Genomic DNA, 49,142 nt, shown 5'->3' with positions numbered 1-49,142 from the left:
GGGAGCTTATCGGCATCCCCCACGTTGAATAACGGAATGGCCCTGTGAGGGTAAACCCGCGGCGGAGTTTCCCCGAGACAACTGATGACATCATTCCGTCTCCTTCGGGAGAAAAAAGGGACAAAGACACACACGCGAAAAACGTCGAAGGGAATGCCTCCGAACGGTCGTGTTCGTGATGATGGTGGAAGATCCGACAACTGGAAAATGAAACAGATGGATATATCACCTCTCCGCAGGTATTTCCCATGAAGAACCGAGGGCGATTCAGGCGATAATTCTCGAAATTAGGCGGGCGTCAGAGAGGTTAGAGCCGAACACGAATTTAGGGTGGTAAATTCGGGTCGCCTTCAGGATGATCATACTCTTGTACAGGCGACTGTGAGTCGCTGTCAAGAAGATTCACGTCCATTTTCATCTGTGTTCATCGCGAAGAACCATCCATCCTGATATGACAAGCATCCCAAACACATCTCCACGACAAGTTGTCCGTCTGCATCGGGTTGGATTTGGATTGGCGAATCGGAAAAAAGGAGGCGCTTGATTCCGCAAAACGACTGTCTGTCGATCAAGTGCTTTGAACGCGAAGTCGGTGGACACGCCAAATCAGCAAGACAAAACGAAAACACCCCGATGTCCCGTTGCGGGAATCGGGGTGTCCGGGATGACGACAGGTCGTGGTTTAGAAGTTGCCAAGCACTTGGCCGTCGTCGCGGACAGCCAGCTGGCCCAAAGTGGTTAGCGAGATGGTTTGCCGCAAGAATTTGACCGAGCCATCTCCCATCAGGGCGTTCACGCCGCCGGTATGGGCCGAGATCAGCGGGCTGTTGCAACCGTGGTCGCTCCCGACGCCCGTGCCGGATGCGTTGTTGGTCCAACCCGTGTTTTGGTTGATCGAGTAGCGAATCGTCGTCAGGTTGAATGTCCGGTTGTCACCGCCGTTGTTGTAATTGGGCGGGGTGGCCGGTCCCGCCGTTCCCGTGCCCATAGTCCAGCCGTAGTTCCCCCCGGACCGGAATGTGGACTGGTTCACGTTGCTTGTGTCTTTCATATAGTTGGCTGATTCACTCACGGCGATTGTGTTCGACAGGCCATCGCTGATGGCGGCAAAGGTCAGGGTGCCGTTGGGGATCAATACACCGCTGCCGCTACAGATGCCCGCGTTGCCGGAACTGTTGCGGGAATCGACCACGCCGGTGGCGATGCCATTGACCGCGCCGGAAATCCCCACATAACTCGACATCATCGGAGTGTTGCCACCAACGGAATAAGCTTGGTCCGGGTTGGAGGGACACGTCCAAGCCGGGAATGACTTTTGAGTAACCAAGACTTTGTTGGTCGCGTTCGTGAAACCGGAACTGCCGGCGAACGACCATTGGGAATAGAGGGCGGTCTGTTCCATGTTGGGGAGAATGAACACCATCCACGAACTGCCCCAACCGCCGCCGCTGCCGTAGGGGGCCACGTCAGAGGCCACGCCGGGGGGCAACATGTTGTTGGTGTCGTGGTAGTTGTGCAGTGCCAGGCCGATTTGCTTGATGTTGTTGGAACACTTCATGCGGTTCGCAGCCTCGCGAATCTTCTGCACGGCTGGCAGAAGAAGTCCGATGAGGATGGCGATGATGGCGATCACCACCAACAGTTCGATGAGCGTAAACCCGCGACGAAATTTCCCCGAGGCACCTAATGACATCATTTCTCCAAATGAGAGAGAGAACCAAAAAAGAGAAACACACGCAAAAACGTTGGAGGGAAATTCCTCCAAACGATTAAGGTCAAACGATACTTGTGAGAACCGGTTCCCAATGGGCAACGAAAAAATAACCAGTTCAAGGCCGGGCTGATGCTCCAACTGCATTTTGAAAGGGAATTCAGATTGTTCAATCGTTCATGAGAGCGGGACGATCATTTATGTTTGGCATGGAAGACCAGATGTCATTTGGGGATTCCAATTCGGGGCTGAACCATCGATCATCCGTTGTACGTTTCCAAAATGATGGTTGTCAAGCAAATCCAATCAAACACTCATGCTATGTTCATTTTAGGATTAAGGTTTGGCAAGCTGATTGCCAGACCTCCAACGGTAACGGCATACTTTCACATATCAGACGAACCAAAGCCCGATTTGTTCCAACTTCAATTTTCCGTCGTTACATTTTGTCGCCACATTTTGTGGGGTGAGCAACAGTTTTGACGAGTGGCTTTGAAGAACGACATGCCCGACTCGGCCCAAAAGAACGGCATGATTTAGCGGAGTTTGGTTGAAGACATCGACGCGCCACTCGCGACGACGAACATGCCGTTCTTTTGGGGCGGGTTCAAGTGTTTTCCGGCTTTTGTCAAAATCACCTGGAAGTGACTTCAAATTTGAAGTCATTCGCCCCTCCGGAGGCCACCTCGGCGGTCAGCGTGCTTTTGTAACCATAACGATCTGGCAGGTAGTTGACTTTGGATGGCTTCTTTTCGGGATCGGTCGAAAGCGGGGGGCCATCCTTGTAAGCGCGGATTTCGACATGGTTGTTGCCAACATAGGCATTCCCGGAAAATGCCCCGTCTTTGACTGTCAATATGACGGGCGCCTCACCGGTCAGCCCGAATGACATCTCGCCTTCAGGCAATGGTTTCCCGTCCAAGGTTACTGTTCCCTTCACGGGCACGGAAGCTGCTTTTTTCTTTCCCGTGTCTCCACACCCGGTTGTCCAAAAGATTGCGATCATCAAGCTCATCAACCAAGCGCATCGAGCCATCGAACATCATCCTTCGTTTCTAAAGACAACAAGAACAAGAAGAGCCTCCCGAAATCTTCGGGAGGCTGTTTCAAAAGACAATCAGCACTGAATCAGAAGTTTGAAACCACCTGACCATCGGAACCGCCAGCCAGCCACTGGAGGATTTGCAGGGTGGTCGTGGACTTGATGAACTTCACCGAACCATCCCCCATGGCGGCGTTCACCCCGCCGGTGTGGTTGGCCGACAACGGAATGTTGTTGCCGGTGTTATCACAAGTGCCATTGCTGCAATTATTGCTCATGCCATTTTGTTTGACCATGTATCTGACGGTGGTGCAATTGAAAGTTCGATCCCCGTAGGCCGCGCCGACCGAGGCATTGCCGGCCCCCATCGTCCAGCCGTGCGGGCCTTGACTGGTGATCGCCGTATAACCGCCAGTGATCGGGGCATTGTTGGCATCCCGCAAATGGTCGCTTTGTTCGCCAATCATCATGGTGTTGCTTGATCCATCGGAAATACTGGCGAATGTTTGCGTGCTGTTCGGGAACAAGAATCCCGTTCCGCTGTTGGGGCCGTATCCATTGCCGGCGTTGACACCCGAGTCAATCGTCGAACCGGAAATCCCGGTATACGACGTCATCATTTCGATCGCCCCATTATTGTTCGATGAGGCATAGAACGCCGGGATGACTGACGAAGGGCATCTGTAGGGTTTGATCGTCGTGTTGTGAACCAACGGCGTGGTGGTTGATGTGTTGTTCGCGTTTGTGTACCCGCTGCTGCTGGTGTGCTGCCATTTGTTCCAAATGTTGTCCTGCTCAATGTAAGGCAGAATGTACACTTTCCATGAGGAACCCCATGCGGAGCCGTCAGTGTCGGAGACAGAGCAGCCTTTGGGGAACTTCCCGTTCGCATCATGGTAGCCATGCATGGCCAGTGCGATTTGTTTGAGGTTGTTGGAGCAACTCATGCGGTTGGCGGCCTCGCGGATCTTTTGCACCGCCGGGAGCAACAACCCGATCAGAATGGCGATGATCGCGATCACCACCAGCAGTTCGATCAGAGTAAACCCGCGGCGGAGTTTCCCCGAGACATCGAAAGAGATCATTCCGTCTCCAATTGGAAGAAAAAGCGAAGAAAAACACACAAAGTTAACGTCGGAGGAGGGTTCCACCGAGCGATTGTGTCAGCATGAATGGCGGAATTTCCGGCCCAGAAAACATAATCCGGCGGTGATTCCCGCCAAATCAAAAGAACAAAAATAATGAACTTGAGCGATTTGTTTTGTTGTCAATCAACCCGGACAATTTCACTGCCCACGAATCAAACCCCAAACCAAGGAGAGGGGTTCGGAATTTCAACAACAATACCAGTCTTCTACTTCACCAAAGAAGTGGTTGTCAAGAAGATTCGACAAGTTTCTTATCGTGAGTTCATGGTTTCTTGTCAGCCGTTGCGATGCTGTTTTTGTCATGGGTGAATCTCTCGCCATTCGGTTTTCTTGAGATGACGAAACTGCCGCTGTTCTGTTTCAAGAGTGTCTTCGGCCCGTTACAATCGACCTTTCAAGGAACCTTTTCGAGGATGCGATGAGCCAGCCGACGGGCGTGATTTGGGATGTCGATGGCACACTGGTGGACACGGCCGCCCTGCATTTGGATGCGTGGGTTCGGACAAGCCGTGAGATGGGCCGGGAGTTTTCCCAAGCCGATTTTGTCGCCACGTTTGGTCGCCGAAATCCGGAGATCATCGAGTATCTGTTCCAACGCTCCTTTAGCTTGATCGAGATTCAGGAGATAGGCGAACGAAAAGAAGGATATTATCGGGCGGAGGCCATCCAAAAGGGAATCGACTTGCTGCCGGGCGTGCGGAAGATGTTGGAGGATCTTCATGCGAGAAATGTGCCGCAGGCGATTGGTTCCAGCGCTCCTCGCGAGAACTTGGAAATGATTTTGCGGGTCACGCAGAGCGGGATGTTCTTTCGCGGGGTCGTCGGAATGGAGGACACCCAACGCGGCAAGCCGGACCCCGAAGTCTTTCTGACGGCGGCGAAGACGCTGGGACTTCCCTCCGAACGATGTGTGGTTTTCGAGGATGCGGTGGCGGGAGTTCAGGCGGCCAAGGCCGGTGGGATGAAGTGTGTCGGCGTGACCTTCGTCGGCCATCACCCGGCCGAACGATTGCTGGCGGCCGGGGCCGACCGGGTGATTCGTTCGTTTGACGAAATCACGGTGGATGAGGTGTTACGACTGATCGATGGTTGATTCGGCCATTCTGGGGCCACAGGCCGGACATCAAACACGGATTCGGGCAATCTGTCTTGTGTCTTTGTCCGTGCACCATCCGTGGCTAAAAATGCCTTGGCTTATTTCTTCTTCATGGTGAAAAACAGCACCTTGGAGTCCTTCTCGCTTTCGAGTTTGGCCGGGCGTTTTTCGCCGGGGAATGAGTAGGCCAGTTTCAGTTCGTCTTTCGTCAGTTCGATGATTCCCTCGGCCTTGAACCCCTTCGCATCTCCCTCAAGTCCTTCCATGTCGATGTTGATCGGGGTTTTGGCGGCGTCCAGTTTGTACGTCATTACGTGGGTCTTGTCGGGGCTTTTGATCGTGATTTTGTCGGCCGTGATGATCACGTCGCCTTCCAACGCTTTGGATTCCACCGTTGTGCCGTACTTCATGCCGGACACGATGGTCCATGTGCCCGTGATCGCCTTCGGGTCGAATTTCGCCTTCTCTTTTTCCTCGGCCATCGTTGCCGTGGTGATCGCCAGAGCCAGCATTGGAGCAATGAATCGGAACATCGTCGCACTCCCTGAGAAATGAGTGTCCAAGAACTACCTGTTCAAATGAACACTTTGAAGAATAAGGGAGGGGGGCGAAATCGACAAGCAAATGAGCGAAAATCCCCGCCGACTTCCGGGGTTCAATAATCTCCCAGAACCTCGCCGCCAGCCCGAGTGCCCAGGGCTTCCCATGTCTTCGGGTTGAGCGTTTGCCGAAGGAATCTTACAGAGCCATCCCCGTACAGGAACATCACGCCGCTCGGATGACGGCTGCTGGTGTCCTCGACGTGATCAAGCGGGTTGTTCGGCACGCGAGCGTCGGCGGCATAGCCGGTGTTCGTGAGGATCAGCGTCGGCGGTCCTTCGTTGTCGTAACCCGTAGCCACCGGAGGGTTAACGCATCCGGTGACCGCTCCGACCCAGGTGGTCATCGGCGAGCGGGTGCTTTGTCGTTCCCCGGCGAAAATCGTGTTGCTGGACCCGTCCAGAATGTCGGCAATCCGCACCTGACTGTTTCGGTAAAGCACCCCGTTGCCCGTGTCCGGTTTTCCGGTCACTTCTTCCGTCCCGCCGACGCCCACATAGTTCCCGTAGGCCACCGTGCAAAGGGCCGCTCCGGAGGCATCGACAATCGTGAATGTGTCTCCCCCCTTCGGCTGGTCGGAGGGGCATCGAAAGACCGACAGCGGTTTGACGCGGGCCGTCGCATTCGAGGGGTCACGGATATCCAGGCTCAGGTTGATCTGGCGGTACAGATTGTCCTGTTCCAGGTAAGGCAGCAACAACGCTCCCCATCCCCAGCCGGGGCCGGTTCCCTCGGCGTTGAGGCTCGGGGCTCCCGAGACAAACCCCGCCGGGAACCGATCAAGAGTGGCGTGATGGTTTTGGAAAGCCAGCCCGATTTGTTTGAGGTTATTGGAACACCGCATGCGATTGGCGGCCTCGCGGATCTTCTGAACGGCGGGCAGGAGTAGCCCAATGAGAATGGCGATGATCGCGATCACCACCAAGAGTTCAATCAGCGTAAAGGCGCGTCGATGGAAGATCATGTTATAAGAACCAATTTATCGTGTTACATGGTTATACGAAATATTAATAAAATGGTTCGGCGCATCGGCAAGAAAGTCGGGGGTTTCCGAAACTTCTCTGTGACAGGAGAGTTGTGGAATTGGGATGAACATATGCGTTGGTGCGAAACACGCTTTTTAGACCACGGGAATGAATTATTGCCTGAGCATAATTGCGCCTTGGATCGAATCTGTTTTCCGCTGAATTCGCATTTGCGAAACGGCCGAATCGGTTATTTTGACGGTAGGTGAAATTGAGAGTCTGCTTTGAAGCCCCGGCCGCATACCCCCTAAATGTTTGACATGCGGCCGGGTTCGACAAGGCGATTCACACCTGCTAACAACCCCCCTAAAGGTTGGATCCCGCCAATGAACCGTTTGTCTGTTGGAAAGGCGCGCACTTTGCGCAGCCTTTGTATTGCTGCCGTTCTGATCGCGTTCGGAGCAGCCGAATCGTATTCCCAAGCCCCTCCTGGTGGTGGCAAAAGCAAGGGAAGCGGCAACAAAGCTCCGGTGGTCACCAGTCTCTTCGCCTACCAGATCACCGGGAATCGTTTCCGCGTCACCGGGACGGTTAGTGACGAAACGCCGACGACTTGCACAGTGGCCATCACCGGCGCCGGCACGATCAACTTGGGCTGCGATTCCTCCGGTAATTTCAGCGGCATTGTTAATGTGCCTTCCATCGGCACGCTGACGGCCACGCCGAACGACGGCCTGCTCACCGGATCATCGGTCTCCCAAACCCTTCAGAACGCCCCCCCAACGCTCTCGAACTTCGTCGCGGTGCCTGGTGACGGCAACACTTGGGTTTTCAGTGGAACCGTGGCCGACGAAGCCACCGAAGGACTGAGCGTTACGCTGAGCGGACTTCCCTCGGGCTACAGCGGCAGTGCCACTCTTGACGCGACCGGGTCGTTTTCCATCACCGTCACCCTTCCGGCGGGCAGTTCCGGCGAAGTGACCGGCAGCCTGACCGATTGGTATGGCTCCACGGTGACGGCCGTCACCTATTTCGGTTCGTGATGATTTTTCGGTTTGTGACAAATACCCTCCGGGCGATTCCCGCCCAAAACGTCTTCGGCCGGAAGCCGTAAGCTAACCAAGCAAGCGGCCCGGCGGAGACAAATGCGGACGTGGCGAATACCCCATCCCCATCGACGGATCAACTGACTCCCGACCGTTCGGCCCCCTGGCTTGAACCTCGCGGACTCTACGTTCATGTGCCATTCTGTGCCCATCATTGTGGTTACTGCGATTTCGCGGTGACCGTGGGCCAGGATCATCTCATCGAGACTTATCTCGAAGCCCTCGCCTTGGAGATTGATCGAACCGAGGTCACCACCCCGGTTGACACCATCTTCATTGGCGGCGGAACTCCGACGTTGCTTTCACCGGATCAACTTGGCCGACTGGCCGGGATGATCCGGCGCCATTTTCCAACGCGGCCCAATCTGGAATTCAGCATCGAATCCACGCCGGAAAGCATCACGGCGGACAAAGTGGCGGTACTGGCCGACCACGGGTTGAACCGTTTCAGCCTCGGCGTGCAATCCTTCCAAGGTCATACCCTGCGGGTTCTGGAGCGTCAGCATTCCGGGGATCAGGTGACCCCGGCCGTTGAGATCATTCGCCGCCGGGTGCCCAATTTCTCGATGGACTTTATCTTTGGCGCCCCCGGCCAGACGATCACCGACTGGGAACACGACCTGAAAAGAGCCATCGCCCTCGGTTCATCGCATATTTCCACCTATGGGCTGACCTACGAAAAGGGGACGCCCCTTTGGAAACAACGGGAATCCGGCGACGTGATCGCCCTCGGCGAGACGGACGAACTGGCCCTTTACACGATGTCTCATGAGTTGCTTGGCTCGGCCGGGTTTGAACATTACGAGATTTCAAACTTTGCCAAACCCGACCATCGCTGTCAGCACAACGAAAAATACTGGGCGAACGAGGCTTATCACGGTGTTGGTGTCGGGGCCGTTCGGTATGTCGGCGGGCGCCGGGAGCACAACAAGCGAAACACGAAGGATTACATCCGCGTCGTGTTTTCCGGGGAATCGCCAACATTTCAGCAGGAAGAATTGTCTCCATTCGAGCGGGCGCGGGAAACGCTGGCCGTGCAATTGCGGCGATCCGACGGTGTTTCTCGTCAGGCCTTTTTGCATCAGACTGGCCATTCTTTGAAATCGATTGTCCAGCATCGCCTGGCCCCGATGATCGAAGCCGGGCTGGTGACGGATGAGAATGAATGTGTCTCGCTGACGTTTGCCGGGAAGTGTGTCGCGGATGGGTTGGTGTCGAAAGTGGTGTGGGGCTGAGTATTCATTTGTTAGTTTGAGTCTTGCAAAGCAGTGATCGCAAGCCATTTCTCACGCCTAAATCTCAACCAGTATCCCCTATCCTCTTATGGGAATGCTTTCGCCGGAAGATCACGACCGTTTGCTGGCCTATCTGGACAATCAATTGTCCGTCGGGGAAGCCGCCGCGCTCGAAGGGCGGCTGAAGACCGAACCGACGCTCGCCGAAGGTTTGATCCGGCTTTCCCGCGACGAGACGGTGATGGCCGAGTGGGCGGCCACCAGTCAGCCGACTTCCGATGTGTTTCCCGCCCCCGATCCAATCGCTGTTCCGGTTCGCCGCCCGTGGTCGCGGATTTTGGCTGGCACGGCGGCGGCATTCGTTGTCGCCTTCGGGCTTTGGGCGTTCTTCAATCGAACAGACAATCTTTTTGTTGAACACTCGGACGGGTATGCCCAGCTTCAGGAAGTGGAGGGGGAGGCCTTCCTCGTTTCTGAATCCGGCGAAACCACGCCGTTAATGGCCGGCCAACAACTCAAACCGGGACAACAACTTCGCACTAGTGAAGGAGGAAGCGCCGTTGTTTTGCTTCCCTTCATCGGGCGGATCGAACTGGGGGCGGACACCACCGTGCGAATCCTTCCCCGCGAGGCCGAGGCGCGGGTGCATGTGGAAAAAGGCATCATCCATGCGGACTCCACCAATCCGGCGGCTCCCTCTCCGATGTCTTTTACCACGCCTCATGCCTTGATCCGGGCGAGCGGTTCTGCCGTCATCACTTCTGGTATGGGCAATACCTCGACCGTGGAAATGGACACCGGTTCCGCAAAAGTCACCAGCAAGGGCGACGGCAAAACAGTGAGTGTGGAGGCGGGCAAAATCGCCGTCGCCAAACCCAAGGGACAAAAACCGCAAAACGTCAAGAACGTCCCGCCCCGGATCGCCACCCCAAGAGAAACGTGGGACTATCCGGCCGGTCCCACCCTCGCCGGGGCGTTGTTGCCGGGCGGGAAGGTGTTTACCCTCACCACTTGGGATGCCCGGTTGGTTTTCCGGGACACCGTCACCGGGCGGGAAATGGCTGATCTGGCCGTCGGCAAGGTGAATCCGCACGCCCTGAGTTTCTCGGCCGATGGCTCCCTGTTGGCGACGGGATCAAACGACAAAACGCCGAAAATCCGTGACCCGCAAACCGGGAAGGAAATTCTGGCTCTCAAGAAGCAGAAGCCGGAGATATTGGCGGTCGCCGCCTCACCCGATGGCAAGGTCGTGGCCACCGGCGGCGGGATGGTACAGGGGAGTGCCGAACTGAAGATTTGGGAAGCGAAGACCGGCCTCGAACTGGCGACGCTTCGTGGACACACAGGAAATATCGAGGATTTGAAGTTTTCCCCGGATGGCCGTTGGCTGGCGAGCGCCAGCCGGGACGGCGGGGCGAGATTGTGGAACACCGCCTCCTGGCAGACCACCGGGGACGTGACCTCCCACCCGCAGGGGGCGCTGTGCGTGGCCTTCACCCCGGATTCCAAAACGCTGATCACCGGCGGCCGCGATGGCTTTGTCCGGATTTGGGACATCGAGAAGCAGGAACTGAAGGGGGAACTCGATCCGCCCCCGCAAGAAATCGCCTCCCTCGCGGTCAGCAGTGACGGCCGATTTTTGGCGGCCGGAGTCGGCGGGACCATCTGGATTTGGAATCTGGCCACCCGTCAGCCGCTGCAAACTCTTGCCGGACACAGGAATAAGGTGACCTCGGTGACGTTTTCCGCAGACGGCAAATCGCTATACTCCACGGGATGGGACCGGACGGTGAAGATTTGGGAGGTTGCCGGTTTGTGATTTATCGGGGGATGTTCCATTTTTGGGCGAACGTCCCATGCCTCTCACCCGTCTAATGATAAACCAGATCCCGATTCCCCAAGATTCCACAAAAATCACAGAGTCCCCCGTTGACTTAACAGGGGAAGCAGGGTACGGATTATTGGATGAATGTCCATGCGGACGCATCGGCAGATCACGGAAGATCCGTGGGGCCGATATTATCTTTCCCGTTTGACGAAGGAGACAAGGCATCCCACCGTTTGACCGCAACGCTCCCCGCCCCGCCGGCGGCGACCGCAATTCCCCTCGAATCAACGAACAAATCCGGCTCAGTCCCATCCGTCTGATCGGAGCCGATGGCGAGCAGCACGGCATCGTGCCGACCGCCCAAGCGATGGACATGGCTCGCGAACTGGGTTTCGATCTCGTCGAAGTCTCGGCCAGCGAACGGCCACCTGTCTGCAAGATCATGGATTATGGCAAGTTCCGCTACGAACAATCGCGGAAGACCAGCAAGGCCAAATCCCATCAGCAGAAACTCAAAGAAATCCGCGTCCGCCCGAAGACCGGCGAACACGACATCGACACGAAGGTGAACCAAGCCCGGAAGTTCCTTGAGCATCACGACAAAGTGCTGGTCAACGTCCTGTTCCGCGGTCGGGAAATGCAGCACATTGAGGAAGGTCGCCGGATCATCCTGATCATTCTCGAAAAGCTGGCCGACGTCTCGAAGATTGAAAAGCCCGCCTCAATGGAAGGCAAGCGGATGACCGCCTTGCTCGCCCCCAAGAGCGGCAAGTAACCGGCTCCCAAGCCCCCGAACTATTCCGAACCCCGGCCCGATTGGCCGGGGTTCGTTTCGTTTTCAGAACCCGTTTTAAATGAATTTCTCAAGAATCCTTTAGAGGATTTTCATTTTTGTTTGCCTTTGGGTGATGTCACGGCCAATAAATAAGCTTGCGATATCTTAATAAACGAGCCCGATTGGCTGCCCATATTCCGAAGAAGTTGTCGGCTTTCGCTCGGCTCCTGCGCACGCTGGGGCCAGTTTGCCTGTTGCGCTACAAATGGCGGCAATGGCAAATGCGAAGCCGCCGACCAGATCAACTCCTTTCCCTGCGAATTCCCGGCACACCATATCCGCTGTGGTTTCGTCCGCAAACCAGTGACATTGACGTGTTCCACCAAACCTTTGTCCGACGGCAGTATGATGCCTTGAGCGGTTCATCCGATGTTCGTCTGGTGATTGATGGCGGGGCCAACGCCGGGTATGCCGCCGTTTGGTTTCTGATTCGGTTTCCCGGTGCTTGCGTGGTGGCCGTCGAACCGGACCCGGCCAACGCGGACTTGCTGGAACGAAACCTGAAACCATACGGCAACCGGGCCAAAGTCGTTCGGTCGGCCCTCTGGTCCCACCCGGCCGGAATGGTGCTGCGATCTGCCGGCGACGGCCGGGCGTGGGCGTGGCAGGTTCGGGAGCCTGCCTTGTGGGAAACGGCCGATGTGACGGCCACGGATATCGGCTCCCTTTTGGCCGAATCGGGCGAACCGCGAATCTCCATCCTCAAGTTGCGTGTTGAAGGAGCCGAGAAGGCGATTTTCGCCGACGGCGATTCGGAATGGCTCGCTTGCACGGATAACATCGCCATTGAATTGCACGACGAAGAATGCCGTGAGGCGTTCCTCAATGCGATTGAAGATCATCCCTTTCACATCTCGGAAGTCGGCGATCTGACCATCGCTCGTCACGCGGGCTGATCCATTCTTCCCAAGCTTGGGTCTGGGAGCACGGTCGCGGATTGGTACGATCACCTTACACGGCCCCGCGAGCATACACTCTCCCATGATGAACCAATTAATGGAATCACCCGGCCGAAAGTTCCGTCTGGCCGTGGAGCAGGAGAAGCCCCTTCAAGTGGTAGGGGCGATCACCGCGTTTACCGCCCGGATGGCCGAGGCGACCGGCTTCAAGGCTCTTTACCTTTCGGGTGGCGGAGTCGCCGCCAATTCGCTGGGGCTTCCCGATCTCGGCATCAGCACGATGGAAGATGTCCTCACGGATGCCCGGCGCATCACCGATGCGACGAGCCTCCCATTGCTCGTGGATATCGACACCGGCTGGGGCGGGGCGTTCAACATTGCCCGCACCATTCGCTCGATGATCAAAGCCGGTGTGGCGGCCGTTCACATGGAAGACCAAGTGGGGACGAAACGCTGCGGGCACCGGCCCGGCAAGGAAGTTGTTCTCCCCGAGGAGATGGTTGACCGGGTGAAGGCGGCCGTCGATGCCCGCACCGATGCGAATTTCGTCATCATGGCCAGAACGGATGCCCTTGCCAGCGAGGGAACGGATTCGGCGATTGACCGGAGCCGGGCCTATGTGGCCGCCGGGGCTGATATGATCTTTGCCGAGGCGGTTCCCGATCTCGCCACCTATGCGAAGTTCAAGGCCGCCGTCGGGGTTCCGATTCTGGCCAACATCACCGAGTTTGGCCAGACCCCGTTGTACACGAAGGAAGAACTGGCCTCGGCGGGCGTGGACATCATCCTCTATTGCTGCTCGGCTTATCGGGCGATGAACGCCGCCGCCCTGCGGGTTTACGAAGCCATCCGCGCGGATGGAACGCAAAAGAATGTCGTCCCGACGATGCAGACGCGGGCCGATTTGTACAAGTTTCTCGGCTATCACGAATACGAACAAAAGCTGGATGAGTTGTTCGCCAAAACCAAAAAGTCTTGAGGGATCAACCATGAGTGAACCACAACCCGCGCCGACCCCCACGGCGTTCAAGCCCAAGAAATCCGTTGCCCTTTCCGGCACTGTGGCCGGGAACACCGCCCTTTGCACCGTCGGCCGCACCGGCAACGATCTGCATTATCGTGGCTACGACATCCTTGATGTGGCCACCACTTGCGAGTTCGAGGAAATCGCTCACCTGCTCGTTCACGGGAAACTGCCCACCGTGTCCGAGTTGTGCGCCTACAAGACAAAGTTGAAGAGGCTGCGCGGCCTCCCCGCGACCGTGCAAACGGCGTTGGAGCAACTGCCGCCATCCGCGCATCCGATGGATGTGATGCGAACCGGTGTTTCCGTGTTGGGCTGTGTGGCGCCGGAGAAAGACGATCATGCCCCCGCCGGGGCGCGCGACATCGCGGATCGTCTGATGGCCTCGTTGGGTTCCATGCTGACATACTGGTATCACTTCGCCAACAACGGCCGACGCATTGACGTGGAAACCGACGATGAAACAATCGGCGGCCACTTCCTGCATCTGCTTCACGGCCAGCGGCCGTCAGTCCCTTGGGTGCGGGCGATGCACACCAGCCTGATCCTCTATGCCGAGCATGAGTTCAACGCCTCCACGTTTGCCGCCCGCGTGATCGCCGGGACCGGTTCGGATATGTTCTCCTGCATCGCCGGGGGCATCGGCGCCTTGCGTGGTCCCAAGCATGGCGGGGCCAATGAAATCGCCCTCGACATTCAAAAACGCTACGAAACCCCCGACGAGGCCGAGGCCGACATTCGCCGCCGCGTGGCCGCGAAGGAAGTGGTGATCGGGTTTGGCCATCCGGTGTACACGGTCTCCGATCCTCGCAACAAGGTCATCAAGGAAGTGTCCCGGCAACTTTCCCAAGAAGCCGGGAATATGAAAATCTTCAACATCGCCGAGCGGTTGGAAGCGGTGATGTGGGACAGCAAGAAAATGTTCCCGAACCTCGATTGGTTCAGTGCCGTGAGTTACCACCTGATGGGCATTCCCACGGCGATGTTCACGCCGTTGTTCGTCATCGCCCGCACCTCCGGCTGGAGCGCCCACGTCATCGAACAACGGATTGACGGCAAGATCATCCGCCCCTCGGCTACTTACACCGGCCCGGAAAATCAGGTGTTTGTCCCCTTGCGGGAACGGAAATAGTTGGATGATCCCACAGTTGCGGCTGTCCGCCCAAAACAACCTCACCCCCTAACCCCCCTCTCCGCTCCGGAGAGGGGGAATTGTCAACGAGACAGGCCTTGATTCCCGCCCTCTTGCTCCCCCTCTCCGCTCCGGAGAGGGGGTCGGGGGGGTGAGGTGGCCTTTAGTCTTTCCAAAGGAACCCACTGTGTCATCACACATTAGCAATGTGCGTCCGAACCCCGACCAAGTTCTTGTCGATATCGCGGATTACGTGATTTCGCATGAGATCCACAGCGATCTCGCCTATGAAACGGCCCGCAATTGTTTGATCGACACACTTGGTTGCGGGTTGGAAGCCCTTGAATACCCGGCTTGCACGAAGTTGCTCGGACCGGTCGTGCCGGGCACGGTGGTGCCCAACGGAGCCAAAGTGCCGGGAACGCCGTATCAACTCGATCCGGTTCAGGCGGCGTTCAACATCGGGGCGATGATCCGCTGGCTGGACTTCAACGACACCTGGCTGGCGGCCGAGTGGGGCCACCCGTCCGACAATCTGGGCGGCATCCTCGCCGTCGCTGACTGGCTTTCGCGGACGGCCATCGCCGCCGGCAAACCGCCGCTCACGATGCGGCAGGTTCTCACGGCGATGATTAAGGCTCATGAAATCCAAGGTTGTCTGGCCTTGGAAAACTCCTTCAACAAAGTGGGCCTCGATCACGTCATCCTTGTCAAAGTGGCTTCCACGGCGGTCGTTTCGCAAATGCTCGGGCTGACCCGTGATGAAATCATCGCGGCCCTTTCGCTCGCGTGGGTGGACGGCCAAAGTCTTCGGACGTACCGCCATGCCCCCAACACCGGCTCGCGGAAAAGCTGGGCCGCCGGTGATGCGACCAGCCGGGCCGTGCGGCTGGCGTTGATCGCCAAAACTGGCGAGATGGGTTATCCCTCCGTCTTGACCGCCAAGACATGGGGCTTTTACGATGTCTCGTTCAAGGGCAGAGAGTTTCGCTTCCAGCGGCCGTATGGCTCCTATGTGATGGAGAACGTGCTGTTCAAGATCAGCTACCCGGCCGAGTTTCACTCGCAAACGGCCGTCGAGGCGGCGATGATCCTTCGCGGCCAGATATCGGCCGCCGGGAAATTTGTCGATGACATCAAGAAAATCACGATCCGAACGCACGAAGCCTGCATCCGCATCATTGACAAGAAAGGACCGCTGAACAACCCGGCCGACCGGGATCATTGCGTGCAGTACATGATTGCCGTGCCGCTGCTATTCGGCCGGTTGACCGCCTTGGACTATGAGGACGGCGTGGCCTCCGATCCTCGCATTGATCTTCTGCGGGCGAAGATGGAGTGCGTGGAAGTTCCGCAATTCACCGCCGATTATCACGACCCGGAGAAGCGATCCATTGCCAATTCTCTCCACGTTGAATTCACGGACGGGAGTTTCTTGGAAGCCACGGTGGAATATCCGCTCGGGCACATGCGCCGCCGCGAGGAAGGCATTCCGTTGCTCGTGGAAAAATTCCGAACCAATCTGGCGAGACGGTTTTCAAAGAGCCAGCAGCAGAAAATCCTTGATGTGTCGCTGCAACAGAAGCCTTTGGAAGACATGCCCGTGAATGAATACGTGGATCTTTATGTGATCCCGGCGTGACGGCACACTGGTTGCTTTACATTCTCCCATCAGCCATTCGACCCTTTGGATGGCATGAACGATTGTTCATCAGATGGACATCATTGGGAGAATCATCATGGGTATCAAGAAAACACTCGAATCCGCCGGCGAAAAGATTTCCGAAACCGCCAAAACGGCCGGTGAAAAGATCTCTGAAACCGCCAAGGACGTTGGACATAAGATCGCCGACGGCGCTGAAACGGCCGCCGATTGGGTGAAGGATAAGACCGGCCTCGGCAAGACCGACTCGGCCACAGCCAAGGTCAAGCCGCACATGGACGTGATCGCATCCTGTGGCACGCGGGTGGGGGCCGTCGATCATCTCGACGGGGAAAGCATCAAGCTCACCCGCAACGACGTGACCGCCGGGGGCGTCCACCATTGGGTGCCAGTGTCTTGGATCGATCATGTGGACGCGCACGTCCACCTGAACAAAAATTCCGAGGAAACCCGCCGTCAATGGACGGCCGAATCGGCCGCGTAAAAGCAGCCGGGTCGAAACCATTGACGGGCAAGTCAGTGCGCGGGGCGGGGAATATCCCCGCCCCGTTTTTCGTTGGTTCGGGAGCGAGGAGTATTGCCTTCGTGAGCTAGAATAACCTTGGAGATTCGAGACATCGCCGGGGCGTCCCATGGAACCGACGTTCGTTGAACGCTTGGAAAAGCAGCGAGCCAGAAGCGGAATCACCAAATCACCACCCCGCACCGGGGCGACCTTCGTGGAACGACTGGGGCGCGGGCCGATCATCCGAAATCGGGATATCACCCCGACGCCCGTGCCGCCGGGAACGTTTGTCACCCGTCTGCGAAAATCCCCCAACAATATTTTCTTGGTGCGCGGGAACGATTCCACCAGCCGCAAAGCATGGTACTACCTACAAGTCCGGCCGGAGCGGAAGATGTTGTTCGAGAAGGCGGTGGGCAAAGGGTCCATCCTTCTCAACGACTTTGGCCGAGTCATCCTCAGCGGCTATGGCGAAAACCCGCCGGACAACGTGCGTGATCAGATGCGCGCCGACTACGGGTTTGAGGAAGCCTGATTCCCGCCCTCACTTCTTCGCCTTCTCCTCCCGCACCACGCGGAAGCCGCGATATTGTTCGCCCGGCTCGCGATCCTTTTGCTTGGCATCAGCCGGTTGATCGGCGCTGCCGCCCATTAACTTGCTGCCGTCTTTGGTGGTTACCCATTCGGCGATGTTGCCCCCCAGATCACGCGGCGTCGCCTTGTCACCGGCTTTGCCGAACTGGCCGACTTCCCGAAGAAGCGGGGCCGCTCCCGGCAGGTTTTTCATCGTTTCCGTCAGCCTCTTGGCATCATCCGGGTTGACTGTGTAGCCCGCCCAATGATCCAATGTGTTTTCGCCATCTGTCTCCGTGTAAAGTTCGCCCCCTTCTTCCTCGGTTGGCAGGCGGTACTTCTCGCCGGTGTGTTTGCTCAGCCATTCGCAATACGCCTTGGCTTGTTCCAGTTTGATGCCGAACGCCGGGTAATTGTCGCGGCCCTTTTCAATGGCCCACTTCGGATCGAAGACGGCATACTGGGCGGCCGTCACTTCAAAGCGACCGACGAGCAATCCCTGATGCGGAATCACTTCGGGAATCAACTTGTCTTTCACGATCAGGCCGAACCGGCCCGAGTCCTTGGCGGCTTTGCCATTTTCCACCAACCGGGCCAGCGGCGAATCTTCCCGGAGAACTTCCGACTTTTCCACAAATGTTTTGAATAGGTGCTTTTCAAACCACGCCAGTTCCTCGGTCACTTTGCGGCGTTGATGGACCAGTTTCTTGGGGCTATGCACTTCCCCCGGAAAGAGGATGAAACGAACGTCCGTCTTGCCCGCTTGCTGCAAGCCGCGATAGTGCATCCAACCTTGTTGAGCGGGGACGGTGCGGTCCTCGGCGCCGAAGAAAATAATCGTCGGCGTGCGGACCTTGTCGAGCTTGTAAAACGGCGATTTGTCTTGGTATCGCTTCGGGTCCGTCAGCGGATTTTTGCCGATGTAGTAGCGGTCAAAGGCTTCGCCGAAGTCGCAGTTGCCCCAATCGCTCACCCAATCCACATCCCCGGCCCCGGTACTGGCGGCTTTGTAACGGGTAGAATGTGTGGTCAGGGCGATGGAGAGGATCGACCCGTTTGACCAACCCATCACGCCGAGTTTTTCCGGATCGACCAACCCCTTGGCGATCAGGTGATCGACGCCTTTTTCAATGTCCGGAACTTCCAAGTCGTAATACTTGCCGTCCGCGATGGACTCGGCAAACTTTAGCCCGTAGTTGCTGCTGCCGTGATAATTCGGCTTGAAGACAAACGCCCCGCGCTGGCAGTACAGGTTCGCGGGATAGGCCCAGTCGTCCTGCCAATCGTCCGAATCCGCATAATGCGGGCCGCCGTGGATCATCACCACCAGCGGGTGCTTCTTCCCCGGCGCATATCCATGCGGGTAATAGAGCATCCCCTCGATTTCCTCGTCGAGCGCGCCCTTCCATCGCACCACTTCGGTCTTGGCGAAGGTTTTGCCTTCCAGCGAATCTTCCAGTTTCATGATCGGCTTCGCTTCGGTGACGGCCGATTCTTTGATCTTGGCCGTGTGCCAACGGGTGGGTTGGGACGAGGTTGAGTGGGCATAGACCAGCGTTTGCCCATCGCGGCTTGCCTGCAAGCCGAAGATATTCTTGACCTGTTCGCCGGTCAGGAGATCCCGTTTCCACTTGCCCTCGGCGAACGTGAACCGGGCCAACTTGTTGGTGACGCCGTTCGTGAGCAGGGCGAAGAAGCCATCGCGGAACACAATCAATCCTTCGGCCGATCCGTTGATGTCCTGTTGGGCCAGCCCGCGCTCCCAGCCGAGATCGACCTTCTTTGCCTCTTTGGTTTTGACGGTGAATTCATGCACTTCGCCGACAAACGGGCCTTCCCCGGCGATGGCGTTGCCGAAATGGTTGATGGCGTAAAAGCCTTCGCTGTCCGGTTTCCAACGCACGCCCGCGAGGTCAAATTTCCCGGTGAAGATGCGGTCGTGTTTGCCGGTTTCGAGGTCATAAAGCTCGGTCGTCGGCATCGAGCGGCCATCATAAGCATGGCGAAGATTTTGCTGATGGTGTGTCACCGCCCGTTTGCCATCGGGGGAAACGGCGAACCATTCGATGCGGTCTTTGTTGAGGGTCAGCCGCTCCGTGGTTTTCCCGGCCAGATCGGTGCGAAACAGTCGAACCGGCGGTTCATGGGCATCGTCCTCAACCAAGTTGGAAGTGTCTTTCTTTTCCTTGGTTTGTTCCTCATATCGGCCCTTTTCTTCCTGGGCCATGAAGACGAGATGATCTGAACCGGCCCAGCCAAACGACTGAACATCGCGGGCAAATTCGGTGACGGCCCACGCCTCTCCACCGCTGAGATCAAGAATCCAGACTTGGGTTTTGCCATCATCATCCCCTTTTTTGCGGGATCGTGTTTTCGTCGCGGATCGTCCCTTGGCCTTGGAAAGCGGCGAGACGCGATCACTCAGGAAGGCAATGAACTTGCCATCCGGCGAAAACCGGGGAGAGGAGCATTTGTCTTTCCCGCGAGTGAGGGGAACATCGGTTTGGGTGGTCAGGTCCGTGCGGATGATGTTCGCAATCGATTCGCCCTTGTCCTCGTCCATGACCGATTTCACCCAGACGGCAAACCGGCCGTCGGGGGAGATTTCCACGTCGCGGGCCGACTCGTTGAGCAGCACATCATCAACGGTCCACTGACGATCCTTCTCGCCCGCGATCATGGAACCGGCAGCCAACAATCCCAACAGGAAGGCCCAGCGCATCGGATTTCCCCGGAGAATCTTTCGATCGGTGAAGTCATGAGGGTAACCGTTTTTTCCGGTGGCGTCCATGAGACAGGCATGACAATTGCGACAGGGCCAAACGATGGAATGTGGCATTTCGCCCGACAATCCATCATGCCTGACTCACGGTGCATTCAATACGGCACCCACAGCAGCCACGCGATGCCGATGAGCAGGGTGAGGATCGTCACTGGGATTCCCACCCGGCAGTAATCGGCCAGCGTGACAATCACCCCTTCTTTGCGGGCATATTCAACCACGATCAGGTTGGCCACCGAGCCAAGGACGGTCAGATTCCCGGCGAGCGTGCTGGACATCGCGAGCGCCAGCCAAGCCGACTCCTGCGACCCCGCCGGGAGTTCCGGAATGATGGGCTTGAACAACAGCACCGCCGGCACGTTGCTGACGATGTTGGAGAGAAACGCCGAGACTCCGCTGAGGACAACCACGGGCTGATCCCGGATGGCCGACCACTGCCCGGCGTCCCACCGGCTTAGCACACGCATCTCGAACGCATGGACGACGACAAACAGCCCGGCGAACATGACCAGCAAGCTCCAGTCAATTTGCCGATACACGTTGGCGGGATTTACCCGGTCCAGCAGCAGGATCGCCGCCGCCCCCAACGCGACAATCGCCATCGGAAAACCGGCGAAGAACAGCCCCACGGCCACCAGCGTCACCGCCAGACTTTTCACCAACAACGAACGATGTTGACGCCGCCGGGGTTGTTTGGCCGTGGTCTTTGATGGCTTGCTTTCCACAGGCATTCCACCCGGACGCAGTGCTCCACGGAAGACAAACCATGTGACCAGATAGGCGGCCGCCAAGGAGAGCAGTGCCACCGGGGCGAGCTTGGCGGCGAACCGGAGGTAGCTGATGTGTGACAGCCCGCCGATAATCATGTTCTGCGGGTTGCCGGTGAGCGTCGCCACCGACCCGGCATTGGAGGCGACCGCCAATCCGATCAGATGCGGCCGGGGATCGAGCCGCAAGTGCCGGGCGAGATGCAGCACCAGCGGCGTAAGGGCCAGACAAACTACGTCGTTTACCAACAAGGCCGACAACACCCCTGAAAGGGCCATCGTTACTGCCAAGAGTCCGGCCGGGTGACGGACCCGCCCCAGCGCCAACCCGGCCAGCGTGGCGAACAGTCCCCCCCGGCGAAGATAAGCCACGACGATCATCATTCCGAGGAGAAGGACCAATGTGGCGAAATCAACCGCCGAGACCGCCTCGTCAAATGTCAGCAATCCCGAGGCCAGCATCAAGGCCGCCCCGGCGAGGGCGATCCCCGGCCGGTCCGTGCGGAGCCACGGCAGCCGGCCGATCGCCAGTCCGGCATAGGTCAGCACAAACACAACAATCGTGAACCAAAAGGCGACAGATTCAGACACGAACACTCCTTGCCGGATGGGCGACGCAGTCAGACCCACTCCTCCATGCGATCAGTGCATTTTCCGGTTGACCTGTCAGCAATCAATGGTGTTTCGGTTACACTTTTTACAAGCCGGGCCATTTTTCACCGCAATTTGATTCCCCCGCGTAAATCGGGCGTCTATACTCACAATCCTGCCTCCCAACCCAACGAGAATCATCTCATGGCCGACACTCCGCTCCTGACCAGACGCGATTCGTTCAAGACCATTGCGGCCGCGACCATTGCGGCCCCGTTTGTGTTTCGCAAGCATGCCACGGCCGCCCCAAGCGAGACGCTTTATCATGCCAGCTTCGGCGCCGGCGGGATGGCCGGGGCGGACATCGGTTCGCTCACGGCGAGCAAGAACCTCAAACTCGTCGCTGTTGCGGACGTGGATCTGTCCAAGGCCAACGCCCTCAAAGCGAAGTTCCCTGACATCCGGGTGTACGAGGACTGGCGTGTTCTTCTCGACAAAGAGAAGGAACTGCATTCTGTGAACGTGTCCACGCCGGACCACATGCACGCCCCGATCACCATGCGGGCCATGCAACGCGGATTGAACGTTTACACGCAAAAGCCGCTGACCCAGACGATTTACGAGGCCCGTCGGCTGACCGAAGTCGCCGCCGAGAAGAAGATTGTTTCCCAGATGGGAATTCAACTGCACTCGGCCGACTTTCACCGGACGATTGTGCAGAGCATCAAGGATGGTGTCATCGGCAAGGTGAAGGAAGTTCATAGTTGGAGCGGCAAACAGTGGGGAGACAAAAATCCCCGACCCAAGAAGATCGACAAAATCCCCGACTTGTTCGACTGGGGCGGTTGGCTGGGTGTGGCGGAAGACCGGCCGTTCATCGCGGGTTATTACCATCCCGGCAACTGGCGGAAACGCCTCGACTTTGGCACCGGCACCTTCGGGGACATGGGCTGCCACATTCTTGACCCGGTGTTCGGGGCGTTGGAACTCACCAAGCCGACCGGCATCAAATCAGTGGGAAGTTCCCCGAACGAAGACAGTTGGGGTCTTGATTCCGAAGTGCGTTACACCTACCCCGGCACGAAGAACACCACCGAAACCGTTACCCTGACGTGGTACGACGGTGTTCGCCGCCCCCCGATGGCCGTGGTGGAAGCCATTGGCAAGCACAAGTTGCCGGAGCAGGGGTCGATCTATTTCGGCACGGATGGCGTGATGTTCTCCCCGTATGGCGGGATGCCGATCTTGATTGGTGACAACGTGAAAGATCGCAAACTGTCGATGGTGAAGGGCGATAACCACTATCTGCAATTCGTGGAAGCATGCCGGGGCAACGGCAAGACGACCGCCCCCTTCGAGTACGCCGGCCCGCTCACGGAAACGGTATTGCTCGGCTGTCTGGCCACCCGATTCCCGAATCAAGAATTGACGTGGGATCCCGTGAAGATGAAGGTCACCAACGTTGAAGCGGCCAACAAGTTCGTGCGCAAAGCCTATCGCAAAGGTTGGGAAGTGGACGGACTGTGAACGTAGGCCGTGAGCTATGGGCTGTGAGCCGTGAGCCGTGAGCTAAACCAAGAACACTCTTGAGTCCGGAGTTGGCTCATGGCTCATGGCTTTTCCTTAACTTGAAAGAACTCTCCTCCATGCCAGCGTTTTCATTGGTTGAACCGGCGGTGATCAAAGAACTTCGCCGGTTTGATACTCCGACGGTTTGCAATGTGTTGGAGTTGTTTGCTGTGCGGCCCCGCACGGCCGGGTATATGGATGGCCGGATTCGGGCTTGTTACCCGAAACTGCCGCCGATGGTGGGATATGCCCAAACGGCGACGTTCCGGGCCGGATCGCCGGCGAGGTCGGGGGATGTGTACGCGGGGTTGGGAAAACAGGTGGAAATCCTGGCCGAATATCCCGGCCCGGCTGTTGTTGTCTTCCAAGACATCGACGATCCGTGCGTGGCGGCCACTTTTGGCGAAGTGATGTGTACCACTTATAAGTCGTTCGGAGCCGTGGGTTTGATCACCAGCGGCGCCGGCCGAGATCTTGACCAGGTGGAACCGCTCGATTTCCCCTGCTTCACCAACGGGACGATCTGTTCTCACGGGGATTGCCAGATTGTGCAACTCGATCTGGCCGTGCGGGTTGGCGGGGTGACCATCTATCCCGGCGATCTTCTCCACGGCGACCGCAATGGCGTGACCACGATCCCGACGGAACTGTCGGCCCTTGTCGTGGAAGGATGCACTCGATTGATGACCGCCGAATCGGTGGTTCTTGATTACGTCAAAAGCGGCAAGCCGACTCCGGCCGGGTTCACGGCCGCCCGCAAAGAATGCCATCAATTGATCCAAGTGCTGTCGAAGGAACTTCGAGCCAAAATGCCGAAGTAAAAAGAGGCCAAAAAGGCGTTAACCACAAAGACTCAAAGGTCACACAAAGTTTCACAGAGAAAACGATGGAAGAGTTCTTTCTTCCGTCTTCTTTGCGAAACTTTGTGTGACCTTTGAGTCTTTGTGGTTAACGCCTTTTCTCAAATCGCCCCGAGGGCCAGGGAGGCGTTATGGCCGCCGAAGCCGAAGCTGTTGGAGAGGACTTTGTGGATGCGTTTTTCGCGGGTGTGATTCGGAACGTAGTCGAGATCACAATCCGGGTCCGGCGTGTCGAGATTGATCGTCGGGTGAACCAAGCCGGTTTTAAGCATCATCGCACAAGCAATGGCTTCGACCCCGCCGCTGGCTCCCAGCAGGTGGCCGATCATGCTTTTCGTGCTGCTCATCATCAACTTGCGGGCGTGCGATCCGAACACCTGCTTGACGGCCAGTGTCTCGGCCTTGTCGCCGAGTCCCGTGCTGGTGCCGTGGGCGTTGATGTAATCCACATCGTTGAAATTCCAACCCGCCTGCTTGACCGCGTTAATCATCGCGCGGCCGGCTCCCAGCCCTTCGGGATGCGGAGCCGTGATGTGATAAGCGTCGGCGGTGTTGCCGCAGGCGAGGACCTCACAATAAATCTTCGCGCCTCGTTTGACGGCTCGCTCGTACTCTTCAAGCACAAGCACGCCTGCCCCTTCGCCAAGGACAAAGCCGTCGCGATCTTTGTCAAAGGGACGGCTGGCTCGTTGAGGATCATCGTTCCGGTGCGACAAGGCCCGGCAGGCGACGAAGCCCCCCAAGCCCATCGGGGTGATGCTTCCCTCGGCCCCGCCGGTCACCATCACGTCCGCCAAATCCCACTTGATCGTGTGGAAGGCGTCTCCGATGGCGTGGGCCGCCGTGGAACAGGCCGTCGAGACGGCCGTGTTCGGTCCCATCAATCCATGTTCAATGGAGATGGTTCCGCTCGCCGAATTGGCGATCATCTTGGGGATGGTGAACGGGCTAAGCCGATTGGGGCCGCGTTCCTTGTAGATGGTAAACTGCTCTTCCCAAGTGAAGAGGCCGCCAATGCCGCTGCCGACCATCGAACCGCAACGGAAGGCGTCCTCCTTGGAAAAGTCGATGCCGGAATCGACAACGGCTTCCTTGGCGGCGGCCAGGGCAAATTGGGCAAAACGGTCGATGTGGCGGGCCACCTTCGAGTCCATGATGCCGTCTGGTTTCCAGTTCTTGACTTCCGCCCCGAACGTCACCTTGAAAGCCGAGGTGTCGAACAGGGTGAGGGGCGCGGCCCCGCTGCGTCCGGCCAAAAGACCGGCCCAGTAATCGCGAACGTTCAGGGCAAGGGGATTGACCGTCCCCATCCCGGTGACAACAACTCGCCGACTCATTTCTTCTTCGTTTCCCGCTCGATGTAATCGATCGCTTCGCCGACCGTCTTGATCTTTTCGGCTTGGTCGTCCGGGATTTGAATATCGAACTCTTCTTCGAGTTCCATGATGAGTTCAACGATGTCGAGGGAGTCCGCCCCGATATCCTCGATGAAATTCGTGGTGCGGCTCACCTGCTCTTTGTTGACGGCGAGGTGCTCGCACACGATTTCGATGACTTTCTGCTCAACGGACACGCGACGACCCTCCAGGGAAGAGCTGGTTTCCGGAAGCGGACTTCCGGATGCGATCCAGCCTTGCGGGACAAAACCGACCAACGTCAGCCTGCGTCTTATGATCGACGACCACAAGATGCTAGGTTGTGAATGTTATGCGTCCGCCGGGAGAATGGACAGAGACAACTCATCATTCCGTCCGGCGGCCAATATTCATCAGGCGGCACAATTCCGACACTCGATCTTTCGATTGATTCGCTTCAACAATCCGGCCAGCACTTTGCCCGGTCCGATTTCGTAAAATCGTTCCACGCCTTCGGCCAGAAGGGCGCGAATCGTTTCCTCCCAGCGGACGGGGCTGAGCACCTGCCGCACGAGGAGATCACGGATTTTCACGGGGTCCGAATGGGGCCGGGCGTCCACGTTGGACCACACGGGAATCTTCGGGGGGCTGATTGTCGCCCCGGCCAGCACCGCCGCCAGCCGCTCGTCGGCCGGCTTCATCAGATCCGTGTGAAAAGCCCCGGCCACTGTCAACCGGATTGGCTTGCCGGACTTCTCTTCAATAATTCTTTCGGCGGCATTGATCGCCGCCATGTCGCCGGAAAGAACGGTATTACCGGGACAGAGATAATTCGCAATGCGAATTCTTCCGGCAACCGATGCTTCGCGGACAACTTCCTCAACCACCGGGAGGTCCAACAACAACGCGGAAATCATCCCGCTCGGGGTGGCCTCGGCCGCCGCCTGCATCGCCCGGCCCCGCTCGCGGACAACCTTCAGGCCATCCTCGAAACTCATTGCTCCCGCAAACACCAAAGCCGTGTATTCGCCAAGGGACAATCCGGCGGTTGCCACGCACTCGTCAAAGACCATTGGTTCGGACTGGCGAAGGGATTCCAAAGCCGCGAGGCTGGAAACGAAAATCGCCGGCTGGCTCATGTCCGTCGCGTTCAACCGCTCGGCCGGGCCGTTGCGGCAAAGTTCCAACAGATCTTCGCCGAGAATGTCGCCGGCCTGCCGAAACAGGGCCGCCGCCTCTGGCTTCGAGTCGGCGAGAGCCGCTCCCATGCCGACAAACTGGGCGCCCTGACCCGGAAACAAAAACGCGACCTTGGCCATTTGAAACGTTTCACTCTCAGAACACGGGAGAGAGCCAATACCAACCCGACCGGAATCACGAATCCTCTTCATCCACTCGGGGAAGGGTGTCGAGTTCCTTCACAATCTTCTCGTTGATCTTCTGACGGGCGTTGCGGGCCGCCAAGGCGAGGGCGTTACGGATGGCCACATCTTTGGAACTGCCGTGGCAAATGATGCAGATACCATCAATGCCCATCAAGGCGGCTCCGCCAACGGTGCTGTAATCGTACTTGCTGATGAGGGCTTTCAGGGCGCCCATCGCCACCGCTTGATCGTTCGGCAATGCGGGGATGATTTCCTTGGCCACCGTCTTCATCAAGAAGTCGAACACTCCCTCGGCGAGCTTGAGAACGACGTTCCCGACGAACCCGTCGGTGACGACCACATCACAGGCCCCGCGATGGATGTCGCGACCTTCGATGTTGCCGATAAATCGTTCCTTCAAGCCGTCCTTCAACAGGCTGTATGCTTTTTGGGCGAGCTCATGGCCCTTGCCCTCTTCCTCGCCGACGTTCATCAACCCGACGGTGGGGTTTTCCTTGCCAAGCATGTGGCGGGCGTAAATGGCCCCCATCACGCCATACTGATAGAGGTGGCCGGGCTTCGGGTGGACGTTGGCTCCCACGTCGAGGATGATGCAGGGCCCCTTGGCCGTTGGCATCACGGTGGCGATCCCCGGTCGTTTCACGTGTTTGAGGAAACGACGGGAAAACAAGCCTCCCGCCACCATCGCCCCGGTGCTTCCGGCGCTGACAATGGCATCGACTTTTTTGCCGACCATCAGTTGCCATAGGCGAGAAATCGTGTTGTCCGGCTTGGCCCGGAGGGCCTCCACCGGAGACTCATCCATCCCCACCACTTGGCTGGCGTGAAAAATCTCCAGCCGGTCGATCGGCGCGTCGGCGGGGATCAACGCTTGAATCGTTGATTGATCGCCAACAAGGACGATGACAATTTCCGGGTCGGCCGCCAGAGCTTGAATCGCCCCGGCAACGATCGGTGCGGGGGCATGATCTCCGCCCATCGCGTCGAGAGCGATCCTGAGCATTGATTACTTCCCGGTTTCCTCTTGCTCGGCCACGACAATCCGGCCTTGGAAATAGCCGCAATTCAGGCAGATGCGATGAGGCTGGACAACCCCGCTGCAATTCTGGCAATACTGCGATTGGAGGGGCTTCACCGCGTGGTGACTCCGCCGATGACCTTGTTTCGCGTGGGAGGTTCGTCGTTTCGGAACAGCCATGACTTTGTCGCCGACTAATGGGTCAAATGGTACGGAAGGGATCGCCGGGATAATGCCCGCCGGTCCCGGTTTTTCCGGTTGAATCCCTTACCATACGACCGATGCTGTCAATGGACAGGGGAGAGAATGATTCCCGCCCGGCCGAAGAGAAAATTCGTGCCGTCAACGTTTGGCCACGGCGACATCGGTGTTCGTTTTGCGATAGAGCATCAATTTGTAACGGGCCAATTCCCGGTCCCGAACCACCAAGGGAAAGTCGCCCAGTTCCACCGGCTTTTCAAAACCCTGCACCAGAGACGCCGGCAACGGGCCGCCATCGCTCACAACGTACATATTGTCGTGGCGGGAGGGGTGATCGTCTTCTTGGGTGAAGTGGCTTGGCCGGGTTCCCACGGGGTATTGCCGGGCGTCCAGGCCCTCAAATCGTAGCATGGCCGTCGCCTGATACCGCATGGCATAGATCGGGGCGTTCGGGTTGGCCTCGCCTCGGGCCACTAGTTCCCGAAAACGGTCGCCGATGGTGCGGTTCGTGTTGGCAAACGCATAGAGCCGGGCGAAGCGGTCTTTCGCCGGCGAAACAAACTCATACGGCAGGGCCATGTAACAGCCCAAGGCCACCGAAACCAGTGTTGGAATGGCGAAACTGGCGGTCATCCAGCGACGAAGCCGGATCGGGTTGGCGCTTTGGCGCATCATTTCCACAGCCAGCGGCCCGCAACTGATGTAACAAAACACCGGCCAATTGGCCTCCAGCCGCCCTGTGATTCCCTTCATGATGAACACGGCCATCGGCAGCGCAAACATCCATGCCGAAGCCCAGACTTGCGGTGAGGAGGGCAATTGACGGATTCGATAAACCGCCCAGCCGAGCAATAGAAATGGGCCGGTGCCGATCAACCCGACTTGGCCCGCCAGAAAGTCGGGGAAGTGGGTGAAGAGGGCAGAACCTTTTTCGCTGGCATGGTTCCACTGGAACTGTAACGGCGCGAAATCGTGCCGGATGTTGTGAATCAGGATGGGGGAGGCGACAAAAGCCGAGACGAGGAAATGGCCGAACAGGCCGAGGGCCACCGAAAAGCGGCGTCCTTTGGGCAGAACGACAAAACTCATGACCGCCGCCGGGGCGGCGAGGGCCATCGGGTATTTGCTGAGAACGCCCAGTCCGAAAATCACGCCTCCGAGAATCCAACGGGGTGTCTGATCGTTCGCCAGTCGCTCGTGAGCCGACGCCAGCCACCAAACATACGCGGCCCAAAAGACAACCAACGGAGCGTCCGGTGTCATCAAGACGGTTCCGAACAGCACCAACGGTGTGAGCAACGCCAGCGTCATGAGCCGGTCATCGCGGGTAAAGTCCCGGACAATCAGCAGTGTGACCAGCGAACCCAGGCAAGCCGGAAAGCGAATGGCGAACAGGGTGTTTCCGAAAATCTCCGTGGACAGACGAATCATCAACGCCACCATCGGCGGGTGATCGAAGTAGCTCCACTGCAAGTTCTGCGACCAGCACCAGTAGTAGAGTTCATCCTCGGAGGGGGGCAACAGCCAGGCGATCACAAGATGGAAGGCGGTCAGCGCGATCAGAAGGGGGACGAAAATCCGATTCAACGGCTCACCCGGTTGGCAAAGGAAGGTAGCCGGGGGGTGATACCCAAGGGAGAAGGTTCTCACAAGGGGAGTTGAATCGTTGAAATGAGTCTGGAAAGCTTGGTGATTTGGGCGAAATCAATGAACGGGGCAAAAGGCTCAGCCCGTCGGCGAGAGGATTTCCAGCACGGCGATGGCGGGCTGGTCGTCGCAGAAGATCACGCCGGTGCGGCCGTAAAGGGTCGGGGCGCCGGTCAATCCCATTTCGCGGGCCAGCGTCGGCCCCGGTTCGACCTTGAGGAAACTCGTCGGTTCAATGCGGCGAAGCACATTATGTTCGATCAGGATTCGCCCCAGCGGGGTCTTTTCTTCCCGGATGCGGGCCGCCACTTCCGGGGAGCAACAGGAGAGGTTGATTTGAACTAGCCCGAACTGAACAATGCGGCCGGTTCCGTTGAGTGTCAGCAGAATTCGGCGATGATAAATTCCCCGGCGATCCTCGGAAGAAAGCACCTTCACATTCACGGCATCGTCGTAGAACGCCTCGACCGTTTCGGTCATGTGCATGGTGTGGGCCAATAACCCGCGAAACGGTTCGGGAAGCCGGACAGCCGGAATGACCGAGATTGAGGCATCCGAAGGCCAGTGATCGGCATCAATGACGACGAGCGGAAAAAACGGATCGGCCGAGGATTTGGGAATTGCGGACAACTTGACTCTCCGGCGGGTTTGGTTCCAAGCCTGCTGTCTCATGTTCCAAGTTGAAGAGGTTCCCGTTTCAAAGGAGGTCTGCAACTTGGGCCATGAAACTTGGAACTTGGAACTCCTATCGGATACATACCCGACCGGGCCGGAGAGCTTACACGTTTGTGGAAACGCGGCCTGGCAGGTTGAGTTGGAGGATGAACTCCTTCGGGGCTTCGTCCGGGATGTTTGGCGTTTCCAGCACACTGTCCACAAGGTAGTAAAGCAGTTCGCGGAGTTCCGGCGGTTCCACCGCGTCGGCGATGGCTTCGGCCCGTGCCCGGTATTTCTCGACCATCGCGGCCGACTTGCTGAACACCTTGGCCTTGCGGTAGATCGCCCGCACGCGGTTGACGGTGTCCGTGGCCGCCGTGTCGTCCGGGGAGCCGTGTTCGCGGGCGGCCGAGATCAGCGAAAGCAATTCGTGCTTGTCGGCCAATGATTCCAACGCAAGCGCCAGCAGCAACGTCGGCCGGGCGGCCAGCACATCCTGACCGGCGACCAGCTTGTTGTTGCCGTCTTCAGACCAGTCGTTGAGGTCATTCAAGATCTGGAATGCCACGCCGAGATTGCGGCTGAAGTCTGCGATCATCTTTTCGTAAGCGTCGATGGGCCCGGCCAGCCGCACGCCTGAATATAGGGCCGCCTCAAAGGCGGGGGAGGTTTTCAGGGCGTAAATCTTGAGGGCGTCGAGCGGCGTCAGGGCCTTGTCCGGCGCGTCCCGCCAGAGGAGTTCGGCGCCCTGTCCTTCGGAAAGTTTCAGGTGGGCGTCGGCCAGCTTGTCAAGAATATCGGCGGCCACTTCGGCCCCCAACACCTTGCGTTCCCGGCTGACGAGGCGATAGCCCAACCCGACCAGATAATCGCCGACGTTGATGGCGGTGCCGATGCCGTGTTGCCGGTGAAGTGTCGGTGCGCCATAGCGGAAAGCGTCGTCGTCTTCGATATCGTCGTGAACGAGCGAGGCTTTGTGGAAAGCCTCAATGGCCAAGGCGGCTTTCTTCACATGGTCCGGCAGATTGAGGGTATCCCCGGAGAGGACACCATGCCCGCCGGTGAGGGCGTCGTAAGCCGCCAGCGTGATGAGCGGACGGGAACGCTTGCCCCCTTTGGCGAGGAAGTCGTAAGCGATATCCTCGTGCTGGGCGAGCGGATCGGTCGTCTTGCCCGTCACATTGCGGGTGCGGGGGCAAATCCGGCCAAGTTCGGCCGGCTCGAACATTTGGTTCGCCGCCCGCATCAGGTGGACATAGCTCTTGGTCGTTTGTTTCGGCGGTTCGATCTTGAGTTCGATGCTTTTGAATACCCAGTCGTCGTCAACGCTGGTGCTTTTGCAATTGCTGGAGAGCAACGGCGTCGCCACGCAGGGTATGCCCGCCATCAAGATTTTGTCGAACGCCTTTTCCAGCACGTTCAGGCAGGCAACGCCGACGATGGCGTCCACATGCCCGGAGACGATGAGTTTCAGCACAATGGGCGTCCCCTCGGACACCAGCACCTTATAGCCGAGTTGTTCGCTCTTTGTCTTGAAGTCCGCAACGGAGCAGGCGCCGCACTTTTCGCAGTTCAGCCCCAAATCGTCGTATTCGGCCGGGCAGCCCTCGGCGTTCTTGAGGCAATGCGGCAGGAGCATCAACCGGCGATTGAACGGGATGGCGGCCACTTGATCCCGCCAGAATTCGTTCATCACGCAGACCAGCGTGAAGCCGAGGTATTGCTCGCCGATGCCGAGCTTTTTCAGCAACGATTCGGCAAAAGCACGGGCGTCGTCCTTGGTCAGCGGAGCGGATTTGTCCGCAGACCGCATGTGTTCCACGGCGGCATCGCGGATTTGGTCCCGCATGGCCCGTGTTTCAGGGATGACCTTGAAGGCCGTCGTGTTGGCTTTTTTAGATTTGAGTTCCGTCGGGGCCCCCGAGGGAACCATGAGGGCCATGTCGCTGTCGATCACACTCGGCACGGCGATGTCCTTTTTCGTTTGCGGAAACAAAGAACGGTCCCCGCGGACCGGACGGCAGTTATGGGATGATTATAGCAACCCCGGTTTCGCAAATTCTTCCGGCCGTGGCAAATGGAAAAACTTTCCCACTCTTCGACGTTCCGGGCGATCATGAAATTCAGAAAAGATTGCTTGGAGTTTGGTGGTCGAAAACATTTTTGAGGCACCCGCCGGTTCGTCAGCCTAGATTTGCGGACATTGAAGGCTGACCGGCCAACTCCATGAATTTCTTCGCAAACACCGGCCCTTTGCCTTCGTCCTCATGTTTGAAGAAGACGAAAGCCTCATCCCACTTTTGTTCCAGAACCCGCTCTGCCCAAGTTTTCAGTTCAGCTTCATCATAATCGGGCCGTCGCAATCGCAGATAGCCCCAACCGGCGGTTGGCACGAACGGAACCGTCAGATCGTCCCCGGCGTCAGCCAAACACAGGGCCGCTTGGTGATCTCGCAAAAGACCAAAAGTCTCATCATCAAACCATGATTCATGGCGAAATTCAAATGCCACCCGGCTTCCGGCGGGGATCAACTTGAGAAACGCCAGCAATCGCGGCGCATCCTTCTTCAAGAAGGGCGGTAATTGAAACAACACCGGCCCCAGACGATCTTTCAGCGTTCCAGCACTGGCGAACATGGAAGAAACCGAATCAGCGGAATCCTGAAGACGTTGAATATGCGTGATCTGCTTCGGGGCCTTGAGCACGAATTTGAATTCGGCAGGCACATCCCCCGCCCATTTCTCCAAGACCGTTTCCTTGGGCATCCCGAAAAACGTGCTGTTGGCCTCCACCGTCCGAAAGTGTTCCGCATAGAAACGAAGCATCTTGGTGGCGGCCAGTTTTTGGGGATAAAACGAGCCTTTCCATTTCGGATACGAATAGCCGCTGGTGCCGACGTAGAGTTTCATCTATTCCTCGGGTGTCACACAACCTCGTGGCCAGTTCATACTTCCGCAAACAAACTCGCCGCCTGTCGGCTCAGGGCGTCCCAATCGAAGCGGTCGCAGACCCATTGTCGGCCTCGTTCGCCCATCGCCTTTAACTCGGCCGGGTTGTCCAGCATTTCAATCAGCAATTTGGCCAATGGCTCCGGGGTGTCGCAGTTCACCACCCGGCCGGTCTCGGGGATTTGCATCGTCTCGGCCGTTCCGCCGGACGCCCCGGCGACCACGGGTTTGCCGCAGGCTTGGGCCTCCAACAGCACCATGCCGAACCCCTCAAAGTCTTTGCCGATGGTCCGATTCGGCAACACGAACAAATCGCATTGCTGGTAACACCGCATCAGAATGGCGTCCGTCACCTCGCCGACGAATTGCACATGATCGGCCACCCCCTCGCTCTCGACGAGTTTCTTCAAATGGGGAAGTTCCTCCCCGTCGCCGAGGATGGCGTACAGCACGTCCGGGTGTTTCTCGCGGATGGTCTTCACGGCTTTGATGAGGCAATCATGCCCCTTGCGCTTTTGCAACCGCCCCACGGTGAGCAACACCTTCCGGCCTGTCCAACCAAGTTCAGCCCGTTCGGTTTCACTAGCCGGTACCGGGGAGAACCGCTTGGTGTCCACGCCAGGGTAGAGCAACCGGACCTTGGCCTCGGGAAGATTCCATTCTTTCAACAGCATGTTCCGGGTGTTATTGCTGTTGGCGACCACCATTGATGCCCCGGCGAACACCCGCCGAGTCATCCACGCCAGTTCCCGGCTCGTGGAGGAAACGCCGACATCTTCCCCGTGGACATAACACAGGTACTTGGTTCCCCGCCGACGTTGCACCAGATAGGCCATGAAGCCCTCCGGCAGATTCCGGGCACAATGAATGGCGGTAATCTTCTCACGCTTGACGATCTTCCCGACCATCGACGCGAGTTTCAGATAGTGCTTGAGGTTGCTGAAACTGCGAATCCCCCGTGTCCGCATCTCAATGGGAAGTCGCAGCATCTTGAGATCATGCGTTTTGTCAAACGCCTCTGCACCCGCCCCCCGACCGGCGGCGATCAACACTTCCTCACGCGGCAACCGGGAATAAATCTCCCAGAACCATCGGCCGCTGCCACCAGTTTTGGGCGGGAAGATGTCGCTGAACAACAGAATGCGTCCGGCCATTGGAATCACGTCGGGAAATGCGGAATTGTTGACAGGATAACGCATGAATGCCGAAAAGGCAGAGAGCACAAACAAAGAGAAGAAATTTAACCGCCGAGGGCACAGAGGACACAGAGAGAAGACAAAAAATGGATTGATGATTCTTGTTTTCTCTCTGTGTCCTCTGTGCCCTCGGCGGTTAAATTTCTTCTCTTCCCCCCTGGTGGTTAAATTTCTTCTCTTCCCCCCTCGTCCGCATACGCTGAATCTTCATCTCCCTATTGAGGTGTTTGGAAGATGGCCGAGACGATTCTTCAATTCGGGTCCGGGCGGTTTCTGCGGGCGTTTGCGGATTACTTTGTCGATGTCGCCAACCGGGAGGGACAAAATCTCGGCCAGGTGGTCATCGTGCAATCCACCGGCGGCGAACGGGCCGGGAATCTCGCCTCGGCCGGCGGCAAATACCATCTGCTCATTCGCGGGTTGGAAAACGGCCAGGTGGTTGACCGGGTTGAGGAAATCGGCTCTGTCAGCCGGGCCTTGGTCGCCGGTTCGCAATGGGATGAGGTACGAAAGCTCGCCGCTTCCCCCGATCTGAAATTCATCCTCTCCAACACCACGGAAGCCGGTTTCACGCTCGAAGAAGCCGATTCGCCAACGGCCAGGCCGCCAAAGTCCTTCCCCGCGAAAGTGGCCGTGCTGTTGAAGGAACGCTTCGACGCCGGCCTGCCGGGATTGACCATCATCCCCTGCGAATTGCTGGAAGGCAACGCCCGGTTGTTGCGGGAGGCCATCCTCGGATTGTCCGCGAAATGGGGATACCCGGTGGCATTCCAAGAATGGCTGAAGACCGAATGCGTCTGGTTGCACACACTGGTTGACCGCATCGTCGTCGGCCCGCCCAAGGATCACCCGTTGACGGCTAGCGACCCCATGTTCATCATGGCCGAGCCGTTTTCCTTCTTTGCGCTGGAAAGCCACCCGAAGGCATACCCGTTCGCCACGCACCCGTCGATCACCCGCACACCGGATGTGTTGCCATACTTCCTCCGCAAAGTTCGGATTCTCAACGCCGCCCACACGGCTCTGCTTATCAAGGCGATGCCCAAAGGCTTCGCCATCGTGCGGGAAGCCATGAAGGACGCCGAGCTTGTCCCGTGGCTCGAACGCCTGTTGTTCGAGGAAATCGTCCCCACGGTCGCCGACCGCGTCGAAGGAGGCGAACAATTCGCCAAGGACACACTGGAACGCTTCAAAAACCCGTTCTTTGAACACAAATTCTCGGATATCTTCCTGCACCACGCCTCCAAGGTGAATGTGCGACTGGTACCAACCGCCGCCGAGTTTGAAAGGAAATTTGGCAAGAAACCGCCGTTGTTGACGGAGGTGTTGGCCGAGAACGAGAAACTGGCGAAATGATTCCCTCAAGAAATACGACAACGCAAGATTTTGCATCCAATAAAAGCATTTGCTCTGTGGCTGGCTGAAGTCGTCACCCCACACGGAGAACTCAATGTGGGAGTCCGTGCTTGCAGATTTTCAAGTGACGGGGGACATCACCTACACGTCACACGCATGTCGTCAACTTGCACGATACGAAGCAGAACTTGGAATCCCTTTGCCTTCTTCTTTCAAGGGATTCTGTTCTGTTTTCGGACCCGGCACATTGATCAGTCCATTTTCGTACCTGATCTCGGCTCCCGGACCAGATTCATGGAAGGACATGGCCGAAACAAGATCCTTGCACGAGTTGGCTCGAGAGGCTAACGAAGAATGCTCAGAATATCTGACTAATGATTTGGATATAAAACGACTTGCGAACGCACTGTTCTTCGCAAAGGACATTGGTTCTTACTTTTATTTTTGGAACACTGCGGAAATCACTTCGACAGATTCAAATGAGTACGCCATCTACGTTATCAATAGAATCTGCGAAATTTTTCGCCTTTGCGACACATTCCATGAATTCATCACATCAGTTTGTATGAAGGTGGGAGTTCCCGGCGACAGTCCGAATACCGTCAGAAAAAAAACTTTCGCCCCTGAACGAATTCCAGACGATCCGTCCCATCGCATTTCACTTGATCCTTTTTGGCTCACACCAGATGTTCTCGGACTCGCCGAGGGCATTTACGACGAAAAAGCCTTCGCCCGCATGCCCATTCTTGCCGACGCCTTGGAAGACGCCGGCTGCGACAACGAAGACATTTTGAACCACTGCCGGCAGCCGGGCGAGCATGTTCGGGGTTGTTGGGTGGTGGATTTGATCCTCGGAAAAAAGTGATGACGGATCTCTCCCAATTCTCGCCGAACCATCTTCCCGTCCTGCCTCGACACCGCGATTGGAGAATTGGTTGCGCCGGAGCGGGCTTCATCATGCGGGACTGCCATTTAATGGCGTATCGTCAGGCCGGGTTCTATCCCGTGGCCATCGCCTCGCGCGATCCGGCCAACGCCCGCGCTGTCGCCGACGGGTCGGCTTGGGATGACGCCAAGATCAGCGAGGAGGTCGACTGCCGGACGCTGAGGGTTGAGAACGTGCGGCAGACCTTCGTCCTCGACGGTTTTGGGAGGGCGCTGGTTCACAAGAAGCCGACGACCTCGCCAACGCCGAAGTTGCTCGATGACGCGGCCAAGCCGAAACTGATTGCGATGCGCCTCGGCAAGCCGCCGAAGGCGCGCCGGCAATTGTCACGCTTCCCGGGCCGGATCCGACAGGAGGCTGCGGAGGCTCCCGAGGCTTCAGTGCGATCGCAACGGCGTCATTTCGCCAAAGTCACCAAGAGTTACCGGCCGGGCCTGTTTGCCTGCCACGACTCGCGGGACATTCCGCGAACCAACTACGACCTGGAACATTTGTCCGGAAGTCATCGGTGTCATGAACGTCGTTCGAGCGGTCGGCGGCGGGCGTCGCCGGGGCTGGTCGTGAGAGGATCGGTCCGGGTGGTGTCCCGGATTCATCCCGGGGTCGGTTCGAATTTGCCAGAGAGTTACTTGGAGAACTGGCGGAGATCCCGGGCGGACTTGGAAAGCCGGCGGGAGACGCGACGGCAGCAAGGCCGCTTCCGAAAGGATCCGGATGGGTATCTCAATACCCTTGAAAACAAGTGTTTCCAGTCAGGCAAAGGGGCGCCGATCCGCGTCTGCGGTTGCGGTCGTCAATGGGAAAACCGGAGGATCGGCCGCCGTCGGCTGATGAGTGCGGTTGAAGGCCCGCGGAGCCCGCTGGAACATTCGCAACGTCCGCAAGATGGCGAGTCTGGTCAACGTGCGAAACCCCAGCCAATGGGACATCTACCAGAACGCCATTTGAACCGGCCCCCCAGAATCGGTGGATATACCCGCCGGCCTCCTTGTCATCTTCCATCCCGGCTTTCCGTATCATGATCCTTTCGCACCCCCGCGAACCCGTTTAGGGAAGCCGAATGACCGAGCCGACGTCCCGCCTGCCGGTGAAATTACATCGCCGGGTCTGTTTGGTGTTGACCGCCGACGCCCTGCTGGCCGAGGAATTGCTTGCCCGCAAGAAACTGGCCCAAGAAGTTGTTGGCCGACTGTCGGAGCGAGTGTTGCTCATCCGGCCCGGCCGCGTGGAATTGGTGCTGGAAGAACTCAAACGACTCGGCCACACCCCCCAAGTGGTCGGACGGCCCGCCTAAACCCCACCCGGATACGGAATGCAGACGACGACGAACACCGCGTGGGACGACTTCGCCAGGACCGCGCTTGCCAAATACGACGAAGCCCTTTTGCGGGCCATCGCCGCGAGGCTTTTCAAACCCCGCAATCAATGGCCGGTTGACGAACTCATCGAACGGACCATCGAGACGTTCACCAATCCCCCGGTGATCGACCGCCGTGTCCGGGAACTTCCCGAATCGGCCCGGCAACTGCTTGCCGTGCTGGCCCGCACGCGGCAACCCCGCTGGCATGTGGGGCAGTTGCTCGCCATCGTTGCCTGCCTTGGTCATCACGAAGGGCTTGCCCCGGTGACCACCCTGCTGGACACCGGCTTTCTGCTGGCGGACCTCAACGCGAACCAGCCCGAAATCAAGCAGTGGGAGGATTGGCTCGGCGTCATGCCAATGACCGCCCGCGTGGTGGTGCATCCGGCGGTGGCCGAGCGCGCCATCAAGGAATCGACCGGGTTGCCGACGCTGGCCGGAAAAAAATTCGACGCCAAGTCGATCCGCACCGGAGACGGATTGGAATGGTTCCTCCGGGCCGGTGTTCTCTGGCAGCAACTTCGCGGCGGGGTGATGCGGTTCACGCAGGCCCATACCCTGTTCAAACGCGACCTGCAACGGCTTCAGACCGACCCGCTGTTGTCCACGAGCATCAGCGAATCCCCCGTGAAGGGAACCGACTTGGGCATCCTCGCCCTCGAAGTCGCCATCGGCATGGGCGTGATGACCATCGAGAACGGGGAACTCCGCACATCCGGCTTCCCGAAACGCTGGGATGAGTCTTTGCCCGCCGCCATCACGGACATCTGGCGTGGCGTTAATTTCCTGCACACATGGGACCCGGAACAGGGTTACCTGCCCGCTGAAGATTCGCCGACGGGCACGGTGGCGATGCTCGCCATTTTGCTGCTGGCCAATCAACCGGCGGGCATTTGGACCCACCCCGGCGAAATCGGCGGCTATCTCTTTCCCAAGCATCCCCTCTGGGCGTCGCGGGTGTCGGACGGGTCCGACGACGGAACGTCCTGGCTGGAGGCGATGTTTTTCGGCTGGGCGTTGCCAAGCCGGTTGGTCGAGGCCGCCGAGGATGGCGAGGGCTGGTGGTTCCGGCTCACGGATGTCGGCCGCTGGCTGCTTTCCGGGGCACCGGAACCAAAACTGGATGTCCCTTTCCATCAGGGGTTGGTGGTTCAGCCGAATGCGGACATGATCGCTTATCGGCAAACACTGACGCCCAGCCTCATCGGCAAGCTCTCCCGCTTCGCCGAGTGGAAAATGCTCGGGCCAGCCTGCACCTTGGGGCTGACGGCCGAAAGCGTCTATCGCGGACTGGAATCGAATCTCACGCTGGCCGAAATTCTCGGAACGCTGCAAAAGCACAGCGCCCACGGCATGCCGCCGAACGTTGGCGACCTCATCCGGCAATGGGCCGGCCAGCGGGAACGCATCACCGTTCACACCTCCGCGACGTTGCTGGAATTCAACACGCCGGCCGAACTAGAAACAGCCGTCTCTCGCGGCCTCGTGACCATTCGCCTCACGGATCGCATTGGTCTGGCCGAGGGAGAGATTGATTACAAGCACGTCAAGCAGGTCGGCAACCGGGATTACGAATCGCCGCCTCAACAATGTGTGATGTTCGACGAGGACGGCGTCACTTTCGGTGTGGACATCAGTTCATCAGATTTGTTGTTGGAGGCCGAACTGGCGAGACTGGCCGAGCAATTGCCATCGGAAGACGGCGACCGCCGGTATCGCATCACTCCCGCTTCGGCCCGCGCCGTGCGAGAGCAAGGGCTGACATTGCCGGACTTTGAACAATGGTGCGTCAACCGCGGAGGAGAACCGCTCTCCCCGGCGGCCCGGTTGTTGTTTGCGGGCAGCAATGGCGCGCCGGCCTCGGTTCGCACCCGGTTGGTGGTGGAGTTTGCCTCGCAGGCGGTCGCCGATGGCGTGTGCCAATGGCCGGACACAGCCCCCCTGTTGGGCGAGCGACTTGGACCTGCGGCCGTCAGCATTGATCCGGCGAATCTGGATCAACTACGGGAAAAACTGGCTCCGATCGGCGTGGTCATCATTGCGGATTGATGGCGATAAAATATCTCTTCTCGCAAATAACATTTCTGAACGGGGTATGCCGAACTCGGGAAGCCGATAGGATACTCCCCTTCTCTTTTGTCGGATCGCGGGGAGGCAATAATGGCTATCGACGGCGTGTCACAGTCCACCGGAGTCGAACGAGTTGTTGAGATCGCGCGATCCGGCGAGGGCGTTCTGATCGTCTTCCGGGAGCGCAAGGGAAATGTGGAGTTGGAGCGCATCGTCCTTCCGGCCGATGATCTGATGAACATTCTCACCGAGCGCCCGACGGGTCTGCACACCATCGACGGCAAGTCTGTCGCCGGCAAGCCGCTCATGTTGAACATCGAAGTAAAGCGAAACGAAGTGTTGCTGGTGGCGAGGGCCGAATCGGTCGCGGGTTGCGACGCCGCCGTCGGCCTCGACGATTTGACAGACGCCTTGGAAAGTGTGATCTCGGCGTAATTTCATTTCAGTCATTTTCACAAAAATCGCCGGAGCCTCGTTGCGCGAACAACAGGGTGGCATTGCCCATTTGGCAGCCAGGCTGTTGTTCGCGCAACGAGGCTCTGGCGATTTTTGTCACTTCGCACGTCGTTTTGAAAATTCGTTGCATCCGCTCGCCTCCACGTTAGAATCGGCCTGTTCAACACAATTCGGAATCTCTCCTCATGCAACGAATCTTTCGGGCATTTTGCCTCGCGGCTCCGCCGTTGATCCTCGGGTTGCTCGTGTCGCTGTCGAACAGCGAACAACCAGGCGGGAAAACCAGCGATCAACCGAGGAAGGCCACCGGAATCGACAAACGAGTCCCGTGGATCACCTCCAAAGTGGATGGATCGCCGGAACCGCCGAACCCGTATCAGTTGACACCGACTTATCCCAAACTCACTTTCGACGAACCGCTGGAACTGATGGCGGTGCCGGGTCGGAAGATGTGGTTGATTGCGGAGCGCCAAGGCAAAATTTACGCCTTCGATGCCGACCCGGCGAAAGCCGAAAAGAAACTCGTTCTTGATGTTGGCCACACCGTGTACGGCATCGCCATTCACCCAGACTTCCAGAAGAATGGTTATATCTACGTTTCGCATGTGCCACTTTCCGACAAAGAAACCGACGGCACCCACATTTCCCGGTTTACGGCCAAAGACCCGGCCGCTTTGGTGGCTGATCCCAAGTCGGAAAAAGTAATCCTCACTTGGAAATCCGGCGGTCACAACGGCGGTTGCCTGCGATTTGGCCCGGACGGTTACTTATACATTTCAACCGGGGACGGCAGCGGCATCGCCGACTCGCTGGAAACCGGACAAAACATCGGCGATCTGTTGGGGTCGATTCTGCGAATCGACGTCGATCATGCCGACGCTGGAAAAGGCTATCGCATCCCGGCGGACAATCCCTTTGTTGATCGCGCCGAGGCACGCGGCGAAGTGTGGGCTTATGGCATTCGCCAATCATGGAAGATCGCCCACGACCCGGCCACCGGCGTGCTGTGGGCGGGTGAAGTGGGCCAGGATTTGTGGGAATCGGTTCTCCGAATTGAAAAAGGCGGAAATTACGGCTGGAGTGTCAGCGAGGGAACGCATCCCTTCCGGCCGGAACGCAAGAAAGGGCCGACGCCGATTCTCAAGCCGGTCGTCGAACACAATCACGCGGAGTTCCGCTCGATCACCGGCGGCTATGTTTATCACGGCAAAAAACACCCCGATTTGAAGGACGCTTACATCTACGGCGACTACGACACCGGCCGCGTGTGGTTGCTGCGATACGACGAGAAGGAAAAGAAAGTGACCGACCACCGCGAACTGGCGAAATCCACTTTGCGGATTGTCGCTTGGGGGCAAGATGCCGAGGGCGAGGTATATGCGTTAGACTTTATTCGCGGAACGATTTATCACTTGGAGGCCGCTCCGGCACCGACGGGCGAACAGGCCAAATTTCCGCGAAAGTTGAGTGAGACAGGGTTGTTCGCCTCGCTGAAAGATTTGAAGCCGGCCGCCGGGGTGATTCCTTATTCCGTGAATTCCGAGTTGTGGTCGGACGGGGCGATCAAGGAGCGTTATCTGGCGCTGCCCGGCGATAGCAAGATCGAATTCGAGACCGTCACCTATCCCCAACCGGCGCCGGGTTCCGTGCCCGGCTGGCGTTTCCCGGATAACACCGTTTTGGTGAAGACCTTCTCTCTCGAAATGGAAAAGGGCAATCCTGCCAGCAAACGCCGATTGGAAACTCGCATCCTGCACGTTCGCCGCGTGCCCGGCACGGAAGAAGTCGGCGATCAGGTTTGGAACGGTTACACCTACATTTGGAACGACGACCAAACCGATGCCGAACTGGCCGACGCGAAGGGCGTGGACCGGACATACACCATCAAAGAACCGGCGGGAGAACGAAAGCAAACGTGGCATTTCCCGAGCCGGACGGAGTGCACGATGTGCCACACCGTGACGGCTAAATACGCCCTCGGCGTCAACACTGCCCAGATGAACCGCGACCACGATTACGAAGGCGGCAAGGCCAACCAACTCGCCACCTTCGATCATCTCGGCCTGTTCGACCGCAAGTTGCCCGCCACCCCGGACAAACTAGCCAAACTTGCCGACTACCGCGACACGACCGCTTCTCTCGATTCGCGGGCGAGGGCTTATCTTCAGGCGAATTGCAGCCATTGCCACCGCAAATGGGGCGGCGGCAACGCTGACTTCCAACTGCTGTTCACCCTGCCCTTGAAAGACACCGGCACTGTAGACATCAAACCCGCCCACGGCGCCTTCGACCTGAAAGACCCCCGCCTGCTGGCCCCCGGCGCCCCCGAACGATCATTGCTATATCACCGGATGACCCGGTTGGGGTTGGGAAGAATGCCGCATATCGCATCAAATGTGGTCGATGAGGAAGGGATCAAATTGATCGAGGCATGGATACGAGAGATGAAGTGACACGGTGAAAACTTCATTAGACCACCACGGGAATTTCTCACCATCGGACAATTTAATTGGTGGTTAATGTAAGTCATCCGACATTGTCATTGACTTTGTCGGAGATTTTCAAATGCTCATTCTCTTGTTATTTTTGTCAATGATTTTGCTGGTGGTCGTCAATCACGCAGCCAGACGGCCCGGAAGACCTGTCGGAGTGGTCAGTGCAACCGGATTGGTCATCCTCTTTCTGACATTTTTTGCCGAAGTATTCGCTCCACTAGTCGTCATGCAGATATTCATTGTGTATCCGGCCTTTTATATCTGGCGATGGTCATCAGGCACACCAAGACAGTTCTTGATTATTTCTGTCTCGGTCACCGTTCTTGTTTACGGAGTCATCGGTAGAAAAGGATTCGAGAAAGAGCGGGAATGGGCCGAACTCCGCGAACGATACCCGTATCAGTCTTTGGAAGCACGCTTGCCGACATCCGCCATGTCTCTCAACAAGAATAAATTATCAGATGATAGCGAGAATCAGTTGGAGGTCTTGGAGGAAAAAATCAGCACGACCCAAAGTCTTCGTTTCATTTACCGGCGTCAAGCATTGGCTCAACTCCACGAAGCGAAAACCATTTTGTTCTCGGACAGCATGGGCTTTGGCATCTCCCGAATGAGAGCCCGTCCTTCCGACACCCACATCAAAGCCGGACTTCATCCCGATGTTAATATTTCACAGCCAGCGAGTCTGTTGGAGGTTCCTCAGCCGAATGGCAGATCATCTCCTGTTTTATTGCGGTTTGAAAACGAGGAACTTCGAGAATGGCACATCAAAGGAATCGTTGATTTCACATACCCCAATGCCTTCGGATACATGAGAGATATTCGTCATGTGGCCGGTTTTGAATCTCATCGATTCAGCGAGTTGCCAGCGCCTGTTTTGCAATGGGAAGTTCGGCGACTCGATCTGGCGGGCTTGCTGACGCATGAAAATCCGGTGGTCTATGTCTCGGAAAATCTGCCATGCATGGATGAACTTCGGGGAGCGCCGACCCGTTCGCTGGATGAGTTTGAAACACCCGCCTTGGAGAAACTTCGTCAGGGGGAACACCTTCAAGTGGTGAACTCCTCCGAAGGTGTGCGAATGCTGGGAGCAATCCGTTGCGTCAAACAATGCGAGGAATGCCACAACTCCAAACGAGGAGATTTGCTCGGAGCCTTTTCATATACATTACGGCGGATAGGCAAATGACAACACGGCTTATCACCTTGTCACCTTGTCTCCTTGTCATCCTACTTTCCGTGCCGCAACGCCCGTCCCGGTTTTTCCCCGGTCGGTTTCCCTTGATCCAACACCAGTTTGCCGTTGACGACCACGTATTCAATGCCCTCGTTGTAATGGAACGGGCTTTCATAAGTGGATTTGTCGATTAAGGTTTTCGGGTCAAAGATGGTCACATCGGCCAGCATTCCGGGCCGGAGCAAGCCGCGATCAGTGATGCCGAGTTTGTTGGCGTTTAGCGAAGTCATCTTGCGGATGGCGTCTTCCAACTTGAGCAACCCGGTTTCACGCACATATACGCCCAACACTCGGGGGAACGTGCCGAAGTTTCTCGGGTGGGGATTGCCGCGCCGCAGGCCTCCCTCGGTGGAGTAGGCCGCGCCGTCGGAACCGACGGAACACCAAGATTGTGAAAGGGCCAGCGTCATGTCTTTCTGGGTGTGATGTTCGTAAACGGTCGGTATGGAGCCGCCTTGCTCGATCAGGATGTCGAACAGCAGATCAAGCGGGTCGGGCGTCGGGGTTTTGTCCTTGCTTTTGGAGGCGATCACGCGATCCATCGTCAGGCCCTCATAGGGGCCTTTGCCGCTCACCAACATGCGGGACCAGTCGCCGCCCACAGCGGTGTAATGGTTGTACCAACCCGGCAGCCCCTCCCGGATGTCCTTCTTCATCTTCTCGCGTTGCTCGGTTTCCTTCAACCGGGCCAGCATCTTCGGGGTTCCCCCCTCGTGCGCCCACGGGGGAATGATGCTGGCCAGATTGTTGTTTCCGCGTGTATACGGGTAGACATTGGCCTGCACGTTCACGCCGCGCTGGCGGGCGGTCTCGATGAGCGCCACCACTTCGTTCATCCGGCCCCACAGTTTTTGATCGGCGATCTTTAGATGGATGATGTCCACCGGCAGTCCGGCTTTTTCGCCGATGGTGATACACTCCTTGACGGCCTCCAAAATGCCGGTCCCCTCGTTGCGATTATGCGAAGAGAAAATGCCCCGGTGTTTAGCCACCACCTTGCAAAGCTCGATGATGTCCTCGGTCGTGGTCAACGAACCGGGGGGCATCGCCAGCAGGCTGGACATGCCGAAGGCACCATCCTTCATTGCCTCTTCGGTAATCTCTCGCATTTTGGCGAATTGCTCGGCCGTCGGGCGGTCGAACGAATGGCCCATCACGCTTTGCCAGATGTTGTCCATGCCGACATAAGAGGCCACATTGACGGCCACGCCGGAGCGTTCAAGTTTGTCGAAGTAATCAGCCAGCCGGGCGAACCGTGGTTGGGGCCCGTCGCCGGTCATCTTGGGGGTGAGTTCGCCGCGATTCGGGGCGACCGACGATCCTTCGCCCAGCACTTCGGTCGTCACTCCTTGCCGGATCTTGCTCGGGGCGTTGCCGTCTTCAAGCAACAGATAATCCGAATGCGAATGAATATCGATGAAGCCCGGCGACACGACGAGGCCCTTCGCATCGATCTCCCGCTTCCCCGATTTGGCAGGCACGCTCCCGACGGCCACGATCTTGTCCCCGCGAATGGCGACATCGCCGACAAACCACGGATTCCCCGTGCCATCCACGATCTTGCCGCCTCGAATGACCAGATCGTAAGTGGCCTCCTGGGCCGGGGCGATCCCGCCAAGAACCAACAGAACCGCCACCCAAAGCACATGCCGCAAGTACGTAAACATGCCGACTCCCGTGATGGAAGTTTGGACGATAACACACGCCCGGAGGGATCACAAGAAAATCGTGGAGATCGGCAAAAGAAGAACGTCTTTACAACAAAAGCAGACGAATAACTCTTGTCGCAACTTACCGGTTGAAAATCAGTTGCATCATTCTGGTCGTTTTTGTAATATGATTTCCATTCTCGCATTTCACGCTTCTCCCCTCATTTTAAGGTGTTTTATGGCTCATCCGGGATGTGCATCTTGAGCAATTGGAATCACGCGAAATACCCGTGACTTTTGCCAATGCCATGACGATCACTTATCAGGACATTGATGGCGATGATATTAAAGTTTCCTTTTCCAAGCCGATACTGAACACTGCCAATGTTAATACGGTCTTCGCATTCGACACTGGCAGTAACACTTCAAAACAACAATTGCAAACGATCGATCTCAGACGCGATCTGGAAAGTGGCATTGCGTGCAAGGCCAAGCCGATGTCCGCGGTTGGAAATTGCGTGGGCGGACGGCAAGCGCCACCCCCGCTGCACGCGGCAATGTCGGACTAATACCCGGAGAGCTGGCGGCTGAAAATGATCAGTCGGCCCCAAGGGGGTGGCGGGGTTCGTGCTCTGCCGAAACGGCGGGTGGTCGAACGGACGTTCGCCTGGCTCGGGCGGGCGCGGCGATTGAGCAAGGACTACGAACGGCGGGCCGATTCCAGCGAGTCAATGGTCCGGGTTCGGGGAATTCAACTACTGTTGAATCGATTGCAACCGAAGCCTGCCTCGCTGTTTAAATACCGGGAAAATAAGGCGTCATTTTCCGAATAGTCACTAAGAATACGGGGCAGCAAGATCAGGAAACGGCTCATCAATCCGGCGAACGGCCATATCCATTGGGAGAAGTCGAATTGGACGATCCAGTCGCCTATAGACTCGAAGAAATTGACGCTCTGGAAATCCCGTTGACCGAGAGTATTCGCCAACATGCCGCGGCAAAAGAGTTGGCCGACCTTCGCCCCCGGCAGCGAGTTCTCTTTGCCCTGCTGACAGCCACGCTTGACGACATTCACGAATTTCAGAAAAAATGGTGGCTGAACACCATTGTCAGCACGCCGCTTTGCATCGCCCTCGGGGTGGTGGTTGTTTATGCGTTGTTGGATCTCTGTGGCTTGGTGATGGGCTGGTTTTCCATCGTTGTCGGCCAATGGATTCTCTATTCGTATTATGTGATTCCGTTGGTGATGGGGGGCCTGCTCGGGTTGATGATCAAGAACATTTTCGAGAATAATGCGGTTGATTTTGCAAGAAATGAAAAGACGCGAGTGGCAACACACTTGGATTTGGGTCGGCTGTCGGGCGTGCTTGACACCTATTTTATGCAAGCGATGGCCGCTCTGTTCGGAATGACGGTGGCGGGGCAAATCTTTGTGATTCATAACCTGCCGGACCACGCAGGTCTCGCGATTGACGGGGAACTCCAGACCTCCGTTCTTCTGACTCTGGACAGCATTTGCCACGGCGTTTTTCTTGACTTGTTTGAACTCTACGACATCTCAATCGGCGAGAAGGTAAAACACACCACCATGTCGGCGACTGTGTTTTTCTTGTTTCGGACAGCCTTTGATGCGTATGTGGTGATCATGATGGTTATCATTTACCGCCGCTATAAACTGAAAACCTTGCTCGCCGGATATCCGGCCGGGAAGCCGACGGTGATCCAGTTGACCCAATGGTTGGGCGGCATATGCAACGAGGATCATTCTTGGCCGCGAAATTACTTTGACGAGTTCATGTTTCTGGCCCTCTGCCGGTATTATTTTCTTGACGACCTTGAGTTCGTTAACAAAGCGTCCGGGCAATTTCCGCGTTTGCGAATCACCGCCCAAGTACGATATCTGTTTACCAATCAGGAGAACCACCTCGTTCTCGCGTTCATGTGGGACGATGAAATGGCCAATCCCGGCGAGGAACTGGGCAACCAGTAGACGAACTCGAACCAATGCCTGTGACAGCCGTCTTTTTTTTCATTGGATTTGATTGATCGTGTCATCGGTCGGTTGGACGTATGTTCCGGCTGACGATCATGCTCGCTGGCACATCACTTATTGGAGCTCGCATGTCAGACGATAACCTTTCGGATTATGATGATGAGCCGATTGTCTCGCCAACCTTTCCCAAATTGGTGAAAACCGCCGGGTATATTTGGATTGTGTTTGGCTCGCTGATCCTCCTGAGCGCTCTCGTGAGTTTCGCGATCGAGACCGCCACGAAGGCCGACGACCCCAAGAACAACCCGGTTGGGGGAGTCTGTTCCCTGATCATCTCCGTGCTGTTCGGAGCAGTTTTCTTCCATGTGGGCAAACAAAGCATCTCGGGCGAGGCGAAGGACACGCTTGGCAATTCCATCGGCTCGATCATTTTCAGTTTGATTTACAGCGGCATCGGCGTGATGTCAGTTGTGGCCGGATTGGCCATGGGAGGTGGGGCGGCAGGCCCGATCATTCTCGGCCTCGTGATGGCCGTGTGCAGTCTCGGGTTGTTGGTGGCCGGGGTGATGGCTCTCATGGGCCGTACCCAGTACAAGGCTTGGAAAAAGGATCAGCGAGCGAAGAATCCGAAAACCAAGAAGCGGAAAAAAGTGGATCGTGATGAAGAAGAAGAGGAGTAAGGGAACGCCCGGAAATTCACGGGGGCTTTGTGTTTCAAATGCCCCCTCGTGAATTTCAAAGACACGAATTCTGACTTGGCCAGCCGTTTACCACGCCAGGCCAAATCACCATTTTGGGCCACATGGCTCCTTTCAACCATCCGGTAATCACATGGAGCGGCTATTCTGGGCCATTGAAGACGGCGCCAAAAGGCTCAGGATTACTCCAAAATCATCAGGCGACATGTCGATTTGCCGGGACTTTTGAAAAATACTGTTCAGTTGGCCCACTGTTTTTGACCAGCCGGGTGGGTGTCCAACTGTCCAAAAATGGTCGCCGGAGGGGTGTTTTTCAACTGTTCAGGGCACTTTTGGGGTGCATTTTGACCGGTTTAAAAATCGGGAAACACCAAGTCCTGTAGCCTCATCGCTTACGAGAAGATGCCAGTTTGTTTGAGTCTTTTGAACGCAGAAGAAAATTCCGTCCTCACGAGTAGCGTGTGGAGCCTCTTTCAACCAAGCAGCAATGAATCTTCCGGCCGTTTGGCGTTTATTTGTCAATCCGGGACATTATTTCGTTGCC

Annotated in this window: 42 protein-coding genes and 1 pseudogene; 25 read left to right on the top strand and 18 right to left on the bottom strand. The window is 57.3% G+C overall.

Annotated features, from left to right (window positions below; all coding sequences use genetic code 11):
- Positions 1–682: 682 nt before the first annotated feature.
- The 3 genes from BGIM_RS0135355 to BGIM_RS0135335 all read right to left on the bottom strand — a co-directional run bounded on the left by BGIM_RS0135355 (position 683) and on the right by BGIM_RS0135335 (position 3,838).
- A complete protein-coding gene (locus BGIM_RS0135355; protein WP_029631277.1) occupies positions 683–1,696 on the bottom strand; it encodes a DUF1559 domain-containing protein in 1,014 nt (337 codons plus the stop codon).
- Between the two features lie 649 nt (positions 1,697–2,345).
- Positions 2,346–2,717, bottom strand: coding sequence for a hypothetical protein (locus BGIM_RS0135340; RefSeq protein WP_157369660.1), 372 nt, complete (start codon positions 2,715–2,717; stop codon positions 2,346–2,348).
- Between the two features lie 122 nt (positions 2,718–2,839).
- Entirely contained in the window at positions 2,840–3,838 is a 999-nt protein-coding gene (locus BGIM_RS0135335; RefSeq protein WP_020474383.1) for a DUF1559 domain-containing protein, read from the bottom strand.
- A gap of 481 nt (positions 3,839–4,319) precedes the next feature.
- Here BGIM_RS0135335 and BGIM_RS0135325 point away from each other — a divergent pair, with 481 nt between their 5' ends.
- Positions 4,320–4,994 (top strand): HAD family hydrolase, encoded by a 675-nt coding sequence (locus BGIM_RS0135325; protein ID WP_020474380.1) that lies wholly within the window; start codon positions 4,320–4,322, stop codon positions 4,992–4,994.
- A gap of 101 nt (positions 4,995–5,095) precedes the next feature.
- Here the strand turns inward: BGIM_RS0135325 and BGIM_RS0135320 are convergent, their stop codons facing one another.
- Entirely contained in the window at positions 5,096–5,530 is a 435-nt protein-coding gene (locus tag BGIM_RS0135320; protein ID WP_020474379.1) for a TIGR03067 domain-containing protein, read from the bottom strand.
- Positions 5,531–5,652: 122 nt separating this feature from the next.
- A complete protein-coding gene (locus BGIM_RS0135315; protein WP_020474378.1) occupies positions 5,653–6,561 on the bottom strand; it encodes a DUF1559 domain-containing protein in 909 nt (302 codons plus the stop codon).
- A 420-nt stretch (positions 6,562–6,981) separates the two neighbouring features.
- Between BGIM_RS0135315 and BGIM_RS0135310 the strand changes: the two genes are divergently transcribed.
- The 10 genes from BGIM_RS0135310 to BGIM_RS0135260 all read left to right on the top strand — a co-directional run bounded on the left by BGIM_RS0135310 (position 6,982) and on the right by BGIM_RS0135260 (position 17,324).
- Entirely contained in the window at positions 6,982–7,605 is a 624-nt protein-coding gene (locus BGIM_RS0135310; RefSeq protein WP_020474377.1) for a hypothetical protein, read from the top strand.
- 110 nt (positions 7,606–7,715) lie between these two features.
- Positions 7,716–8,903, top strand: a complete 1,188-nt coding sequence (gene hemW / locus BGIM_RS0135305; protein WP_020474376.1) for a radical SAM family heme chaperone HemW — start codon at positions 7,716–7,718, stop codon at positions 8,901–8,903.
- A gap of 94 nt (positions 8,904–8,997) precedes the next feature.
- The gene (locus tag BGIM_RS0135300; protein ID WP_162136319.1) at positions 8,998–10,722 is read left to right on the top strand and encodes a WD40 repeat domain-containing protein; all 1,725 of its coding nucleotides are present in this window, start codon (positions 8,998–9,000) and stop codon (positions 10,720–10,722) included.
- A 232-nt stretch (positions 10,723–10,954) separates the two neighbouring features.
- Positions 10,955–11,506, top strand: a complete 552-nt coding sequence (gene infC / locus BGIM_RS0135290) for a translation initiation factor IF-3 (protein WP_052640131.1) — start codon at positions 10,955–10,957, stop codon at positions 11,504–11,506.
- Between the two features lie 281 nt (positions 11,507–11,787).
- The gene (locus BGIM_RS0135285) at positions 11,788–12,462 is read left to right on the top strand and encodes an FkbM family methyltransferase (protein WP_020474372.1); all 675 of its coding nucleotides are present in this window, start codon (positions 11,788–11,790) and stop codon (positions 12,460–12,462) included.
- 85 nt (positions 12,463–12,547) lie between these two features.
- Positions 12,548–13,444: a methylisocitrate lyase gene (gene prpB, locus BGIM_RS0135280; protein WP_020474371.1), complete on the top strand. Its 897-nt coding sequence runs from the start codon at positions 12,548–12,550 to the stop codon at positions 13,442–13,444.
- Positions 13,445–13,454: 10 nt separating this feature from the next.
- On the top strand, positions 13,455–14,621 hold the full coding sequence (gene prpC / locus BGIM_RS0135275) for a bifunctional 2-methylcitrate synthase/citrate synthase (RefSeq protein WP_020474370.1): 1,167 nt from the start codon (positions 13,455–13,457) through the stop codon (positions 14,619–14,621).
- A 187-nt stretch (positions 14,622–14,808) separates the two neighbouring features.
- Positions 14,809–16,263, top strand: coding sequence for a bifunctional 2-methylcitrate dehydratase/aconitate hydratase (locus tag BGIM_RS0135270; RefSeq protein WP_029631263.1), 1,455 nt, complete (start codon positions 14,809–14,811; stop codon positions 16,261–16,263).
- A gap of 97 nt (positions 16,264–16,360) precedes the next feature.
- Positions 16,361–16,768 carry a DUF2171 domain-containing protein gene (locus tag BGIM_RS61765; RefSeq protein WP_020474368.1) on the top strand — a complete coding sequence of 136 codons (408 nt, stop codon included), beginning with the start codon at positions 16,361–16,363 and terminating at the stop codon, positions 16,766–16,768.
- A gap of 148 nt (positions 16,769–16,916) precedes the next feature.
- Positions 16,917–17,324, top strand: coding sequence for a hypothetical protein (locus tag BGIM_RS0135260; protein WP_020474367.1), 408 nt, complete (start codon positions 16,917–16,919; stop codon positions 17,322–17,324).
- A 9-nt stretch (positions 17,325–17,333) separates the two neighbouring features.
- On the opposite strand, the gene BGIM_RS0135255 is transcribed toward BGIM_RS0135260, so the two are convergent.
- Both BGIM_RS0135255 and BGIM_RS0135250 read right to left on the bottom strand, forming a co-directional pair.
- The gene (locus BGIM_RS0135255; protein ID WP_162136318.1) at positions 17,334–20,084 is read right to left on the bottom strand and encodes a S9 family peptidase; all 2,751 of its coding nucleotides are present in this window, start codon (positions 20,082–20,084) and stop codon (positions 17,334–17,336) included.
- A 155-nt stretch (positions 20,085–20,239) separates the two neighbouring features.
- Positions 20,240–21,502, bottom strand: coding sequence for an anion transporter (locus tag BGIM_RS0135250; RefSeq protein WP_029631260.1), 1,263 nt, complete (start codon positions 21,500–21,502; stop codon positions 20,240–20,242).
- Between the two features lie 204 nt (positions 21,503–21,706).
- Here BGIM_RS0135250 and BGIM_RS0135245 point away from each other — a divergent pair, with 204 nt between their 5' ends.
- Together BGIM_RS0135245 and BGIM_RS0135240 are read left to right on the top strand one after the other, a co-directional pair.
- Positions 21,707–23,029, top strand: a complete 1,323-nt coding sequence (locus BGIM_RS0135245) for a Gfo/Idh/MocA family protein (RefSeq protein ID WP_020474364.1) — start codon at positions 21,707–21,709, stop codon at positions 23,027–23,029.
- 119 nt (positions 23,030–23,148) lie between these two features.
- Positions 23,149–23,892 (top strand): RraA family protein, encoded by a 744-nt coding sequence (locus BGIM_RS0135240; RefSeq protein WP_040891322.1) that lies wholly within the window; start codon positions 23,149–23,151, stop codon positions 23,890–23,892.
- 140 nt (positions 23,893–24,032) lie between these two features.
- Here BGIM_RS0135240 and fabF read toward each other — a convergent pair whose 3' ends face one another.
- The 10 genes from fabF to BGIM_RS0135185 form a co-directional block, all read right to left on the bottom strand.
- Positions 24,033–25,268 carry a beta-ketoacyl-ACP synthase II gene (gene fabF, locus BGIM_RS0135235; RefSeq protein ID WP_020474362.1) on the bottom strand — a complete coding sequence of 412 codons (1,236 nt, stop codon included), beginning with the start codon at positions 25,266–25,268 and terminating at the stop codon, positions 24,033–24,035.
- A complete protein-coding gene (acpP, locus tag BGIM_RS0135230) occupies positions 25,265–25,504 on the bottom strand; it encodes an acyl carrier protein (RefSeq protein WP_020474361.1) in 240 nt (79 codons plus the stop codon). The genes fabF and acpP overlap by 4 nt, the downstream gene beginning before the upstream one ends.
- 195 nt (positions 25,505–25,699) lie before the next feature.
- Positions 25,700–26,605: an ACP S-malonyltransferase gene (fabD, locus tag BGIM_RS0135225; protein WP_020474360.1), complete on the bottom strand. Its 906-nt coding sequence runs from the start codon at positions 26,603–26,605 to the stop codon at positions 25,700–25,702.
- Between the two features lie 55 nt (positions 26,606–26,660).
- On the bottom strand, positions 26,661–27,674 hold the full coding sequence (gene plsX, locus BGIM_RS0135220; protein WP_020474359.1) for a phosphate acyltransferase PlsX: 1,014 nt from the start codon (positions 27,672–27,674) through the stop codon (positions 26,661–26,663).
- A gap of 3 nt (positions 27,675–27,677) precedes the next feature.
- Complete coding sequence (gene rpmF, locus BGIM_RS60655) at positions 27,678–27,869, bottom strand: 50S ribosomal protein L32 (RefSeq protein WP_072022305.1); 192 nt, start codon at positions 27,867–27,869, stop codon at positions 27,678–27,680.
- Positions 27,870–28,031: 162 nt separating this feature from the next.
- The gene (locus BGIM_RS0135210) at positions 28,032–29,477 is read right to left on the bottom strand and encodes a glycosyltransferase family 39 protein (RefSeq protein ID WP_020474357.1); all 1,446 of its coding nucleotides are present in this window, start codon (positions 29,475–29,477) and stop codon (positions 28,032–28,034) included.
- A 138-nt stretch (positions 29,478–29,615) separates the two neighbouring features.
- Complete coding sequence (locus tag BGIM_RS54000; RefSeq protein ID WP_020474356.1) at positions 29,616–30,167, bottom strand: hypothetical protein; 552 nt, start codon at positions 30,165–30,167, stop codon at positions 29,616–29,618.
- A gap of 148 nt (positions 30,168–30,315) precedes the next feature.
- Positions 30,316–32,190: a polyprenyl synthetase family protein gene (locus BGIM_RS0135200; protein WP_020474355.1), complete on the bottom strand. Its 1,875-nt coding sequence runs from the start codon at positions 32,188–32,190 to the stop codon at positions 30,316–30,318.
- A 187-nt stretch (positions 32,191–32,377) separates the two neighbouring features.
- Positions 32,378–33,103 carry a DUF72 domain-containing protein gene (locus tag BGIM_RS0135190; protein WP_020474354.1) on the bottom strand — a complete coding sequence of 242 codons (726 nt, stop codon included), beginning with the start codon at positions 33,101–33,103 and terminating at the stop codon, positions 32,378–32,380.
- Positions 33,104–33,138: 35 nt separating this feature from the next.
- A complete protein-coding gene (locus BGIM_RS0135185; protein ID WP_029631255.1) occupies positions 33,139–34,296 on the bottom strand; it encodes a glycosyltransferase family 4 protein in 1,158 nt (385 codons plus the stop codon).
- A gap of 276 nt (positions 34,297–34,572) precedes the next feature.
- Between BGIM_RS0135185 and BGIM_RS0135180 the strand changes: the two genes are divergently transcribed.
- The 8 genes from BGIM_RS0135180 to BGIM_RS58795 all read left to right on the top strand — a co-directional run bounded on the left by BGIM_RS0135180 (position 34,573) and on the right by BGIM_RS58795 (position 44,210).
- Entirely contained in the window at positions 34,573–35,694 is a 1,122-nt protein-coding gene (locus BGIM_RS0135180; protein ID WP_020474352.1) for a mannitol dehydrogenase family protein, read from the top strand.
- A 94-nt stretch (positions 35,695–35,788) separates the two neighbouring features.
- A complete protein-coding gene (locus tag BGIM_RS63795; protein ID WP_020474351.1) occupies positions 35,789–36,559 on the top strand; it encodes an SMI1/KNR4 family protein in 771 nt (256 codons plus the stop codon).
- The gene (locus BGIM_RS67455) at positions 36,559–37,662 is read left to right on the top strand and encodes a hypothetical protein (RefSeq protein WP_020474350.1); all 1,104 of its coding nucleotides are present in this window, start codon (positions 36,559–36,561) and stop codon (positions 37,660–37,662) included. The genes BGIM_RS63795 and BGIM_RS67455 overlap by 1 nt, the downstream gene beginning before the upstream one ends.
- A gap of 38 nt (positions 37,663–37,700) precedes the next feature.
- Positions 37,701–37,934, top strand: coding sequence for a hypothetical protein (locus BGIM_RS0135160; RefSeq protein WP_020474349.1), 234 nt, complete (start codon positions 37,701–37,703; stop codon positions 37,932–37,934).
- An 18-nt stretch (positions 37,935–37,952) separates the two neighbouring features.
- Positions 37,953–40,049 (top strand): helicase-associated domain-containing protein, encoded by a 2,097-nt coding sequence (locus BGIM_RS0135155; RefSeq protein WP_020474348.1) that lies wholly within the window; start codon positions 37,953–37,955, stop codon positions 40,047–40,049.
- Between the two features lie 111 nt (positions 40,050–40,160).
- Positions 40,161–40,505: a hypothetical protein gene (locus tag BGIM_RS0135150; RefSeq protein WP_020474347.1), complete on the top strand. Its 345-nt coding sequence runs from the start codon at positions 40,161–40,163 to the stop codon at positions 40,503–40,505.
- Positions 40,506–40,711: 206 nt separating this feature from the next.
- The gene (locus BGIM_RS0135140) at positions 40,712–42,979 is read left to right on the top strand and encodes a PQQ-dependent sugar dehydrogenase (RefSeq protein ID WP_020474345.1); all 2,268 of its coding nucleotides are present in this window, start codon (positions 40,712–40,714) and stop codon (positions 42,977–42,979) included.
- Positions 42,980–43,091: 112 nt separating this feature from the next.
- The gene (locus BGIM_RS58795; RefSeq protein WP_020474344.1) at positions 43,092–44,210 is read left to right on the top strand and encodes a hypothetical protein; all 1,119 of its coding nucleotides are present in this window, start codon (positions 43,092–43,094) and stop codon (positions 44,208–44,210) included.
- Between the two features lie 41 nt (positions 44,211–44,251).
- Here the strand turns inward: BGIM_RS58795 and BGIM_RS0135130 are convergent, their stop codons facing one another.
- Positions 44,252–45,925: an N-acyl-D-amino-acid deacylase family protein gene (locus BGIM_RS0135130; protein WP_020474343.1), complete on the bottom strand. Its 1,674-nt coding sequence runs from the start codon at positions 45,923–45,925 to the stop codon at positions 44,252–44,254.
- 272 nt (positions 45,926–46,197) lie between these two features.
- On the opposite strand from BGIM_RS0135130, the gene BGIM_RS0135125 reads away from it, so the two are divergent.
- From BGIM_RS0135125 to BGIM_RS0135110, 4 genes and pseudogenes are all read left to right on the top strand, one after another.
- Positions 46,198–46,476 carry a hypothetical protein gene (locus tag BGIM_RS0135125; protein ID WP_020474342.1) on the top strand — a complete coding sequence of 93 codons (279 nt, stop codon included), beginning with the start codon at positions 46,198–46,200 and terminating at the stop codon, positions 46,474–46,476.
- Positions 46,477–46,533: 57 nt separating this feature from the next.
- A pseudogene (locus BGIM_RS68465) lies at positions 46,534–46,615 on the top strand (IS5/IS1182 family transposase); the annotation flags it as partial.
- Positions 46,616–46,820: 205 nt separating this feature from the next.
- On the top strand, positions 46,821–47,897 hold the full coding sequence (locus tag BGIM_RS0135115; RefSeq protein ID WP_157369658.1) for a hypothetical protein: 1,077 nt from the start codon (positions 46,821–46,823) through the stop codon (positions 47,895–47,897).
- Between the two features lie 131 nt (positions 47,898–48,028).
- Positions 48,029–48,580 (top strand): hypothetical protein, encoded by a 552-nt coding sequence (locus BGIM_RS0135110; protein ID WP_020474339.1) that lies wholly within the window; start codon positions 48,029–48,031, stop codon positions 48,578–48,580.
- Positions 48,581–49,142 lie beyond the last annotated feature (562 nt).

This window comes from Zavarzinella formosa DSM 19928 (assembly GCF_000255705.1).
GTDB lineage: Bacteria > Planctomycetota > Planctomycetia > Gemmatales > Gemmataceae > Zavarzinella > Zavarzinella formosa.
The sequence above is the reverse complement of the archived record's forward strand: the minus strand, read 5'-3'. Positions and strand labels throughout refer to the sequence as shown.

What these genes read in the sequence shown, in the direction of transcription:
- rpmF (WP_072022305.1), bottom strand. Translation starts at nt 27,869, where the DNA reads ATGGCTGTTCCGAAACGACGAACCTCCCACGCGAAACAAGGTCATCGG.
- BGIM_RS0135285 (WP_020474372.1), top strand. Translation starts at nt 11,788, where the DNA reads ATGCGAAGCCGCCGACCAGATCAACTCCTTTCCCTGCGAATTCCCGGC.
- BGIM_RS0135340 (WP_157369660.1), bottom strand. Translation starts at nt 2,717, where the DNA reads ATGATCGCAATCTTTTGGACAACCGGGTGTGGAGACACGGGAAAGAAA.
- BGIM_RS0135150 (WP_020474347.1), top strand. Translation starts at nt 40,161, where the DNA reads ATGGCTATCGACGGCGTGTCACAGTCCACCGGAGTCGAACGAGTTGTT.
- BGIM_RS0135300 (WP_162136319.1), top strand. Translation starts at nt 8,998, where the DNA reads ATGCTTTCGCCGGAAGATCACGACCGTTTGCTGGCCTATCTGGACAAT.
- BGIM_RS63795 (WP_020474351.1), top strand. Translation starts at nt 35,789, where the DNA reads ATGTGGGAGTCCGTGCTTGCAGATTTTCAAGTGACGGGGGACATCACC.
- BGIM_RS0135130 (WP_020474343.1), bottom strand. Translation starts at nt 45,925, where the DNA reads ATGTTTACGTACTTGCGGCATGTGCTTTGGGTGGCGGTTCTGTTGGTT.
- BGIM_RS0135260 (WP_020474367.1), top strand. Translation starts at nt 16,917, where the DNA reads ATGGAACCGACGTTCGTTGAACGCTTGGAAAAGCAGCGAGCCAGAAGC.
- BGIM_RS67455 (WP_020474350.1), top strand. Translation starts at nt 36,559, where the DNA reads ATGACGGATCTCTCCCAATTCTCGCCGAACCATCTTCCCGTCCTGCCT.
- BGIM_RS0135315 (WP_020474378.1), bottom strand. Translation starts at nt 6,561, where the DNA reads ATGATCTTCCATCGACGCGCCTTTACGCTGATTGAACTCTTGGTGGTG.
- BGIM_RS0135320 (WP_020474379.1), bottom strand. Translation starts at nt 5,530, where the DNA reads ATGTTCCGATTCATTGCTCCAATGCTGGCTCTGGCGATCACCACGGCA.
- BGIM_RS0135180 (WP_020474352.1), top strand. Translation starts at nt 34,573, where the DNA reads ATGGCCGAGACGATTCTTCAATTCGGGTCCGGGCGGTTTCTGCGGGCG.
- prpB (WP_020474371.1), top strand. Translation starts at nt 12,548, where the DNA reads ATGATGAACCAATTAATGGAATCACCCGGCCGAAAGTTCCGTCTGGCC.
- fabD (WP_020474360.1), bottom strand. Translation starts at nt 26,605, where the DNA reads ATGGCCAAGGTCGCGTTTTTGTTTCCGGGTCAGGGCGCCCAGTTTGTC.
- BGIM_RS0135245 (WP_020474364.1), top strand. Translation starts at nt 21,707, where the DNA reads ATGGCCGACACTCCGCTCCTGACCAGACGCGATTCGTTCAAGACCATT.
- prpC (WP_020474370.1), top strand. Translation starts at nt 13,455, where the DNA reads ATGAGTGAACCACAACCCGCGCCGACCCCCACGGCGTTCAAGCCCAAG.
- plsX (WP_020474359.1), bottom strand. Translation starts at nt 27,674, where the DNA reads ATGCTCAGGATCGCTCTCGACGCGATGGGCGGAGATCATGCCCCCGCA.
- BGIM_RS0135240 (WP_040891322.1), top strand. Translation starts at nt 23,149, where the DNA reads ATGCCAGCGTTTTCATTGGTTGAACCGGCGGTGATCAAAGAACTTCGC.
- BGIM_RS0135255 (WP_162136318.1), bottom strand. Translation starts at nt 20,084, where the DNA reads ATGCGCTGGGCCTTCCTGTTGGGATTGTTGGCTGCCGGTTCCATGATC.
- BGIM_RS58795 (WP_020474344.1), top strand. Translation starts at nt 43,092, where the DNA reads ATGCTCATTCTCTTGTTATTTTTGTCAATGATTTTGCTGGTGGTCGTC.
- BGIM_RS0135185 (WP_029631255.1), bottom strand. Translation starts at nt 34,296, where the DNA reads ATGGCCGGACGCATTCTGTTGTTCAGCGACATCTTCCCGCCCAAAACT.
- BGIM_RS61765 (WP_020474368.1), top strand. Translation starts at nt 16,361, where the DNA reads ATGGGTATCAAGAAAACACTCGAATCCGCCGGCGAAAAGATTTCCGAA.
- BGIM_RS0135110 (WP_020474339.1), top strand. Translation starts at nt 48,029, where the DNA reads ATGTCAGACGATAACCTTTCGGATTATGATGATGAGCCGATTGTCTCG.
- BGIM_RS0135140 (WP_020474345.1), top strand. Translation starts at nt 40,712, where the DNA reads ATGCAACGAATCTTTCGGGCATTTTGCCTCGCGGCTCCGCCGTTGATC.
- BGIM_RS0135355 (WP_029631277.1), bottom strand. Translation starts at nt 1,696, where the DNA reads ATGATGTCATTAGGTGCCTCGGGGAAATTTCGTCGCGGGTTTACGCTC.
- BGIM_RS0135335 (WP_020474383.1), bottom strand. Translation starts at nt 3,838, where the DNA reads ATGATCTCTTTCGATGTCTCGGGGAAACTCCGCCGCGGGTTTACTCTG.
- fabF (WP_020474362.1), bottom strand. Translation starts at nt 25,268, where the DNA reads ATGAGTCGGCGAGTTGTTGTCACCGGGATGGGGACGGTCAATCCCCTT.
- BGIM_RS0135325 (WP_020474380.1), top strand. Translation starts at nt 4,320, where the DNA reads ATGAGCCAGCCGACGGGCGTGATTTGGGATGTCGATGGCACACTGGTG.
- BGIM_RS0135155 (WP_020474348.1), top strand. Translation starts at nt 37,953, where the DNA reads ATGCAGACGACGACGAACACCGCGTGGGACGACTTCGCCAGGACCGCG.
- BGIM_RS0135160 (WP_020474349.1), top strand. Translation starts at nt 37,701, where the DNA reads ATGACCGAGCCGACGTCCCGCCTGCCGGTGAAATTACATCGCCGGGTC.
- BGIM_RS0135190 (WP_020474354.1), bottom strand. Translation starts at nt 33,103, where the DNA reads ATGAAACTCTACGTCGGCACCAGCGGCTATTCGTATCCGAAATGGAAA.